This window comes from bacterium (assembly GCA_019695335.1).
Lineage (GTDB): Bacteria > CLD3 > CLD3 > SB21 > SB21 > JABWBZ01.
Window position 1 is genome coordinate 1 of sequence record JAIBAF010000017.1, and the last position, 57,671, is coordinate 57,671.

Consider the following 57,671-nt stretch of genomic DNA (forward strand, 5'->3'; position numbering starts at 1 on the left):
AAATCAACGGAGGACAATGTCCCGCGTTGGTGTAATACATGATCAACGCTTCGAAATCGATAATGCCGTAAAAAAAAGTAGCATAAGTATTTTCAGCCGTATTGGCACACAGCATGTTATTGAGAGCGGAAACGGTTTCCGATGCGCTTTTGAATTCGCGAGCAAACCCGCGATAACCGGCGTACAACAATGACATCATGATAGCGCCGGGAATTCCTTTGCCGGAAACGTCACCGATACACACACCGAGTTGATGATCGTTTAACTTAAGCAAATCAAAAAAATCTCCACCGACGGTATAGCATGGACGGCTGGTGCCGGCCAAATCGAGATTTTCAATGTGCGGTAACCGTTGAGGTAAAATGGCTTGTTGGATTTTGCCGGCAATTTGTAATTCTTTTTCCAATTCTTTTTTGCGAACGGCTTCCTCATTGAGTTGCGCGTTTTTGATGGCAATGGCCGCTTCGCCTGCGAGCGCTGTTAGAATCTCAAGGTAACCTTCATGATAGGCGCCTAATTTATCGCTTTCGAGATTCAAAACACCTACGACTTTCGGTCCGTCACAAATCGGAATGGTCATTTCCGATTGTGTGGCTCCTCGTACGCTGACGTAATGTTCGTCAAACGTCACGTCTTTGACGATTACGGTTTTTCCGATCTTAGCTACGTGACCGATCAGCCCGGTACCTACTTTCATTTTTAATTGGTCGAGCACAACTTCATCGTATCCGCGGACAACTGCACTCTCAATTTCCTGGTTCTTGTCATTGACGAGAAAAATTCCCGCCGCATCATACGGAACAATACGTTTGATCGCGTCCAAAATCGTATCGAGCAATTTTTCTAATTGAAACGTCGAATTGAATTGTTTAGCAACGTCAAGCATGAGCTCGCGTTCCATCGCATTTTTCTGCAATTGGCCGTACAGTCTCGCGCTCTCTAACGTATTGCCAACGCGCTGGAGGGAACTCCACAGGATTTTTTTATCTTCGCCGCTGAGTTCGAACGCTCCATCCGTTTCATTGCCAAGCGCTATAAATCCCGAAATACCGTCTTTTTTCAACAGCGGGACGACGTATTTTGCGCCTTCATGCTTCAATACCGAAAGAGTATGTACCGGCGAATAGCCGTTGCGACGGTCAAGTATTTCATCGACGTCAAAAACGCGGCGAACATTGAGCATTTGTTCATAATACGGCACATCCGCACGAATTTTTTTGGTAAAAAGTTCGTTAGTGCCGGTCGAACTGACAAGCGAGAAGTGATCCGGAATTTTCAGATACAACGACGCGTGTTTAACGTGGAGAATGGTTTTCAATCTTTCGGTTACCGTATCGGCGAGTTCTTTGTATGCCACGTTCGGTGAAAGCCGTGTATCCATTTCGATCAGGCGTGTCTGACGCTTGAAATAATAATTAAACAATAATTTTTTGATATACAATTCACACAGCTTGCGAAGCGGCTCATAGATAATAACAATGATCAGCGCTTTGAAAAAATGAACCTGGACTTCTCTCACGCGGGGGAAAAAAGCGGCAAAAATAAATTCGATCGTTATAAACAGCAAAATGAATATGAAAATAATCAGGCTGTATAATATCGGTGTGTGAAATTGTCTCAGAAATTTCAGCATGGAATTCCGTTGCGAAGGACCAAAAAACATGATGAGAAATTAGGCCGGTAAATATATATGCGTAGTCCTAAATATTCAAGATAAATAAGGCTTTTCCGGCCTTTCTGATGTAAAAATCCGGAAATAATTTGACATTGAAATAGATATGCTTATATTGCTATGTATTCATATAATTGAATCAAAATTTTGCTTAAAGAACGGAACGTTTATGAAAAAAATGTCTCCCGAACTCATGAACATGGTTGCTAACCGGTTCAAGATCATGGCTGAAGTTACACGGCTTCGGATACTTTACACGCTCCAGGAGGGGGAATTGAACGTCCAGGAGATTGTCGACCGGACCGGAGCCAATCAGGCAAATGTATCCAAACATCTGGCTATGATGCTGGAAATCGGTATTCTGAAAAAACGTAAAGAAGGTTTGAATAGTTTTTACAGCATTGCCGATAAATCAATTTTTCAGTTATGCCAGACGGTCTGCGGAAGCATTGAAAAAAACCTCCAAAAGACGCTCGAAAATATTAAAGAAGTCGAATGATTTTTATTTTTAATTTAATTTTTAACGGAGTCTCATGTTTTTTCAACACATTTATGAAAAAGGGCTTGCTCAAGCAAGCTATCTGATCGGCTGTCAAGCGAGCGGTACCGCTATCGTGATCGATCCGAAACGCGATGTTGACACGTATCTTGAAATAGCCAAGAAAGAAAGGCTTAAAATCACGCACATAACTGAAACGCATATTCATGCCGATTTTTTAAGCGGTGCTCGCGAACTAGGCGCGGCTACGGGTGCACAAATACTTTTGTCGGAAGAAGGCGGCCCAGATTGGTTATATCAATACGATCATACCGCGCTCAAAGACGGTCAGACATTCATGGTGGGCAATCTTAAATTTCAAGTCATACATACACCCGGTCACACACCTGAACACATAAGTTTTTTATTGACCGATGTGCCGACGGGCGATCAGCCTGTCATGATGTTTACCGGGGATTTTGTGTTTGTCGGCGATGTGGGTCGTCCTGATTTGCTCGAAAAAGCCGCCGGCATTGCCGGAACAATGGAAATAGGCGCCCGCCAGATGTTTCACTCGCTGAAAAAATTCAAAACGCTGCCGGATTTTATTCAAGTCTGGCCGGGCCATGGCGCCGGTTCGGCTTGCGGAAAAGCGCTGGGTGCCGTTCCGAGTTCGACCGTCGGTTATCAGAAATTATTTAACTGGGCTTTAAGCATCAACGATGAAAAAGCTTTTGTCGAAACGTTGTTAGACGGGCAGCCGGAGCCGCCGAAATATTTCGCAATGATGAAAAAATTTAATAAAGCCGGCGCAAGGATTCTAAAAGAAGATCAAGGTATTAAAAAATTAACTATTGATGAATTGCAAGCTGCGCTCATTCAACGTATACCGCTCATTGATACGCGGCACAAGACCGAATTTGCCGGTGGACATATACCCGGTTCGGTCAGTATTCCCGATAATGCGTCGTTCAGCACATGGGCCGGATGGATTTTGGAATATGAAAAACCTTTTATGCTGATTGCAGCGGAACATCGGATAGACGAAATACGTAAAGCACTCATCCGGATCGGATTGGATTCGGCCGTCGGCTATTTCAGCGATATCAAAGAGTGGGCAAAAGGACATGAACTCGAAACGCTCGAACAAATAACGGCGCGCGATTTATATAATCATATTAAAGAAAAAAATATCCATATTATTGACGTTCGTGCTAAAAGCGAATTTGAGAGCGGACATTTACCCGGAGCACGTCACATACACGGTGGTCATTTGAAAGATCGTCTGAACGATATTCCGAAGGACGGGAAGCTGGTTATTCAATGTCAAAGCGGAGATCGTTCAAATATTGCCAGCAGTGTTTTATTAGCCAATGGGTTCAAAAACGTAGCTAATCTGACCGGAGGGATTAGCGCATGGAAACAAGAAGGATTGCCGGTAGAAAAATAGCGAAAATTACGGGCGAAATATAAATTAAAATCCTGGGCGTAAGACACTAAGATTGAGGTGAGTGTATGCAAACAATTCTAGGTGCCGGTGGTGCGATCGGAAGCGAACTCGCCAAAGCTCTGACCGCGCATACTCACCATATCCGTCTTGTCAGCCGAAATCCGAAAAAAATCAATGCCAACGATGAATTGCATCCGTGGGATCTGACCGATTCACTGGGCATTTCCAATGCGATCAAAGGTTCAGAAATTGTCTACGTAACCGTGGGATTTCCTTATCAGACTAAAGCGTGGCAGGCCCTGTGGCCGTCGTTTATGCGCAGCGTTATCGAAGCTTGCAAAGCCCATCATAGCCGTCTCGTTTTTTTTGATAACGTGTACATGTACGATCCCGGCCAATTGCAAAACATGACTGAAAAAACGCGGGTTAATCCTTCAAGCGCCAAAGGTAAAGTTCGTGCGGAATTAAATCGGTTGATTTTTGAAGCGGTCGAAAAAAACGACCTCAAAGCGATGATTGTTCGTGCGGCCGATTTTTATGGTCCGTTCAATACGACCAGTTTGTTGATCGAGACCGTTTTCAAACTTCTCAAAACCGGAAAGAAAGCGAATTGGCTCGGATCGGTCAATTGCAAGCATTCGTTTACATATACACCCGATGCAGCAAAAGCAACGGCAATTTTGGGTAACGATCCGTCGGCTTACAGGCAAATCTGGCATCTTCCAACGGCCAAAAATCCTCCGACGGGAAAAGAATGGATCGATATGATCGCTCGTGAATTGGGCGTGAAAGCACGCTATCAGGCGGCTGGAAAAATGCTGGTAAGGCTTTTGGGGTTATTTAATCCTACGCTGAAAGAATTTGTTGAAATGATGTATCAATACGATCGAGATTATATCTTCGACTCGACAAAATTTGAAACGGCGTATAAATTCAGTCCGACCCCGTATGCCGAAGGCGTTAAAAAAATCGTAGAATTAGAATACCGCTAACCGATCCGTTCGACCCATTCGTAGGGATCTTTTTTCTCGCCGTATTGAATGCTGAGGATTTCGTCGTATAGTTTTTGTGACAATTCGCCGACCTGTCCGTTGCCGACTTTGTAAGGCGTTTCTTTGTAGAATAATTCTCCAACCGGCGAAATAACTGCTGCCGTGCCCGCGCCGAAAACTTCGATCAACCGTCCCGTTTTGAGTCCATCGATAATTTCATCGATGCCTAATTTTCGTTCAACGGTATTCATACCCCAGTCGCGTGTCAGCCGCAAAATCGAATCGCGCGTAATGCCGGCAAGGATTGTTCCATCCAGCGGGCTGGTAACCAGTTCGTCCTTAAAGCGGAAGAAAATATTCATCGTTCCGACTTCTTCGACATTTTTCATATCGTGCGCATCAAGCCACAAAACCTGGCTGAAACCTTTATCTTTGGCAATTTTAGCCGGGTATAAACTCGCAGCATAGTTAGCCCCGGTTTTCGCTTCGCCTAATCCGCCGCGAGCTGCGCGGGTATACTTATCCGAAACAAAAATTTTAACGGGGCTGAAACCTTCAGGGTAATAATTGCCGGCAGGACCGATGATGATATAAAATAAATATTCCGACGACACGCGAACGCCGATCGATGCTTCGGTTGCAATCATCGTTGGGCGAATATAAATCGAAGTGCCACGGCTTTTAGGAAGCCAGTCCTGATCGAGCAAGATCAGTTTTTTTAATGCATCGTATACGAAATCGACGTCAACTTCCGGCATGCACAAACGTTGTGCGGAGCGGTTGAGCCGTTTAAAATTATCTTTGGCACGGAAGAGATACACGCCGTTGTCTTTGCCGCGATAGGCTTTAAGACCTTCAAAAATTTCCTGCGCATAATGAAAAACCAGGGCCGCCGGATCGATAATGAGTTGGCGATAAGGTTCGACTTTGGCGTCAAACCATCCTTTGGCCGGCGTGTATGTCATATTAAAAAAATGATCGGAAAAATATTTTCCAAAACCCAAGGTTGATTCGTCTGTCGGTTTCGTTTTTTTGGCTTTGTCATTGATTTTGATGATCTCAAGCTGCATATCCCTGAAACTCCTTATAGTGAAATATCGACTTTCTTTCCCTCACTCAAAAACCGCCGGAATATGTTGAAAACTTTTGTTAAAAACAATGATTGTTGTAAACTACGGAAAATAAAAAAGGCGGGAAAAATTCCCGCCTTCGGTTCCTAATTTTCTTTTTTCAATTTCTCTTTAAATACTTTTTTAAATTTTTCCAATTTCGGTTTGATAACATAAGAGCAATACGGTTGATTACCGTTGGCATTGAAATAGTTTTGATGATAATCTTCGGCTTTATAAAATTTTTTGAAAGCGGCGATTTCAGTGACGATCGGATTCGGATAAGCGCCGGCGGCATTGAGTTCGGTTTTTACTTTTTCGGCCAGTTGCCTTTGCTCGTCGTTGTGATAAAAAATGGCTGATCGGTATTGCGTACCATGATCGCCGCCTTGTTGATTCAGAGTTGTAGGATCATGGGTTTGAAAAAACACTTCGAGCAAATCGAGAAAGCCGATCTGTTTCGGATCGTATGTGATCTGGCAAACTTCAGCGTGGCCGGTTTGTCCCGTGCAGACTTGTTGATACGTAGGGTTATCGACGTTCCCGCCGGAATAGCCGGAAGTTACAGATTGTACACCTTTTAATCGCTGGAAAACGGCTTCAACACACCAGAAACAACCCGCGCCAAACGTCGCGGTATCCAAAGGATTGCTCATATTGACGTCCTCATTAAGTTTGTGGAATGGTACAGATGGTTCGCCATAGCTATTCAGAAGCAATGCCATCACTCCGATAATTAGTAAACGCATAGGTCACTCATGTTTTGTTATCAATGAATGTAGGTGTAACGATATAGTTCCCAAAAGATTCCCGGGCTCTTTATCTATTTGTTTTCATTAAAAAGTAATACTTTTATAAAAGTATTACTTTTTAATATTGACATACATTAATTATTTTGTTATACTATTAAAGTATGTTATACGAAAAGGAGTTGTGTGTGGAAAAGTCTATTGTGACAACAAAAGGGCAAGTTGTTATTCCTTCAAAACTTAGAAAAAAATATGGAATCAAAAACGGTACAATGATTCACTTTATTGAATCCGAAGGGGAGATACGTTTAGTTCCAATTACCAAGGAATTGATCCATAAAAACATCGGAATGTTAGGAACGAAAGGGCGCCTATTAAAAGCGCTTATGGAAGACAAAAAGCGGGAGCGTGAATTATGAAGCGATATGTGCTTGATAGTTACGCTGTGTTGGCCTATTTCGACGGCGAGGCTCCCGCTCAATCCGTGGCGCAGTTGTTTGAAAAGGCGATGGAGAATCATGCCCAACTCTTCATGTGTGTAGTTAATTGGGGAGAAGTATATTATACAGCGCTTCGGGACGGTGGAAAAGATAAAGCTGAACTTTTTCGTTTAACATTTCTGCAATACCCAGTCGTAATCTTCAACGTCGATCAAGATTTAACATTACAGGCAGCCGTTTTCAAAGCACACAACAAAATATCATATGCCGATGCTTTTGCGGCGGCATTAACTAAATTAAAAAAAGCTGAATTAGTAACTGGTGATAAGGAATTCAAGAGCTTGGAAAAAGACATTAAAATTCAGTGGATTTAGTTCATCTACGAAACTACTTCGAAACAAGCAAAACGCGGAATGAATAAATCCCGCGTTTTTTATTTTCCAAAAGTTCGTTTTAAATCCCTTCCTGTGCTAAAACATATGCGAGAAGAGCCATTGCCGCCGCTCCAAGCTCAAGTTCGCGATCATTAACTTTATCGATAGTATCGTGATCGGAGTGATGATAATCGAAATAGCGGTGCGGGACTACGCGCAATCCAATGGCCGGAATGCCGAGTTTATAGAGCGGCTCCACATCCGTACCGCTTCCGCCTTTTTTGACATTACCCGCGTCGATGGGAATAAACAGATACGACCAGCGCGCAATTTTCGGAAGAGCCAGAGAATCGGATTCTACTTCGAAACCTCTCGGCATGGATCCGCCGCCGTCCGATTCCATTGCCGCAATATGTTTTTCACCTGGCCGGTCTTTGGCGGCGTAATCTTTCGCTCCGCGGGCGCCGTTTTCTTCGTTAGCAAACAGAACGGCACGAATGGTTCGCTTGGGTTTGATACCCAATGATTTGAGCAGCCGGATAGCTTCAATCGATTGAACGCAACCTGCGCCATCATCGTGTGCGCCTTGACCTTTATCCCAACTGTCAAGATGCCCTCCAATTACGACGACCTCATTCGGTTTCTCAGTTCCGGTAATTTCCCCGATGACATTGAATGACTCGGCATCCTGAAGAGTGTCGCAGCTCAGTTTGAGATTAACCGTTACTTTTTTATTTTGGGCAAGCAATTGGCTTAAGAAATCGGCGCCGACAAGACTGATCGCCGCCGCCGGTACGCGCGGAACACTGTCGTTGTAACGCATGGCGCCGGTGTGCGGCACGTCATCATGAAGCATGGTCATCGAACGGACGATGGCGGCTACGCCTCCGGCGCGTGCGGCTTCGGACGCACCTTTGGAACGCTGGTCGACGGCGCCTCCGTACGCTTCAAAGGGTGTAATCAGGCTTTTATCCATCGGGCGGTTGAAGAAAATGATTTTACCGCGTGCGGTTTCGCCAAGAGCTTTTAATTCGTCAAAAGAATGGACTTCGATTACGTCCGCCGTAATGCCTTCTTTGGGAGTTGGTCTGCTGCCGCCCAGCGCCGTAATGGTCAGCCGTTTTTTTTCCGGACCGATAACGGTTAATTCTTCCACATCGCCTCGTACCCAATGAGGAACCATCACCGGCTCTAACCAAACTTTATCAAACCCTAACGATTCCATTTGCGACTTGGCCCAAACGACGGCTTTTTCCATGCCGGGCGAACCGCTAAGACGCGATCCGATATTCGTTGTAAGATCGGTCAACATGGAATATGCTTGTCCGGAACCAAGCGCTGTGGCATACATTTTAGTGGCCAGTGAATCGTAAGCCGGATTACCACGAAAGGATTCCTGTTTTGGCGAACATGAAAAAATAAATATAATTACCAGTATGAATCCGAAAAAAAGCCAGTGCGTTAGTTTCATTACATCAATCTCCTTGGGCTTTATGAAAATGAATGTCGTAATTGCTTTTTAATCTGAAATTTTAGATTCGATCGGAACGGCAACAGTTTTTTCTTTAGGTTTGAGTGTGACAATGATAACCGCCGCAACGATGACCACGGCAGCCAGTATCGTTCGGAATGTCAATTCCTCACCTGCAAGAAGCCAACCCAGAAATACGGCTACGACGGGATTGACATAGGCATACGTGGCAACAAGATTCGGCGACGTTTGTTTCAACAACCACACGTACGCGGTGAAACCAATCAAAGCGCCGACTAAAATCAAATAAACAAGCGACCAAATTGATTGTGAAGAAACGGCGGACAGGTCTACTCGTGCCAGTTCACCTGATGCCAGGCCGACCACACTTAATATCGCGCCGCCGGCGAGCATTTCCATTCCGATTGATAATAACGGGTTGGAAGGTAACGGCGCCTGGCGCGAATACAACGAACCGAATGACCATAGAATAGATGCTGTCACCAAAACACCGGCGCCAAGTAAATCGATGCGGCCTTTACCGATCAATTCTTCCGGGCCCACGAGAATGGCCAGTCCGATAAGTCCGAGTAAAACGCTGCCGATTTCACGCACTCCCGGGCGGATACGATCGTGGTGAAGCCAATTAAGAACAGTGATCCACAATGGAACCGTGGCGATCAGCAAAGCTGTCAGTCCCGACGGTACGAATTGCTCAGCCCACGTCACTCCTCCATTCCCGCCCATGAGCAGTAATCCCCCGATCACGGTGGCGGAACGCCAATGAATCAATGTTGGCCGTTCGGGGGTGCGAAAACGTGCAAACGCATACATTATCGCTCCGGCAATCAGAAATCGTATCCCGGCCATCAGAAAAGGCGGCACCGTTGCGATGGCGAATTTGATCGCCAGATACGTGGAACCCCAGATGAGATAAATAGCCGCAAAGGCAAGAACAATTTTTAGTGAACGTGACATATGACTTTCCGGTTTTTTAAAATTTTAATTTTTTGTCAATATCAGTGCTACCGCAATCAGGCTTATACCGGCAATTCTTTCCTGCCACAACACTGCTTTTGGGCCCGGTAAAAACGTCGCGCCTTTTTGAGCGAACCAACCGTATGCTGTGAGAATAATATATTCAGTTGCCATCGCTGTAGCGCCAAGAATCGTAATCTGAACGGTCACCGGTTTTTGGAGGTCGACAAATTGCGGCAGCATGGCGCTAAAATAAATAATGGCTTTCGGATTAGCCGCTTGGGTAACGATACCGTCGACTAAAAAACGACTACCAGTCGGGCTGGCTTTAGGGATAATGTTGCCGGCTTTTGCCGACGCCAACGTACGAATCCCTGTATAAAAAAGATATGCAATGCCAGCCCATTTTAAAATAGTGAACACCAGGGGATTCGCCGCCAAGACGGCCGACATACCCAAAGCGGATAAAATAAAATAACTCGTATTAACTACTTCGATCCCTATTGCACCGAGCATACTTGCTCGAACGCCGTATTTCATTCCCTGGCCTAAGATCAGAAATACAGCCGGTCCGGGAGACAACGCCATCAGAAAACTTGTAATAAAAAACCACGTGAATAAATCGTAATTAATCATAAAAATTTATTTTGTTTCGGTAACAGGTAAACACATTGTTTCTTTAACCGTATCCATCACAATAGTCGTTCGGGTCGATTGAATCGACGGAAGGGCGCCGATTTTTTCGCGCAGAAGTTTTCCCAGCGCTTCTGTATCAGTCGTACGAACCTTCAGGAGATAACAATCCTCGCCCGCTATGTGATGCACTTCCAGAACTTCCGGAATTTTTGATAAACTGCGTGCATTTTTTAATTCACCCGCTTTATCAGCCGATCGAACAAAGATATAAGCCAGTAAGCCGAGTCCAATAGATTTAGAGTGTAAACGTGCTTCATAACTAAGTATAATCCCGCGTTCCTCCAATTTACGGATTCGCTCAAAAACACCCGATGGCGCCATGCCGACTTCCTTAGCAATATCGGCGTTGGTCGCACGAGCATTTTTTTGCAGTAACGTCAGGATTTTCTGATCAATTTCATCCATGTATTTCTACCGGTCTTTCGAAATTCAAAACGTGGTAATGCTGAACGTTCGACTCGAATTCCAATAAAAAATTTTCATCTTCAGGATAATAATAAGCTTTGTCGACGTCTTGCCCGGCGAATTGACGGATTGATTCCATCGAATCCCATAAAGAAATCAAAAGAAAATGTGCGACATCGTTTTCTATTCGGCGCATGACGTACACACCTGCATTGCCATGCGTCGCCAGATAATCCCGAATACCTTTTTTATCGAGAAATTCAGCGTATGCATCGGATTTTGACAGTGGCACACGCCCGTGCCATGCTCGGGCTATCATGCTTATATCCTTGTTTTAACGGATTCGATAAATATTGTATTTTATGAATATTATTCTAAAAAATATTAAAATTATTGAATAAAATTCAGTAATCAACACGGATGTTGATATATACATCAAAAAAACAACTTCGTCAAGAGCCAATTTCGGTGAATTTTAAGAGTCCACCGTATGTGAGAATTTTAACATGCCTGCTGAAACAACTCGGTCAGAATCGTAAAATTTATTTACAAAGACCACCCGAAAATTGCTGATTTTATATTTGCTTTTCAAAATGGATTCCGTTAGTTTTAAGCACTTCAAAATCCCAATCATTCGATTTTTAGTTTTTTTACAGAATTTTCCCAAAAAAAATGCCCAAAAAATGAAGGAGAAAGTATGAAAAACGTCTGGATGTATTTTCTGATGCTTGTTGCCATGGTCAATGTCATGGTTGCACAGGACAAGAAAATGGAAGTAACTGGTATTCGTGGCGATGTAATTGGACAGATCCAGTTCGCAGGCGGACGAGTTATGGAACTTGCCAAAGCGATTCCGGCAGAGAAATATTCCTGGCGACCGGCGGAAGGAGTTCGTTCCGTTGGCGAAGTCGTCATGCATGTTGCCGGCGGTAATTATTTTTTACTCGGGATGGCCGGAATAAAAGGTAAAGAACTTACCAAAGATTACGAAAAAGAAAGCGATAAAGAAAAAGTCTTAGCCGCTTTAAAAGAATCGATGGAATGGACAAAGGAAAGTGTAGCCAAGATGGCCGACAGCGATCTTGAAACAAAAGTCAAGATTTTTGGAGGGCAGGAATCGACGAAGCGCAACGTCCTTATGATCCTGATCGGACATCATCATGAACATCTTGGGCAGCTTATTGCTTATGCCCGTATGAATGGCATTGCGCCACCGTGGAGTGTTAAAGAATAGTTATAACTTGTTCTTATTAGAAAACCCGGAATTTGATGAATTCCGGGTTTTTTTTTGAATAACCCAAATCGGTCACTTGACTTTTTATACTTTTTTTAGGAAACTCATTCACCTTTTATTGCGTAAAAAATTAACCCTTCTTTTCAAGCCGACTTTAAAAATTATAAACTGACTGTCGATTCAATTCTTATCGTTCTAAACTTTCCTTGGAGTTTTGTCATGAGCCAATCTCACGATGAAAAAAATGTATCCAAAAGATTGTCGCGTCGCAAATTTCTTAAGGGTTTTGGTCTGACGTCTATTGGAGTAGCGGCGGCTGGTGGAGGAATTCTAGGCAACGTTATTCCTGATGACCACGCCAATGGATCCATCATGGGTCCGGAAGCCGTGCCGATCACGCTCAATGTGAATGGAAAAAATTACACCGTTAAAGTCGAACCACGTACCACATTGGTTGAAGCGTTACGAGAACAATTGCATCTCACCGGCACGAAAATCGGATGCGATCGAGGTGCATGTGGTGCGTGCACAGTAATTGTTGACGGTAAAACATTGGCCTCGTGCCTGACATTGGCCATTGACGTTGTCGGTTTGCCAATCCAGACCATCGAAGGTCTGGAAACTAACGGACAAATGCATCCCGTTCAGCAAGCGTTTATCAATGCCGATGCATTGCAATGCGGGTTTTGTACACCGGGAATGATCATGAGTTGCAAAAATTTACTGGATCATAAAGCTAATCCGACGCTGGACGATATCAAAACGGCAACGAGTGGCAATTTATGCCGTTGTGGCACTTATCCCAAAGTTTTCGAAGCGGTTCTTAAGTCTAAAAAGGCATGATCATTATGGCCAGGATATTGATGTGTTTTATTTGGAGTGGGATTGTTGTCGGATGCGCCGGCGGACAGAAAGTTTATAAATCGCAGAGCATTAATGCCGTTGTCATTGAAAAAGAAATGATCAAACCTAATGAAGTTGTTCATGTCCGCTATAGTAGCGGAGCCGGTGGTATATTTGAAGAAGACGGTTATTTCAAAGGTTTTACCGATAGCACGCGCGTGGAATTCGAGTTTTTCAGTATGGAGTACCGCCAATATGTCAAAGCCATTATTCCGTTGCAAAATATCCAGGAAATCAGATTAAAAAAGAACACATACAAGAAAGAACAAATGTTCAGCGCAATGGCGTTGCTGAGTATTGCTGTTCTTCTATCAATAGGTATCTGGGCGCAGTAAACAGTTCATCCGCAAAGGAGTCGGATTATGTCCAAACAAGTCACGCTCAAACTTGGCGTTGAAAAGAATTTAAAAGACGTTACGGTTGATATTGCCGATAATACGCCTAAACCGTGGGATGGCGCTGATCAACTTAAGTTCATCGGCGGTAAAACGACCCGCAATGACGGCATTGATAAAGTTACTGGCAAGGCAAAATATACGTTTGACATTCAATTGCCGGGCATGCTGTATGCAGCCTTTTTGCGATCTTCTCATTCGGCAGCGGTTGTTAAAAGCATCGATATTTCCAAAGCGGAAAAGTATCCCGGCGTCAAAGCTGTTATGTCGGTTACTGAACAATGGCCGATGGCCGTACGTTTTGCGGGCCAGGAAATTCTGGCGATTGCCGCTGAAACGCAACATCAAGCTGAAGAAGCTCTGAAATTGGTTAGTGTCGAATACGAACGCAAGCCGTTTGTTGTCGATATTGAAAAAGCTAAAAACGGAAAAGTTTTAGTATTCGACGAAACTGTCGAAGAGAAAACAACGGAAGGCGACGCGCCCGGCGGTGCAGCAAAAGTGTCACAGAAAGGCAATGTCCGCGGTCCGAGAGCGAATGGTAATTTGGCTCAGGTCGACGCGGCGTTGGCCGGATCCGACGTCATCGTCGAAGCGACATACACGACGCAAGTCCAGACACATTCGGCCATGGAAACGCATGGTGTTGTAGTCCGCTGGGATGCCGAAGATCAACTGACGGTTTGGGCTTCGACGCAAGGTACGTTCAGCGTACGTGATGAATTAGCCGATGTGTTTCAGCTTCCAAAAACTAATGTACGCGTGTACACTGAATATATGGGTGGTGGTTTCGGTGCTAAGTTTGGAGCCGGTGTCTACGGCGTGATGGCGGCCAAGTTAGCCAAAAAAGCCAAAGCGCCCGTACGACTGATGCTCAATCGCAAAGAAGAACACTTGGCCGTCGGTAACCGACCGAGCTCGGTTCAGACATTCAAAATCGGTGCCGGAAAAGACGGAAAATTGAAAGCGATTAAATTATTGTCATATGGAACTGCCGGAATAGGAACCGGTGCTGGTTCGGCTGGACCGGCACGCGTGATGTATTTTACGATCGATAATGTTTACACGGAAGAATCCGACGTGTTTACCAATGCCGGCCCCGGAGCGGCGTTTCGGGCGCCGGGATTTCCACAAGGCACTTTTGCGCTTGAACAAACGATCGATGAACTGGCTTATAAACTGAATATGGATCCGCTGGAATTCAGAAAAATGAATTCTACGGCCGATCTTGTTCGCATGGCTGAATATGAGATTGGCGCCAAAAAATTCGGCTGGGAAAAACGTAATCCTAAAGCTGCAGCCGATAAAGGGCCTATAAAAAAAGGCTACGGCATGGCCAATTCAGTTTGGTACTATATTACCGGCGCAGGTTTTCAAGCGGCCATTCAGGTCAATAGCGACGGTTCCGTTGAGTTGACCAACGGCGTGCAGGATATTGGAGGCGGAATCAGGACCGTCATGGCGATGGTAACTGCGGAGGAACTCGGATTGCAGCCAAAAGATATTGTTGTCAAAATCGGCGATACACAATATGGTTTGGGTCCGGCGAGCGGTGGCAGCCAAACAACGGCCGGCATTACTCCAGCCGTACGCAATGCCGCGTATCTTGCGAAGATGAAAATGTTGGATATTGCCGCACCGCTGCTTGGTGTGAAAGCAGAAGAGCTCGGATTGGCCGACGGAAAGATTATCGTAACAGCCAATCCCTCAAAAAGCCTGACTTGGAAACAAGTTGCGTCAAAAATTCCTGGCGATAAATTTACCGTCATCGGTGAGCGGCTTAAAGATCATTTGGAAGTAAGACCGCGATTGCTTGCAGGCGTGCAATTTGCTGAAGTAGAAGTGGACACGGAAACCGGAGTTATTAAAGTCAAAAGGGTTGTTGCCGTGCATGACTGCGGACGGCCGATGAACCGGCTGACATTGGAAAGTCAGATTAATGGCGGCGTCATTCAGGGCATCAGTTATGCGCTGTTTGAAAACAGGCTTCTCGACCGAAACACAGGATTGATGGTGAATGCGAATTTTGATCAATACAAAATTGCCGGATCGCTCGATATGCCGGAAATCGAATCGGTTATTATCGACGTGAACAATGGACAAAGCAGTACCGGCGCGATGGGCATTGGAGAGCCGGCCACGGTACCGACTGCTGCGGCGATTGCCAATGCGTTTTATCACGCAACCGGCGTGCGCGTCCGGGAATTGCCGATGACGCCTGCGGCCGTTCTTAAAGCTTTACAAGGATAATAATTTTTGTCACGAAAAGGTGAACTATGAATACATTTGAATACGCCAAGCCGGAAACATTAAAAGATGTTTTTAATTTTTTAAACGATCCCGGAACAATGGTCAAAGGAAGCGGCATCGACCTTCTGGATATGATGAAGGAAGGTTTGATTGAACCCAAAAGGCTTGTTCATCTTCGTTCGTTGAAAGATTTGCATTTTGTAAATGAAAATTCGGGTAGTATTTCCATCGGCCCTAATGTAACGTTGGATGAGTTATCGTCGCATGAGAAACTGAAGGGCAAGTATCAAGCTCTGGCGCAAGCGGCGGAAAGTGCTGCAACACCGCAGATCCGTAATGCGGCTACGCTTGGAGGCAATTTATGTCAACGTCCCCGCTGCTGGTATTTTCGAAGCCACGACTTTGATTGCAAACGTAAAGGCGGCAAAGCTTGTTTTGCGCTCGATGGTGAAAATCAATATCACGCCATTTTCGGTAACAATGGCGGCTGCGTCATTGTTCATCCCTCCGCTACGGCGACCGCATTGATGGCGCTGGGAGCTAAATTAAAAATCACATCGCCCAAAGGTGAAAAAGAAATTTTCATCGACGATTTTTTTATTATGCCGGTCAAAGATATTTTTCATGAAAACGTTCTTGAAGCGAATGAAATTATCACCGCCGTCGTTATTCCGCCGACACCCGGAGGTTATGCCAGTTATTATTATAAACAAAAAGAAAAACAGGCATTCGATTGGCCTGTCGCCGAAGTGGCTGTGGGTATGCAGATGAATGGTAAAACCTGCGTTGATTCACGGATTGTTCTCGGCGCCGCCGCACCGATACCGTGGCGTGCACCGAAAGCGGAGGATGTTTTAAAAAACCAAACCGTTACCCGCGAGCTTGCACGTAAAGCGGCTGAAGCGGCAATGATCGGCGCCGCACCTTTGTCTGATAATGCTTACAAAATTCCGATTTTTAAAGCAGTCATTACGAGAACAATCTGCCTTGCTGCGGGCATCAATCCGTTTGAATGAGGGGTGACTTATGGCCTATAAATCGCAATGCCGCCATCTTCGTACGAAGATGAGTTATATTCCCGATCCTGATCAGGCGGAATCCTGGCGCAACGACGATTCAACCACGGCACAATATTGGTGTTTGTGTACGATGGGAGTTGCAGGACCCGACGGTCAACTTGTCGCGCCGGAAATGTGCCAGTCCGTACGTTCGTGCTTCGTAACGGTAGAACTGCCGGTATAGTTGTACGACTTTTTTGAGAATTGCTACGTTTGTATTGAGATATTGTCAAAAGAAATTCTAAAATCGTAGTTCAATATTCGCTATCCAATCTTTATCGGCGGTCTTTTACAGGAATGACGAGCTTGAGTCCTGACCATATTTCGTCAACCGCACAAACCTTGACATCGACCAAACCATTACGCAACGCAATATCACGGACGGTATTTTCATTGACGTCCGTAGGAATTTTGGAACTGCCTTTCGGCCAGGAAATCCATATCATGCCGTTTTGAGCGATGGCATTTTTGAGGTCAGGCATTTCGATTTCGAGCTCGTCTTGCGATTGTGTAAAAAATTGAATGAAATCCAGACCGGATTTTATTTTTTTAAAGATCCGGACGTTCGCCGGCAAATCGCCTAAAGTGCTTGTATAGTTTTTCGGAGGATTGATCAAAGCAATCATAGAACCTTCTTTAATGCCGAGTTTTTTGATCAAAGGGGTTCCGGAATAACCTGCCGATTTTAAATTCTTCATACAATGAGTATAAGAATAAGAAAGCCATTTTCAAATAAATCATTTTATGATTATTTCTACTTTTTCTTATACTTTTTACTATCAAAAATAATTTCAAAATTTCTGTTTATTAAAAGGCTATAATCTCCAATGTGAGCTATGGCAAACCCTTGATCATCAAACGGCAACATGCGTTCAATTTTTTTAGACAAAGGAGTTTTTTGAGTGATTTCTCCTTTCATATTCATCATGCACCATTCGCCTTTTATTTTGGTTATTATTTCATTGTTATTCGGCACCAGCATTATCTGACTGCTGGGTTTGATTACCCAATCCCCTTTCTTATTAATGATTCCCCATTTTCCTTTTTTGGCTGGGGCATAATTTCCGTTAAATTGCTCAGCTTCATCGAACGAGCCATCAATTACTGTATTTCCGTGCTGATCAATATATTTCCAGGAAGAACCTTCAGAGGCCGGTGCCAAGCCATTACCAAAGCCCCATACAAAATCCCATTTAGCTTCAAGGGCTGTAGATCCATCGGTTTTTAAAAAACCCCATTTTTTGTTTTTTTTGAAAGCCAAAAAGCCTTCACTAAATGCTAGGGCCAATTGTTCTATACCGGCAAGTGTAAATCGAACCTTGGCGTCGTCGTCCAGAAAAACGTATTGGCCCGATTTATCTTGTGCCCAGACTAATCCTTCTGATAAAATTCCAATTTCCTTGTAAATAGGTTGTTGTATCCATTGGCCATTTTCGCCAATTCGTCCCCATAGCTTTTTGTTTTTTGCAAAAGCCCAGTTCTTGGTGAATTGCCGAACATCATCGAATTGGGCTTTAATTTTCCAATTGCCACTACAATCGATATATCCCCACAGCAGGTCACTAGCGTCTTCAAATTCAGGTTTTAATATTCCCGCTGGAATTAATTCAGTATCAGTGCCAAAAATAGATTCGAATTCAGGCTGAATAACAATTTCTCCGAGAGAATTGACTGCTCCTTTGCGCGGACTTCCTTCATCAACAAAATTCAATACGTAAAGTTTGTTAGTATCCATTGAAATGATCCTTTTAGAATTTTTGTCCAAACAACTTGAAAGATTTAATTAAATCTTAATTAAATCAGCCGTTGTTTTCATCTACATGAAAGTGTGGGTTCTTTGTTGATAGGAAAAGTCAGGGCTACGGGTAGAGTATTTATCTAAATAAAATTTAGTATAGACAAGGCTGATGGCATTGGAAGATTATTTCTGAAATTATAGTCTATTTTTTATAAGCGCTATTGATTGGGAGTGCGTTCAAACTACTAAAGCCTCAGCCTCAATTTCCACGACCATGTCGGGATTAATCAGTTTACTAATTTCGACCATGCTGGTTGCTGGACGGATGTCTTTAAAAAATTCTCCGTGTGCTTTTCCTATTTTTTCCCAGTCGGCGATATTCGTAACGTACATACGGGTACGAACGACGTCTTTTAAAGATGCACCGGCTTTTTTCAAGGCGGCTTCGATGTTTTTGATCGTCTGTACCGTTTGTGCGTAGGGATCGCCTTTGCCGACAATACTGCCGTCAGCTGCCGTAGCCGTGGTGCCGGAAACATGAATGATATTACCAACTTTGACTGCACGTGAATAGCCGACGACAGGTTCCCAAGGCGTCCCGCTAGAGAAATTTTCCCGTTTCATCAAGCCTCCTTATTTCCAAATAGTAAGAATAACGCTAACAACTAAAATTCCAACGAGCGAATGCCCCGCATTGATCAGTGTCAATTTAAGCGGACGGCTCTCAAAAGCATCGTGCATCGCAATCGTGGAAACGACAAAGGCAATACCGGTAAAAAATCCGATCGACAATGCATCCATAATTGACGTTGCTTGCACTGCAGAAAGAATACATGCCATTCCGTACGACACAACTAAAGACGTAGCCAGCGCGATAACGTAAGGACCGGCTCCGGCGCCTTTTTTGACGTCATCTTCCGTGAAACCGGTGGCGGCCATCCACGGTTTGGCGAAAAGCAACGGCGAATACCATAATCCACCGATCAGAAAATTAATAACGGCCGCAACAACGGCTGTAACGTGATTAATGTGTATTTCAGTCATAAAAAAATCCTCCTCATAAAATGATTTAATTTGCTTCAGTTTCGAATTAAATTTATACTTTTTAAGTGCGTTTATACCGACCCATCACTTGAGCTTCCGCGAGGATATGACTTTGCATCGCATTGAGTAAATCGGCTTTGGTCATGCCGGGTTCGTGATCCAGCATCCTATCCAGAGCGTAAAGTTTGAAATAATAACGATGCGTACCTCCCGGTGGACACGGACCGTCATAGCCTACAGTATGGGAATCGTTGATGCCTTGTCTCGCGCCGCCGGCGATAATTTCCTGCGTTGGAATATGCTCGGGCAAAGCATGAATATTTGCCGGGAGATTGAACAGTACCCAATGAACCCACGTTCCTCGGGGCGCATCGGGATCATCGCAAATAAGAGCAAAACTTTCGGTTGTAGGCGGAGCACCTTCCCAGATTAATGGCGGTGAAAAATTGGATCCATCACAGGTATATTTTGGCGGAATCAAATCACCTTCCGAAAAGGCAGTGCTTGCGATAACCATGATATCTTCTCCTAAAATTGATATGGAATTATAAGGAGAAAACGAGAAAGGGTGAGCCCAATATAATAGACGAAAAGATATTTCGCAAAAGACTTTTGGAACAATTAAATTGTTTGAGCGTTGTTGAGTTATGACTTTATTCAATTCTCATCTATGATTTTGCGGTTAGAAAATATCGCCAAGAGAATGGCGGTTTTATTCGGTGTGTGGACGTTTGTCGGATTGTTTTTTGCCAGTCAGAATTATTTGATGTATTCATACCGGCAACCGATTCATTGGAGCGATTCGCTGATGTACGCATTGCCGGAATGGTATACCTGGGGATTGCTGTCACCGGTAATTCTGGCGCTTGGCCGTCGCTTTCCAATTCAATCCGGTCTGCTTCGCCGGCTTCCTATCCATCTACTTGCTTGTGCTGGTTTGGCCGTATTACACCTGACAGTGTATTCATTAGTTAATATCCTGTTACGTTCCGAATATTCGACGGCCGCTTATATCAAGGCCATTCAATCGACGTTGATTTTTAAATTTCATTGGAATGTTCTTGCCTATTGGGTAATACTCGGCGTTCAACAAGGCGTGAATTTTTACAAAAGTTACCGTGAAAGCGAACTTCGCTCGGCGCAATTGCAATCGCAGTTGGTGCAGGCACAGTTGCAAGCCTTGAAAACGCAACTCAACCCTCATTTTCTATTCAATACTTTGCATGCGATCACAGCGCTGATTCATACGAAACCCGATGAAGCGGAAAGAATGATTGCACAATTAAGCGATCTGTTGCGGCTGTCGTTGGATTATGTGGGTGTACAGGAAGTGGCGTTATTTCAGGAAATGGAATTTTTGAACAAGTATCTTGAAATCGAAAAAACGAGGCTCGGTGATCGGCTGCAAATTGTTACGGCTATTCAAACGGATACGTTGCAAGCGCGTGTGCCCAATCTGCTGCTTCAGCCCATTGTGGAAAATGCGATCCGCCACGGTATTGCGCCATTTACGAGAGCAGGCATATTGGAAATTAGTTCGTTCCTGGAAAATGATCGGTTGAATCTCGTCATCAGGGACAACGGTGGCGGCCTCAACGGGAAAAAACCGACGGAGGGCATTGGTCTTTCGAATACACGGTCAAGATTGAAGCAATTATACGGTACTCAGCAAACTTTTGAGTTAAAGTCTAATGAATCGGGCGGGGTTACGGTGACTATTACAATTCCATTTAATTCTATCTAAAATTATGAAAATCCGAACTCTCATTGTCGACGACGAACCGCTTGCGCGCGAGCGATTGCGGCAATTGCTGTCCAAGGAAGTGGATATGGAAATAATCGGCGAGTGTGCCGATGGCGACAGTGCCATACGTGCGATCCGGAAGATGACACCTGATCTGGTTTTTCTGGACGTCCAAATGCCGGGGCGCGATGGTTTTGCAGTTTTGGAAGCATTGGACAAATTGCCTGCGGTGGTTTTTGTTACGGCTTACGATCATCACGCGTTGAAAGCATTTGAATTCCACGCGCTTGATTATTTACTCAAACCATTTGACAGGAAACGATTTTTAAAAACGCTCGACCATGTCAGGCCAATGCTTAAACAACCTGAAACCCTTCGCCGGCAATTACTACAAATGCTTCAACAGCGGGATAAAGAATTTTCTGATAGAATAGTCATAAAAGCGTCAGGAAAAATTTATTTCTTAAAGACGGGCGACATCGAATGGATCGAAGCCTCAGGTAATTACGTGATCGTGCATTCCGGGGGAGAACAGCATCTGGTGCGGGAAACAATGAATGCGATGGAAAAAAAATTGAATCCCGAGAAGATCATACGTATTCACCGGTCGCACATGGTCAATCTTGAAAAGATCAAAGAATTGAACAGTATGTTTAACGGGGAGTACACCGTAATTTTAAAAAGCGGAACCCGGCTGACGCTCAGCAAGACGTATAAAGATACTTTACCCGAAAACCTGCGGGAATATCTGTAAAATAGCGCACCGCTTTCACATCAATGAAAGCGGTGCGTTTCTCAAGGCGCTATTTGTCGGCGTAAACCGTAATACTCAAAATAGACGACTCGGAGTTTTTGTAGTCGATTAATTCCTTGTCGGAAAGAAATTGCGATAAAATTTCATCCGGAATGATGATTTTCTTCTCTTTGACCACGCTGACATTTTTGAATCCCTGCTCGTGAACGATTCCAAGATATTCACCCATTTGTAAAGCTCCTGCGACGCAACCGGCATACATTTCTGCCGCGTTTTGAAGACGTTTGGGTAATTGGCCTTTCAATACGATATCGGAAACCGTGAAATGCGCGCCGGGTTTTAGAACGCGGTGAATTTCAGAGAAAGCTTTGCGTTTGTCAGGAACAAGATTGAGTACACAGTTACTGATGACAACGTCGATGGTTCCTGATTCGACCGGTAATTTTTCAATGTCGCCATGGCGGAATTCAACGTTGGAATAGCCTAATTTTTTGACGTTGATATTTGCGCGATCGATCATCGCGTCCGTCATATCCACACCGATAACGCGTCCGTTTTCGCCAACCAATGATCGCGCAACGAAAGCGTCATTACCTGCTCCGGATCCCAGATCCAACACCGTATTATTTTTGCTGATTTTTGCAAATTGCGTCGGAATACCGCAGCCCAAACCCAGGTCAGCATCCGGATTATATCCTTCAACGGCGGCATATTCATCGCTCATGATCGTGAAATCGGTTCCACAGCTACCGGTACCGCCGCAACAAGAGGATTGATTATATGTTTTGGATTGGAGAGCAATTTGTCCGTATTTTTCCTTGACCATTTTTTTGATCGATTCCGACGATGAATCAGAAACTGTTGCTGTTTTTTCATCCGAGCAGCAATCGGAGTCGCAGCATCCGGAAGTTTTATTTTTAGTAGAAGGTTCCATTTTATTTTTCCTTTTTAATAGTAATGAGTTTAGTTGGCGGACAGCAGCTGTCAAAAACTTTAAATAATTTGTCGATTAATCCCGAAAGTTGAGCAATCGTATCCGGGTTGATGCAATAACTTGATTTCGGCCCTTCGATCTCACCCCGAACAAGCCCGACGCGTTTGAGTTCTTTTAAATGCTGCGAAACAGTTGACTGTGCTAATGGCAAATCGGAAACCAATTCACCGCAAATGCATACATTGTCTTCGGCCAATTTTTTCAGAATCGCAATTCGTGCGGGATGTGACAAGGCTTTGGCTAATTCAGCTAACTTAATTTCGTCTTTTTCAAATTCATGGGCTTTACTGATCGCCATAAACGGTTCCTTTATCGTTTATCGTAAATATACGATAATATATCGTACAAGTTTCATTCTGTCAAGCAATTTTGTTTTTTTTAATTCTGCAAATGCCTGAATACCGTTGAAAAACAAAGTCTTAAATCGTAAGGAAAAAGAAAAAGCCATCTGAAAAACAGATGGCTTTTAACATGGAATATTAAAATCGCTCTATGAATGAACTTCGGTTTTTTGTTCTTCTTTTTCCGGAAAAGTCGTTTTCCAGATATAATCCCAAATAGGTGAACTGACGCCATAACCTTTGGTGGAGTCTTGGAAGTGATGTTTGATATGATGATTTTTGATCGCCAACCAAAATGGTGACCGCATCTGAAAATGATGAATCGCGTAGTGTGTCATGTCGTAAAATAAATATCCGGTCATAAATCCTGTCCACATTGGAACAGCGCGGTTATCGACTACTGCAACAAATAGCCAATAAAACAAAGCCGACAATGGTATGCTTATAGCCGGAGGCATTACCAGACGACGGCTATCCATCGGGTAATCGTGGTGTACTCCATGAAACATGAAATGCATACGCTCCATAAAAGCACCATGCGGTGTGAAATGAAAAACAAAACGATGGAGAGCGTATTCCGCAAACGTCCAAAACACCAGGCCGAAAACGAACCATTCGGCGATTTGCAGAATCGTAAATTGAAGCGTAACGGAGAGATATATCATATAAATAATTACCGGAACGAATACAATCAACGGAGTTGCAGGATGAACTCGGGAGAAGAATTCCAGAAAATCGCTCTCAAACATACGAATCGTTTCATCTTTATTTGAAACGAATTTTTTCGCCATATCGAAACCTTTCAAAACACAAACTTAACAATAAAATGCTATTTTCCCGCAATTATACGTAAATCAGCCATTCACAGCAAGAAAAATTTCATCCAAATCAAGCTAACAATTTTTCGGTCAGAAAGCCTAATGTTTTATCGAGAGCGATACGTTCTTGAGTCATTGTATCTCGATGACGGATTGTGACCGTCTGATTCTGTAAAGTTTCACTGTCGATGGTGATGCAATAGGGCGTTCCAATCTCATCCTGTCTGCGATACCGTTTACCGACCGTTGCGCTTTCATCATAAAAAACTCTGAATCGTTTTTTAAGTTCGTCATGTAATTTCGTCGCAATCTCCGGCATGCCGTCTTTACGCACGAGTGGAAGAACCGCAGCTTTGACCGGCGCCAGCTGAGGATGAAATTTCATTACCGTACGAACTTCGGTTTTTCCTTCGCCGGTTGGAGCTTCTTCCTCGGCATAGGCATTACACAAAAACGCCATTAGACCACGTGACGCACCGGCCGAAGTTTCTATTACGTATGGGATATACTTTTCTTTAGTGGTATCGTCAAAATATTCGAGATTTTTGCCGCTGAATTCCTGGTGCCGGCGCAAATCGTAATCCGTACGATTATGAATGCCTTCGATCTCCCCCCAACCGAAAGGAAATAAAAATTCAATATCAAACGCTGCCGACGCATAATGAGCGAGTTTTTCATGTTCATGAAAATTCAGTTTATCCGGCGACATGCCCAGATCGATGTACCATTGTTTTCTGGTTTCTTTCCAATGACTGAACCATTCCATATCGGTTCCGGGTTTAACAAAAAACTGCATTTCCATTTGTTCGAATTCCCGTGTGCGGAATAAGAAGTTCTTCGTATTGATTTCATTGCGAAATGCTTTGCCGATTTGTGCGATCCCGAACGGAACTTTCTGGCGGGTTGAATCTTTGACATTGTAGAAATTGACGTAAATACCTTGTGCCGTTTCAGGACGCAAATAGACGACAGCGCTGGAGTCTTCCAGAGGTCCGATGTAGGTTTTAAACATTAAGTTGAATTGGCGCGCCTCGGTAAATTTTCCCTCTGCCGCACATTTGCCGGCTTTGCGGCCCTGGTAAGCTTTATTGCCACACATGGATTCTTCGATCTGATCGGCGCGGAATCGCGCTTTGCATTCTTTGCAGTCAATCATCGGATCGGTAAAATTTTCCACATGCCCGCTGGCTTCCCATACGCGCGGATGCATCAGAATTGCGGCATCCAGTCCTTCAACATCATCACGGTATGTCATCGATTTCCACCAGGCTTCTTTCAAATTTTTAAGCAATTCGACGCCGAGCGGACCATAGTCCCAGCATCCGTTGAGACCGCCGTAAATTTCACTGGACTGAAAAATAAATCCACGCCGTTTGCACAAGGAAACAATTTTATCCATCAATTCCGTACCGGAAGGTTGCTGAGCCATAATTCTCCATAATTTTAATTCAACAATGACGAAATGATATTGATATTTAGCTATAAAATCAATCCTATTTCATCTTTGCAACTCGATGGAAATTGTAATACATTCGCGTGGTTATTGCTCTAAATGTATTCAAAAAAGTATGAAATCATTGAAGATCATTTTCATGGGAACGGCTGATTTTGCCGTTCCATGTTTGCAAAAATTGTATGAAAGTCATCATCAAGTTCTGGCCGTTGTTACAGCTCCGGATTTACCGCGCGGACGCGGACAAAAGGTATCGTTTACTCCGATTAAAGAATTTGCAGTAGCCCATCATCTTCCGGTCATTCAGCCTGGCGCAGAAAAAGGCGCTTTACGCGATCCGGCATTTATCGCTGAACTTAAAAAATATAACTCCGATCTATTTGTTGTCGTTGCGTTTCGCATTTTACCTCCTGAAGTGTTTCAACTTCCTCCTCACGGCAGCATTAATCTCCATGCCTCGCTGTTACCTAAATTTCGAGGTGCGGCGCCAGTCAACTGGGCCATTATTCGTGGCGAAAAAGAAACCGGCGTGACAACTTTTTTCATTCAGCAAAAAGTTGATACCGGTAACCTGATTCTGCAACGTTCGCTGGCAATCGGAGAACTGGAAACTGCGGGCGAGTTGCATGACCGTCTTGCCGCACTCGGCGCTGAAACTTTATTGGAGACGGTGAGTCTTGTGGCGGAAGACCGCGTGGAACTTATAACTCAAGACGAAAGTCTGGCAACTTCGGCTCCTAAAATATTCAAAGATGATTGCCGAATTGACTGGAGCCAACCGGCACGTACTATTCAAAATTTTATACGGGGTTTATCGCCTTATCCATGCGCTTTCACTGTTTTTAACGGTGAGTCGTACAAAATTTTTCAGACTGAATTGCAGGAAGTTACTCCCGAGAAGTGTACTCCCGGAACGATTACTGAAGTTCATTCCAATAAAGGTATTGCCGTCATGTGTGGCGACCAAAAAGTTTTGTGGTTAAAAGAAATTCAGCCGCCGTCGAAGAAGAGAATGACCGTCACAGATTTTTTGCGCGGGCATACAATCGAAAAATTTCAAATATTTAAATGAGAGGTTATGAAAAGCAAAAACATTTCCGATCAGGCTGTGCATGCCGGTGAAAAACTGGATCCGGCTACGCATTCGCTAACATTGCCGATATATCAAACGTCGGTATTTGGCTTCGAATCAGTCGATGCGATGGTTGCTGCGTTTGAAGGAAAAACGAATGAATATATTTATTCCCGTATTGCCAATCCGACTGTCGCCGCCGTTGAGAAAAAATTAGCTGCCCTGGAAGGTAGTGACAACGCTGTCTTGTTTTCGAGCGGATTGGCCGCATCGTTTGCGCTATTTTCATCCATGCTTCAATCCGGCGATCACATGATCGCATCCAGCGATTTGTACGGCGGTACCATGACGCAGCTGAAAGAATTTGTTTCGAAAATGGGAATTCAAATTACATTTGTAAATTTAATGGACTCGCCGGAATTGAATCTTAAACAATCAATAAAGCCTCATACACGTTTAATTTTTTTTGAAACGCCGACGAACCCAACATTAAGAGTTGTTGATATTGAATCCGTCGTTAAATTTGCCCAACAGCATAATCTACAAACGATGATGGATAATACGTTTGCGTCGCCGGTTAATCAGCAGCCATTGAAAATGGGAGTTGATATAGTTTACCACAGCGCAACCAAATTCCTGGGCGGACATGATGATGTGACTGCCGGCGTGGCCATGGTACCTGCACGCCTTTGGAAAACCGTCCAAAGGCATCGAACGTATATGGGCGCCACATTGGATCCGAATACGGCATGGCTTTTGGGGCGAGGAGTCAAGACTCTCGACGTCCGCATGCAACGACACAATCAGAATGCGTTATCTTTAGCTAAATTTTTGTCACAACATCCGAAAGTAAAACGCGTTTTTTATCCCGGATTGGAGTCATCGCCGTTTCATACTGTTGCTAAAAAACAAATGAGCGGATTTGGCGGAATGCTCTCATTTGAAATTGATGCTGATCGGGCGACGCTTAACCGGTTTTTAAAAAATTTAAAAATGGTAAAAATGGTTCCTTCATTAGGCGGAGTCGAGACGACTATTTTATTGCCGGCGTTCTCATCACATTTTTTTATGACGGCTGACGAGCGAAAGGCTATTGATGTTTCGGATGGTCTGGTGAGAGTTAACACAGGGATTGAAGACAGCGAAACGATAAAAGAAGATTTCGATCAGGCTTTAAATGGGTTGGCAACGAATTAAAAAATTATCTGACAATTTATTCAAATGGCGAAGGATTTACCGTCCGTCTTTGAGAACCGGCTGTATCGGACCTTCGACATTGCCTTCGATAAATTGACGCACGACATTATCGTTAGTGTTTTTTAATTCATCGGGCGTGCCGTTGAACCGAACGACGCCATAGTGTAGCATCGCAACGCGGTCGGAAATTTTGTAAACGCTTTTCATATCGTGCGTGACGACAATGGAAGTAATGTTCAAGTCATTATTCAGCCTTTGTATCAAGTCGTCAATAATGGCCGACATGATTGGATCCAATCCCGTAGTGGGCTCGTCATATAAAACATATTGCGGATCCATCGCCAATGCACGCGCAAGGCTGACGCGTTTTTTCATACCGCCGGATAATTCAGACGGGCGATATTTTTCGATACCCGGTAATCCAACCATTTCTAATAATTTCGAAACTTTATTGGAAATTTCTGCATCGGACAGCTTGGTATGTTCGCGCAAGCCAAGTCCGATATTTTCTTCCACGCTCATCGAGTCAAAGAGCGCGCCATTTTGGAAAACCAATCCCATCTTTTTTCGTACATCAAAAAGTTCCTGAGTGGTCATGTCGCTCAACGCCTCACCTTCGATCAGGACTTTCCCTTCATCAGGATGCAGCAAACCGACGATATGTTTGAGCAGCACACTTTTACCGCATCCGCTTCGACCGACGATGGTTGTGATTTTTCCGGTCTCGATTTCAAGATTCACGCCGGAGAGGATGCGCTTGTCCTGAAAGTATTTGTATAAATTAACAATCTGAATCATAACAATATCACCGATGCAACAATGTAATCATTAACAAGAATGGCGGCTGACGATAAAACGAATGCCCGAATGGTAGCCATACCGACGCCTTCTGCTCCGCCTTCCGTCGCAAAGCCGACATAACATCCGATTAAAGCCGTCGAACCGCCGAACATCAATGCTTTAAGCAGGCCGGACATCACATCCCGAAGCACCATGAATTTCTCAACACTGGCGAAAAAAGCCTGAGGCGATACATCCATCGTCGTGTAGCCGATAAACAACGAACCGCTCATGGCGATGAGATCGGCAAAAATAATCAGAATCGGCATCATAACGATCCCGGCAATAATTCGTGGCGTGGCAAGATAACGGATCGGATCAATGGCCATAGTTTCGAGAGCGTCAATTTGTTCAGTAACCTTCATCGTACCAATTTCAGCGGCAATCGAAGCGCCGAAACGACCGGCTAGTACAAGCCCGGTAAGCACTGGGGCTAGTTCGATTACGATAGCCCGGCTGGTGGATGAACCCAAAAACATACTGGGCGATCCGAAATCTTCCAATTGATAACCGGCCTGGACGGCGGCTACCATCCCTGCAAACGACGCCGTTACGAGCACCAGCGGAATTGAATTCACGCCGACAATGCTCATCTGTTCGATAATGAGATGACGATCCCTCATGACATAGCGAAGATTTTTTACCGAATGAAACAACAGCATGGTTGATTCACCAAGTCCGGCAAAAAATTGGAGTACCTTGCGGCCGAATTTATCAAGGAGCAGAAACTCGGAAAGCGCAATAACAATTTGTTTAAACAGAGCCATGAATTAGTTTACTCCGGTCTCATCGTCGGAAAAAATAATACGTCGCGAATGGATTCTTGGTTGGTCATGATCATGACAAGACGGTCGATGCCTATACCTTCGCCGGCTGTCGGGGGCATACCATATTCAATGGCGCGGAGAAAATCTTCATCCAGCATCTGTGCCTCTTCATCGCCCCGTGCACGTAAACCCATTTGTGCCTCAAACCGTTGCCGCTGATCGACCGGATCGTTGAGTTCACTGAATGCATTGGCTACTTCGCTTCCGAGAATAAAAAGTTCGAATCGCTCTACGACGCCTTTTTTTGAACGGTGTTTTTTGGCCAAGGGTGAAATTTCAATCGGCTGTTCGGTAATAAATACCGGTTGAATCAAATGACTTTGAACTTTTTCGCTGAAAAGCTCGTCGATCAACTTACCGCGATCCCAGGCGGGTTCCGTATGGATATGTAATTTTTTGCATTCATCCCGTAATTGTTCTTCGCTCATTTCAGAAACATCGATGTTGGCGTATTGTTTGATCGCATCAAACATCGACAGCCGGGCATACGGCGGTTTGAAATTTACCCGATGACCCATCGTGTCAATTTCCAGACTTCCGTTCACGGTTTGACAGACGAAACCTAGCATTTCTTCAGTCAAGGTCATCAAGTCATGGAAATCCGAATAAGCTTCGTAAAACTCCAGCATGGTGAATTCAGGATTGTGAAAACGATCCATACCTTCATTACGGAAAATTTTTGAAATTTCGTATACTTTATCGAATCCACCGACGATCAGGCGTTTCAGATACAATTCCAGTGCAATCCGCATATACAATTTCATATCCAACGTATTATGATGCGTGACAAAAGGCCGTGCCGATGCTCCGCCATATAAAGGCTGCAAAATCGGCGTTTCGACTTCCAGATATCCGCGTTGATCGAGGAACTGACGGATCGCGGAAATGATTTTACTTCGTTTGGCAAACGTTTCGCGCACTTCCGGGTGCATGATCAGATCCGCATAACGCTGGCGGTATCGAAATTCTTTATCGTCGACGTCGCTGAATCGCTGCACACTTCCGTCGTCCAGGACTTTTTCTTTTCCAACCGGAATATACCGGAGGCTTTTGGACAACAACGTTATATTTTCTGCTTTGATCGTAATTTCGCCGGTATGCGTTTTGAATAATACGCCCTTCACTCCGATCACGTCGCCAAGATCGAACTGCTTGCTAAACGCTTCATACATCATATCGCCAAGGATATCTTTGCGCGCATAAATTTGAATTTTTCCGTGCATGTCCTGAATGTGTGCAAAAGCCGTTTTACCTTTGCTGCGTTGAGACATAATGCGTCCGGCCACTTGAACGCGCGGTGCATTGGGATCGTTAAGTTGTGAATCATCGTTGACGCCGAGCGAATCAAACTTTTCCAGCAAATCGCTGGAGAAATATTGACGTTCAAATTTATACGGATAAGGCTCAATGCCCATCTCCCGGAGTTTCTGCAATTTTTCTCTGCGAATGCGTAATAATTCTTCTTCCAAAGCCGATTTCCTGTTAAATGAATAATGTTATAAGTTATGGAGTCTGGTTAAAATATTTTTTGAACTTGTCGTAATAGACCACGCGATAAGCCGGTGCATAATGCGTGCTGTAAAATTCCGAATGATGGATCATCGGATAATTCTGTGCGGCTATATTATAATTAAACTCGTCTAACTTTTCAGGGTCAAATCGTAAATAACCGCTGTGGACCAAGTATACATATTCACGCCATTCCGCTGCGAAATCCTTTTTGGTTTTTTTATTGTAAATCATCGTTTCGATCATGGCTTTGAAAAGTAAATCCGGATCCAGATGTTGTCGCATAAACGGCCGCAAATTGACACGAACCATCGAACTGTCCGTCGAAATAAATTCAATCAACGTTTCATCGGATTCGGCCGAGTTGCCTAGAGCTCCCATTTCCTGCAATAAATAATTTTTTGCGGCAACGGAATCGGCAATCAAATGTCCGACGCCGAGCGAACTTTGAAATAATAACTTATACGCATCCTGAATTTCAAAACCGGGATATTGTTTCTGATGTTTTTCAACAAGCTGAACCAATTTTTTTTGCATTGGCGTCAACGGCTGGCTGCAATCCGCCAAAACAATCGTCAATATTATCAAGATGCTGGTTTTTTTTAAAAATAACAATCGCTCTTATCTTTTTGTTTTCAGAAAAACAAATTTATGAATGTTTAATTTTCTTTAATTCTTGTTTCAGTAATGCGATCTCTTGCGTTAAAGTTTTATTTTTTTCACTTAACTCTGAGATCACAACGGAGAAATGGATCATCAGTACAGCGCCAAAACCAAGCGCAACCATAAACAGCAATGCGGGGGCATATCCGACACCCAGGAGAAAGGCAATCCGGTCAAGCAAATCCCTCCATATTGAAAGAACAATCATCACAATCCCCGCGGCAAACCAGATCAACGAATATTTTTCACGTAATTTCTTTCGCCGAATGAGTTCAAAAACCAGCAACATCATTCCGACGCTGACGGCTATAGCAACAATTTGTATCCTGAAAACCTCTACCGTTGTATTTTCCATATCATTGTTTCTTGAAGATATTAATGAAAATGGCCAGTAACACTTTGATCATATAATAAAGTGAACGAAACAGGGTGATCGACGAGCGTCCGCCTTCGCGTTCTTTCATGACAACCGGGATTTCCAGGATACGAAATTTTCTCAACCCTAAAATAATAACCGATTCCGGTTCCGGATAATCCGAAGGATATTCGTCAGCCAACAGTTGAATCGCTTTCGCCGAATAGGCTCGAAACCCCGATGTATTATCGGTAATTTTCTGACGAATGATCAGTGAATTAACGGCATAAAATATCCGGATTCCCAAGCGCCTAATAAAGGTTGATTGAAAGCCTTGATTGTCTATAAAGCGCGAGCCGATAACCATATCGGCATTTCCATTTAATACGGGCTCGATCAATGCCGGTAAAAATTGAGGATCATGCTGACCGTCACCGTCGACTTGAACAGCCATATCGTAATGATTTTCTGCCGCGTATTTGAAGCCTGTCTGTACCGTGGCGCCGATTCCGACATTAAACGGAAGATCCAAAACCATCGCGCCTGTTTTTTCAGCCACTTCTTTCGTACGGTCCTTCGATCCGTCGTTAATTACGGCAATGTCCATTGATACACCGGCGGGTAATTGTGGCCCAACATTTCTCACACGTTCGATCACGCGATCGATATTTTTTTCTTCGTTAAAAGCCGGAATAATGATCAGTAGCCTTGCCAAAGTTTTCCTATTATGAATTGCAGAATTTTCGCCAGGTCTGCCAGCCCAGTAGTACGGTGACGATGATACCGATGACGGTTGCAATAATAATCCATGAGAGTTTGACGCCGCCGTAATAAGCGTACATGAACCAATAATCTATAAGATACGGCAATTTCGCCTGATCATTTTCCGACAAAGGAATTCGCCTCTGGTCTGAAGTAACCGATAACGGTCCGATTTCACCATCGGCGTGTTTTTGTATAGAATTAAAAAAGAGTCGCCAATGCCCAACAACAGGGCTATAACCGGGGACGAAATGGCTTTTATACATAAATTCGGGATCGGAGAAATTTTTTGTAAAAGGATATTCGCCGATCCAACGAAGATAACTACCTAAGTAAACGCTCGTTCCGCCTCCCTGGATTCCAATGCCTAGAAAAAATAATCCGACAGCGGCTAATTTAGAAAAATTCCTCTTTTGTTCCAACGAATTTTGAAGCCCTTTTCCGGCCACAAGGATACAGAAAGGCAGAACCGGTATCAAATAACGTGGCCCCCAGCTTCCATCGCCAGCCCAGGAAAAGAACTTGGCGTGAAAAATCAGCATGAGCAAAAACATACCGGCGAATAGACCCGTTTCCATTCGATGTTCGTTTGCGAAACGTCGGAATGAATAAAACGCCAATAGGGTAACCGGTGCATACAGGAAAAAACTTTTACCGGAACTGAACAGCAATCCATAAATGCCGACAAAAAGCGGGTTGGTGAATGGTTGGCCTTTTTCTGTATATCCGGATGAGAGCATACTGCCGAATTGTGCGAAATTATATAAGGCCATCCCGCCAAATGCCAACAACAACCACGCGTACATAACGATATACAGCCTTGAATTCTTTTGACTCCAAATTATGTTTGCTAAATTCTTCAGCCAATTCAATGACCATAGCAAATACGGACCGTTAACTACATATGAAAAATAAATGGCAATCAGCGGTAATAAGATTATAAAAACAAGTTTGGTGTGGATGAGGAGCGTGAAACAAACTCCTGCAGCGTGCAATGACAATGTTTTTCGAGTTAATTCAAATTGCCGCAAGAAAAAGAAAACACCGAGTAAGGATAAAGTTAAAAGCGGTTCACGCATGGCAGATTTTGCATACGGAAAAATATTGGTCGAAAAAATTAACGCTGCCGTTAAAAAAAATGACAACCGGTTGGAGTAGTTGAAACTGCGGGCAAACAAAAAAAACATTACGGCCAGCAAGGCTGTGAGGAATTGATTGGTCAGGCTGAGAGCGCCTTTGAGAATAAAAATATGGTAAGCTTCCGGAACCGGAAAAATCGTAAGAGCCAATTTTCCTATTACATAAAACGGCATGGCAACCAGGGTAAAGCCGATTCCCCCGCCTAGATAATACTGACCGTCTTTTCCGTAGACGCCGTTATTGATGATACCTTCAGGAATAGCCAGAGTTCCACGGTCTGTGAGACTTTGTACTTCAAGAAAAAAACCGTTCTCGTCGCTTGAAGCCACGCGGCCACCGGCAGCGAGCAAACAGACTGAAAGAAAAAAGCAAAAAAGAAGAAATAAACCACGTTTATCCATAATGAATTTTTATTTCAAGTAAGTTAATAGAGTTTTTACAATCATTTCGGCAGCATGACCGTCACCGAAATATTGATTTCCAAAAAACGGTTCCCGTTGAATATTGGCTTTATTGGTTATGGTATCAGGATCGGATCCGGCTAAAACATTGCAATCATAATCTAACGTTTCAATCCATTCCGTTTCTTCTCTGAGCGTAATACATGGAATATTAAAAAAATAGGCTTCTTTTTGGATACCGCCTGAATCTGTCAAAATCTGCATCGCATTTTTTTCAAGTACCAGCATTTCCAAATACGACACCGGATCGGTCATTTGTATATTGACCGGTACGTGTAATTGGTGTTCATGAATTTTCTTAATCAATCGCGGGTGAGCGGGTAAAACAATGGGATGTTTGATTCCGGAAAGTCCGTTAAAAATATTTTTGAGTTTGGAGCCGTCGTCCGTATTTTCAGCGCGGTGAATCGTTGCCAGTAAATATTTTTTCGGAGCGATATTGAGCCGAGCCATGATTTCTGTTTTTCTTTCCGCCATTCGGCCGTGCAATAAGACGGCGTCGTACATGACATCGCCGGTAAAATGAACATTTTCCGATATGCCTTCTTTTGACAACCAATCAATTGATTGACGAGTGGGACAAAACAGAACAGAACTGAGACGATCGGTGATGATTCGGTTGATTTCTTCAGGCATCCGTCGATTGTAGCTTCGTAAACCGGCTTCAACATGTGCTAGCGGTATCTGAAGTTTGGAAGCCGTCAATGCACCTGCCAGAGTCGAATTGGTGTCACCGTAAACGATAACCATATCAGGTTTTTCTTGGATCAATACTTTTTCAAGTTTTGTTATAATGGCCGCCGTTTGTTCAGCATGACTTCCTGAACCAACATTTAAATGATGATCTGGAACCGGCAATTCCAATTCTTGAAAAAAAATATCGGACATGGCAACATCATAATGCTGACCCGTATGGACAATAATTTCTTTTATCATGTCCGATGTGTATTGGCGAATAGCCGCGGATACGGGAGCTAATTTGACGAATTGAGGCCTTGCGCCAACAATCGTAACGATTTTTTTCATGCTAAGCGGTCTTGAATAAGTTTAGCAAAAGCTTCTGATTTTTTTTTCCAACTGTTTTCGCGGGCAATCGTTCGCAGGCTGTCCGTATTGATGTTTGAATTCAAAGCCTCGGTTGTTTTAGCAATAAATTCGTCACGTGTTGTTGCTACAAAAATGTGAGAACTCAAACTGATGATTTCATCGGAATAATCCATAACGACAATCGGTTTTCCACAAGCCAGGTATTCATAAAGTTTGTTGGGATTCAAACCTGACGTCAAATCGTTTTTTAAAAAAGGAATGATGCATACATCGGCTGAATGAACATATCGTGGGAGTTCCGTGTATTTTTTTTCGCCCAGCCAATGAACGTTTGCCGGCAGTTTATCGTTAAGTTTGGTTCGAACGGATTGTGATAAAATTGGTCCTACCAAAACCAAAGAAGCGTTGGGTAATACGGATGACAAAAGAAGCAAAAGATCGATATCAAACCAATTTGAAATTGCGCCGCTATAAAGTATGATAGGATGAGACATGGCGGCCATCTCCTGTGGAGGATTTTCTGTTTTAGTTTGATCAAACAATTCGTAATCGACGCCATTTCCTATCAAAAAAACTTGTTTGGCGCTGTCTTTCGCTATAATATCGGCAATTCGTTTCGAAACGGTCACAACAATATCCGCTATCGCAAGAGTCTTTTTATAATAAGCCGGGGCCATGGATAAAGTATCCGAAAAGCCTAGAGGATAATCATTGCAATCGTAAACAGTTAGACGTTTCTTCATCCGCTGGATAATATAGGCATAAAAAATATTGGAAGTGCATATCACTCGATCGACGCCGTTAAATCCGGTAACCCGGCATAAAAAATTTACCCACAACATTGCTGCTAGTGTCATCAGAAAGCGTATGATCACGAAGCCCTGAAACCGATTAACTAAAGCATAAGGAGTGGCTTTAAAAAACGGGACGGTAGCGTACGTGACCCTTCCATCACGTTTTGGAAGAAAACCATTTTTTTTGCCAACGGCAAAACTTTCAATAAACAAAACTTCCCAATCGTCAGGAAATTGCCGGATGATCTGCTGCTTTCGAGTTGTCAAATACGTCCACTTGATCTCGGAAAACCAAACAATTTTCATAGGCGACCGTCAATGAATTTCCGTAGCCACATTTCCAGATGAAAACATCCCCAGAAATTGATATAACCTTTTTCGGGTCCGGATTGCGGCAAGGCTTTAAATTTTTTCCGGATAATGGCATAATCGAAATAACCGCGTTGTTCGAAACTTTTAGAATAAAACACTTCCATCATTTTATCACGGAGCGGGCCTTCTTTAAACCAGTTTTTTTCGGCCGTTGCAAAACCGATTTTATCCCGCCGCTGTAAGATCATGTCCGGAACAATACCTTGCATTGCGTTGCGCAGAACATATTTTCGCGCACCGCCGGTATGAATTTTCTGGTGATCGGGTAAAGAGAATACGAATTGAACCAATCGGTAATCTAAAAAAGGAACCCGGGCTTCGATGGAAAACGCCATGGAATTTTTATCTTCAAACATTAAAAGCGATCGTAAGATCAAACGAAAATCGTGATACGAATTGTGTCGAAGGCTCGAGCTTGTGGTGGATACGATGCCATGCGTTCCTTTCATAGTAGAAACGAATTCACGGTGGATTCCGTTTTCAAGATTTAACAGGAGATAATTCCGGAGGAAGCTGGCTTGTTTGGATGGCAAGGCTCCGAGAGCGGCTGTTATCTTCGCTCCCCGGGAAAGCTTTTGACCGTTGGTTTCAATGGTATCTATTTCCTTCAAGAAGCGGCGCCACTCTAATCGTCGGATCATAGAAGAAAGATAAGGAAACAACGATTGGTTGTATCCTCCGAGTAATTCATCGGATCCTTGTCCGTCAAGAAGGACTTTGATACCGCGTTCATGGGCCAGCCGCATGACGCAATACTGAGCATAAATGCTGGTCGACCCAAACGGCTCCTCATGGGCCCACACAACTTTATCTAATTCATAAGCCAACTGCCGGGCTGTGGGTAATACAGTGTTTTTTTCCGCCTTGGTCTGCTCAATGACTTTTTCAGCATAGATACTTTCATCGATCTCTTTCATATCTGAATAAGCTGAAAAAGTTTTTTGCCGGTTACCGATCATGGACTTATCAATACCGTCTTTGAGCATCAGGTGATTTAATACACACACGATTGCTGACGAATCCTGCCCGCCGCTAAGACAACTTCCAACAGGGACATCGCTCCGAAGGCGTAAGCGAATGGAGTCTTCAAAAAGTGAATAGAATTGTTTCGCGTAAGTTTGATCGTCGGCGAGCTCAGTTTCAGCCTCCAAGTCGATGTCAAAATAGCGGCGGATAGCAAAATTATTATTACTGATTTTTAAATAATGTCCGGGTTCGAGCTGAAAAATATTTTTGAAAAAAGTTTGATGGGAGAAGTCGCGCTTAAATTCGAAAAGAAAATTGTAAACGACTTCGTCTTCAGGCTCACGCGGAATAGACGGGTCTTGCAAAATACTTTTGATTTCGGAGGCAAAAGTGAAATGGTTTTGATTGCGATAGTAATAAAAAGGTTTGACGCCAAACCGGTCACGCGCACAGAAGAGTTCTCTTTTTTTAGCGTCCCAGATGGCCATGCCCCACATTCCATTGAACCGGGAAAGACAGTCCGCGCCCCATTCTTCGTAAGCGGACAGCACAACCTCCGTATCGCTTTGAGATCGAAAGGAATAGCCCTTTGAACGAAGCTCATCGCGTAATTCGATATAATTGTATACTTCACCGTTGAAAATAATCCACAGCGAGCCATCGTGATTCGTCATCGGTTGATGTCCGAGTGGCGAGAGGTCGATAATGCTGAGGCGGCGGAAAGCCAAACCCACCGGTCCGTCGCGGTAAGATCCCTCATCATCCGGGCCGCGGTGACGAATCGCCTGAGCCATCCTTTGAAGTTCATGCGGCAAAACAGCGCGTCCATCGAAACGATATATTCCAGCAATTCCACACATACATTAAATTGTAGAATAATAAAATTTGGCGCGCACAACATACTTTTTTTTGCCTAAAGAATCAAGGTAGAAGCTCTCTGAGAGCTTGCATTAGATATAATTTTAGACTATTTTATTTTTAACATTATTTTATGATTGATCACTGTGAATAAACGTATAACCATTGCGATTACCGGTGCCAGCGGGGTATTGTATTCCATCCGGCTTTTGCGCTACCTGATGAGCAAAGAATTTGACGTTGATCTGATTATTTCCGATGCGGGAAAGATTACCTGTAAACTCGAATTGGGTTTTGATCCTGAAAAAGAATCGATGACCGAATTTCTGGCTTCGAAATTTGGTGCGTCGGTGATACGCGGTAAAATTCGTGAGTTTGATAACGCATCGATTGCTGCGCCGATGGCGAGCGGTTCGGTAAGGCGGTTGGCGATGGTTGTTATTCCGTGTTCGATGAAAACGTTATCAGCCTTGGCGAACGGTTCGTCAAGCAATCTGATCGAACGATCGGCGGATGTTGCTCTCAAGGAGAATTACCCGTTGATCGTAGTGCCGCGCGAAACGCCGATGAATACCATTCAAATCGAAAACATGCTCAAGCTCGCAAAAGTAGGCGCGAAAATTGTACCGGCCATGCCGGCATTTTATCAACAACCGGCAACGCTGGACGATTTGGCAGATTTTATAGCAGGCCGTGTATTAAACCTGCTGGGTATCGACGATCACGGTTTATTTAACAACTGGGGCAATTGAATCGACTCTATGCTACGACGAAAAAGAGAATCCGAAGAAGCGGAAATTAATAATAATTCCAACCACACTAATGAACCGGAATCCGGTAACGGCGACGAATCCATCACCGTTACTCAAACTCGGATTCCTGTCAATCACCGAAAAAAAATATCCCACGATCAATTCAATCAACCGGGTGTCTGGAAGGTGGCTTTTAAAATTTTCTTGTCAATGGTCGGTATCGTGTTGCTGAGTATCATTGCGTTTGCATGGTATTTCAATTCGGACTTGCCGTCTATCGAGCAATTGGAAGTGTATGAACCTAAATTGTCCACCAAAGTGTATTCTGTTGACGGCAAAGTCATCAAAGAGTTTTACAAAGAGCGTCGAACTCGTGTACCCTTCAATGAACTTCCTAAAAATGTTGTGCATGCGCTGCTGGCGACGGAGGATAAACGGTTTTATAATCATTGGGGCGTCGATATGATCCGTTTTGTCAAAGCGGCGATGGTTAATACGATTTCCATGAGCAGTAAAGAAGGTTTCAGTTCGCTCACACAACAATTGGCCAGAAATCTGTATTTCGATACGGAGAAGACGCTGGCGCGTAAATTTAAAGAAGTATTGACGGCTATTCAAATCGAACGGCGTTATTCGAAGCAAGAGATTATCGAAATGTACCTGACGCACATGTATTTCGGCAATGAAGCGTTTGGTATTCAGTCGGCGGCACGTATTTTTTTCGATAAAGATGTTCAGGAATTGTCGCTGGAAGAATCGGCGTATCTCATTGGATTGCTCCAGGCTCCGTCGTATTATACGCGAAATGCCAATGCCGGTGAGCGCAGAAAAAAAATTGTTTTGCGGCGAATGTTCGATGAGGGGTTTATCAACGAGAAGGAATTTAACGAAGCCAAAGACAAATCCATTGTCATTCATCCGCGCCGGCAGGAAGATGTCGTTGGTATTGCGCCGTATTTTACAGAATTCGTGCGTAAGCAACTGGAAGATCTGCAGGAAGAATTGCACATTAATATTTATGAAGACGGGTTGGTCGTGCACACCACTTTAGATTCGCGCGCACAAGCGGGCGCCGAGAGCGCATACCAGGAAAGCGTAAAAGAAAAATTTTTGAATCTCGATGCCTTCGGCGCCAAAGTTATGAAAACGAATGCGCAGGCGTTTTTACCGAAATATCTTCAGCGCGACGGCGTCGATCAAAGTACGATTAAAAAGTTGCTCGCCGATCCGCACAGCGTCGATTCACTTGCAAAGTTTTACGGCATTGTTCAATCCAGTCTTATCGCGCTTGATCCGACAAACGGCCATATTCTGGCGATGGTAGGCGGCCGCGATTTTACGAAATACAAACTTAACCACGTGACACAGATCAAACGGCAACCGGGATCGACGTTCAAACCTTTTCTGTACACTGCGGCCATCGATAATGGTTATTCTCCGACTTTCAAATTGCTTAATCAGGATGTGGTTCTGATCATGGATAACGGTGAGCGCTGGACGCCGCAAAATTACGATGGTAATCGCGGCGGTCCGACGTCGCTCCGTGAAGCACTGGCCCGTTCGCTGAATCTCGTAGCCGTGCGGCTGATGCAGGAAGTTGTGCCGCCGTCGCAGGTCGTGAGTTATGCCGGTAAAATGGGCATTACGACGCCGCTGCAACCGGTCGATGCGTTGGCGCTCGGCGTGTCCGATGTGATTCCGTTGGAAATGGCGTCGGCGTACGGCGTATTTGCCAACAAAGGCATTCGCGTAGAACCTTCGGCCATTTTGAAAATCGAAGATAAAGACGGTAACATTCTTTGGCAATACGTTCCTAAAACCAAAGAAGTCCTGAGCGCCGAGACGGCCTATATTATGAGTGAGATGATGAAATCGAGCATAGATTGGGAGCGCGGTACCGGTCGTTGGGCAAGGAAATATGGTTTCGAAAGGCCCGCCGGCGTCAAAACCGGGACGACGCAAAAATGGTCCGACGGGTGGTACATCGGCTTTACGCCGCAGATTGTAACTGCTGTGTGGGTTGGCTACGATACGTACGAACTAAATCTCAGCAGTAAAAATCCCGGAGAAGTAATTGCGGCTCCGATGTGGGGACGATTTATGGCGCGTGCGCATGATGCGATGCAATTGCCGGTTGAAGATTTTGAAATGCCGCCGGGTGTCGTCAGGCTTGAAGTGTGCCAGGAATCAGGCTTATTGGCCAATACCGCATGTCCAACTAAAATCAAAGAAGTTTTTAATGCAAAATATCAGCCTACCGATCCGTGTAATATTCACACCGGAAAAATCAAAACTACCAAAAAGAAAAAAGGCGTGGGATTTTGATGTAAGTTTTCAAAAAGAATAAACACTTATCTCTGTAAGGGACATCAGGAGATAAGTATGAAATTAATATCAGTCATTTTATCTCTACACGTAGTATTCATAAATCTCAGTTGTGATGACAGTTATGTTCATTATCCCAATGCTTCCGATTTCTATCTGGATTCGATACCGGAGACAGGCGCAAGAATGGTCGATGCCAATCGTTGGCGTATGTGGCTTCAACCAGATGGGCGCTGGGGCTATGATCCAAAAGATCTGGATCATAATGAGAATACTGCAGGTGGGGAGTTTCCAAAAGGCTCCGGCCAAAATGCAATGTACGCCGGCGGCTTGTATGTTGGAGCGCTGAAAAATGAAATTCCCACTGTTTCACAGATTGAATTTAGTTCAGAATTTTTACCGGGTCGCATTTTGAATACCGAATTGGCCGACGTTAGCCAGTTAAAAGCTTCCAATCCGAACTCTTCCGCCATCTATATTATCACTGAACCTAATATCAATATTGATTGGTAATTCTGGCCTTCGCAATGGGGAGCGCCCGTCGATGATCGCGGAGAACCGCTGCAACTCTCCATGGAAGATTCGTGGTGCGTTTTCCACGATCTCGGAGCGGATACATTAGATACGCGCGAAATGCGAACGGGCCGTTCTTTGGGTCTGGAGGTCCAACGAATGACTTATATGTTTAAATATCTTGGTACAGGTGACGCTTTTTTTTGTTCATTTTAAAATTACCAATAAAAGCTCCAATCAATATCCTGAAGCTTACGTCAGTCTTTGGTGCGACAAAGATTTGGAAGAACCTCATAACGACCTTATCGGAACCGACATACCAAGGAACATGATGGTCGTTTATAATTCAAATGACGGACACAGTGTTACAGGCCGTGAATATGCTATAGGTTATAAGTTTCTTTATTTTACCGAGGGCGGTATCCATGCGAATTTGTCCTCGACTAATTGATATGCCAACGGAACTGATCCCCGTAATGACCAGCAACGATATAATTTTTTGAAAGGATTAAGATTTGACGGTTCGATCAATGAAGGTGTCGATTCCCTATATCCTGGTTTTGTGTATCCTGGGGATCCAATCACTGCAACTGGAATCGTCGACAATTTAGGTGGCAACGGCCGCATCATGTTGAATGTCGGGCCATTCACAATGCAGCCGGGCACATCATATGACTTTGTATGTGTCGTAATCGGCGGTGAAGCAGACACCAGAATGAATGCAATTTTAGATTTGCGAAAAAAAGCAGATCAAATAGAAGATTATTTTAATTTGCTGATGGTTCCTGTGATGCAACTTAAATAATTCTTTTTTACCGCACCACCGCAAATTTCCCGCGCTTCTTTTGTTTTTCCGATTCGACTATGTAATAATAAATTCCACTTGGAACTTTATTACCGCTACGGTCTTTTAAATCCCATAATACTCCGCCATCCTGATCGGTTTCTTCAAGCGTGTTAATATAAACACCGTTGAGTGAATAAATTTTGATGGTCGCCGTCGGAGTCAGATTAGCGAACATCATTCCTTGCGGCGCTTCGTCCGGACGATAAGGATTGGGATAGGTAAAAACATGATCAAGAGTGTTCTGAGTTAAAACAATCGAAGAAGTATTGCCTTCCGTTTCATCCAAGATGCTTCCGGATTCAGCCATCAGATTCTTTACTTTAATAATGTATCGAATTCCAATCGCACCGATTGGATGACTTCCGGTAATTTTAATATGAACAGTTTTAGGATTTACCGCATCGATGGCGGCCTCGGTTGTTTGAAAATCCGGTTCGACGCTGTAGTTGATAATATTTCCGGCTGATGCCGATGTAACCGCTTCGCTAAAATAAAGATCGATGGAATTATTTCCGAGGTATATGGTTTTTTCAAGAAAAAATTTCGGAGTGGCTAGCGGTATCGTAATCTCTATAGAATGAAGCGTAGTATCAATCGGTGTACGGTCAGTGTCGGTAATATCGTTAACCGTAAGCCAGTAATTGCCCGGTGTGATTGACGGGAATGTCAATAAAACCTCTTCGCCGTTTTTTTTCGGGAGAGCTGTCATTGGAAATCCAACCGAATTCAATTCGTACGATCCGACGGCGGTTAATTTATTGACGTCCATTTTTTCAGAAAATTTTACGATAACATGTTCACGGCCGGAAGCTTGCGCGCTCACAATATAAGGTTTTCGATTTGGGCGTACGGTTTGAACGGGACTCAGATCGCTTTCGATTCCACTAACTATGGCTGTTATACCATAATAATATAGCTGATTGATTGTCACACTGGTGTCAAGGGTATCGGTATGCACGGCAGTGACATTGAATGCAAATTCCATACTGTCCAATGCCGTTCCACGATAAATTTTGTAAAGTTCTGCCGAAGGCGATGCATTCCATGAAAGTAACACCTGAAACGTATCCAACGGAGTAGCGGCAAAAGCGGACGGAGTTTGCGCAGGATTGATCAGTCCATTAAGGCTGTAGGCAACTGTTTGATGTCCGTTATTAAAATAAATTTCTTTGATCGAATCGCCATTCATATCATCAATTACAACGGTGTTGCTGCGCGTTTGAGTCTGCCAAATCGGTTCATAAGTTTGAAGAGTTGAGTTATAGCTGAGTACATACAAATTGGGATACAGGCTCAGAAAAATTTCCGCTTTGCCATCACCATCGATATCCGCTGCATTGACGCCGCTTTGAAAGTCGGTTAGTGAACTGAAGCCGTAAAAATTTTGCTGCCATACAGGTTCGTAGATATTATCGCCGGTTGATTTGTAAATCACAAACGTCCAATATTGCTCGGCAGCTTGCGATTCACTAAGAAACGGCAATGTGTGCGTTCCAGCAATAAATTCATCTTTTCCGTCGCCATCAAAATCAGCGGCCGCTGTAAATCCGTTAACATCGTACAGAGGCAGAGATTCTTGCCATGTTAAATCCAGGTTCTGGCCGTTTACTTCATAAATGTAAACGTCGCCGTCAAAATCTCCGAACAACAAATCTTTTTTCCCATCGCCGTCAAAATCGCCAACAGAACAAGACGGAATAGCAATAAAATTATCGCCATTGGTAGGATTATTCAAAGTTGCGGTTAATTTCCATTCATCGCCGCCGGAGTCCCGGTAGATTTTAAAATTTTTTCCGTTTTTGACGATCATTTTGGTGTCATTATTACTAAAAACATCATCAAATCTGACGCCCCAGAAATCATTGTTATCGCGAAACGGGATAGTATTCGGCAGTGAATCCGGATGGTTCGATGTTATAATAAATGTCTCCGCGCCGGCGCCTGTTAAAATTTTTCCAATACCATTTGCGCGAAAGGCATCACGAGGAATTCCGTTGAAGTCGTAGCTTTTTTTGAGTCTGAATTTTCCAGGATAAATCGGATCAAATTCAAAAATTTTGACTTGTTCGAAACCATGATTCGTATTCAGAGCATTAACAACTAATTCTTTTTTTCCGTTACTGTCAAGATCGGTTGTATGATCGAGTAAATACGATGACGGGAGTTGTATTGAAGTATCCTGAACAAAAGTAAATTGTTCAATAGGTTGGTCATCAAGCAGAAGTTCGTAATAAGCGCCGGCATTATTGGCTAAAGTATTCATCCCTGCGGCATTGCGTGCTTCAAGAAAAATATCGAAATGACCGGACAAATACTGATCCGGAATGAATACAATGTGTTTGGTTGAAAGCGCATTGATGGGAATCGGTTTGAACGGTTCAACGGTATTGTATGAGCGATACCAAACTGTCGAGGCGCACGGGTCGTCAGTCTGAAATTCGATTAAATAACCGTGACCATTTCCAAAAATCATTTTTTTTATGACAATTTCGGAAATTATTGGAGCCGATCGATCAATAAAAAAACGCGAACGATCTTCGACAATGCTGCCGTCTTTATTTTCAATCACAAGACGTAGACTGTATGGTCCTTCGGCGAGCGGTTGCATATGGAGTGCGGCAAGACGTGCGTTGACTATTTGATGGTTTTCTGTGGTTTGCAACAGAATCCAATTCGATGGGTTTGAGCCGACGCCGTAATAAACGGAATATCGTTTTAAAAAAGCGCCGGAAGCGGTTCCGACAATTGCAAGCGTATCGGCAGCAACGCCTTGATCGGTTGCCGGAAAATTGATGCGCGCAATCGAAGCGTAAGCAATCTGTAACGCGCGAAAAGCGTTGAGCCGTCCCGCGCCGTAATATTGATCCCAGCCATTTTCACCGATATCATCCGCGGAAGTTTCAACGATGGATTTGATTTCTTCAGCGTTAAATTCCGGATGATGTGAAATAATCAATGCGGCAAGCGCAGACACCAACGGTGCACTGGCGGATGTTCCGGAAAAATAAGTATAACCGCCTCCGCGGGACGTAGAATAAACATTGACACCGGGCGCCGCGATATTGATCGAGATACCATAATTGGAAAACGATGCGAAAAAGTCGTCCGGGCCTGTCGCGCTGACGGAAATCGTTTCATCGAAACCGGAAGGATAGTGATAAGCGGACGAAGCATCGTTCCCGGCGGATGCGACCATCACGACGTCGTGTTCGTAGGCGTATCGAATCGCATCGCGCATCAATGGGGAAAATTCTTTGTCGCCAAAACTCATATTGATGACGCGAGCACCGTTATCGACGGCATAAATAATTGCCTGCGCGACGTCGTCTTCCTGCAGAAAACCGGAAGCCGATCCCGCGCGCAGAGGCATTATGGTACATCCGTAGGCTAATCCGATGACGCCCGTATGATTATTGCCTTCCGCACCTATAATACCGGCGACGGCGGTTCCATGACCGTTATCGTCAAGCGGATCGTTGTCGGGCTCCAAAAAATCGCCGTTGTCGGCAAATCCGGGAGCGTCCACAAAATCCCACCCCCGCCAATCATCGACATATCCATTGCCATCATCATCGATTCCGTTCGTACGGCGGTCATGACCGTTAGGATCCATTCCCGTTTCACCGGAATTGTGCCAAATCTGATTGGATAAATCCGGATGCTGGTAATCAATCCCAGAATCAATGATGCCAATCAAAACATCGCGGGATCCTTTTTGTAAATTCCAGGCATCCATTGCCTGCACCAACTTAATCCAATACAAGCTATCGACGTGCGTATCATTCGGTTTAACGGCATCGGAATTAAATGAATGGTTGATTGCAACATAGTCTACGTTGGGATCGGTTTGATAACGACGTAAAGCATCATTCAATGCATCCGAATCGTCGAAATCAACGACGTATACGTTTTCAAAACGATCCTGAACAGCCGATTTTTTTAATGCGGATTGCCGCGAAGTTCCGGTAAATTTTTTCACTTTGAAAGACGTTTTGGATAAGGCTTGACTGGAATTGAACGTTGGGCGGAAGGATTCAGGAATTGCATCCGATTTGAATTTGACAATGATAGATGTGGATGGTCTCTCCTGCGAAAATCCAGTAGGGCAAATAACTGCGATTAGAAATAAGATTAAAATAAATTGCATACAACGGGCAAATTACAAAAAACGTTGTCGTGAGTCAAAGGAAATCCCCGTTTTTACTTGAAAAATGAGGCTTGAACCGGTATATTGGTGCCCGTTTTTCAGTCGCTGTCATTGAATATTCAACGAGGTTTCATGCATTTTGAATCCAGCGATCTGGTTACGATTGCGTTATTAGTTCTTTTGGAAGGTTTATTAAGCGCCGACAACGCCATCGTTTTGGCCGTATTAGTCATGCCGTTGCCGCCGGATCAACAAAAAAAAGCGTTGAAATACGGTATTATCGGTGCGTTTGTTTTTCGCGTGATTGCCGTACTGCTGGCCGTTTACCTCCTGCACTTTCCCATTGTAAAAATTATCGGCGGAGCCTATTTGGTTTATCTCGCTGCCGATCATTTTCTTCGGAAACATCCCGATCAACAGGAACGGCGACCTACCGCTAAGAAGTTTTTCGGACTTTCGGCATTCTGGAGCACGGTCATTGCTGTCGAATTAACCGATATTGTTTTCTCGGTCGATTCCATTCTTGCGGCTGTCGCGCTTTCAAATAAACAATGGGTGGTTATTACGGGAGGAATTATCGGAATTATTACCATGCGAATGGTTGCCGGAGTTTTTTTACAAATTATTAAAAAATTCCCGAAATTGGTTGATGGAGCTTATGTCATTGTTTTTTTTATTGGCGCGAAACTTTCGGCGGAATATTTTGATTTCGTAATGCCCAAGTGGATTACGTTTGGCGTTATCGGCGCCATCATTCTGATCAGTATAATCATGTCGATTGCTGAAGGAAAATCAGAAACGGACATTTCAAATAACAGGAGTTAAATATGTCGGCTTTTGTGCACACTATGATCGGTATGCTCGCATGGATGTGGATTTCAAGTTGCAAGCAGGGCAATGATCAGGTGCTTGTTAAAATTGGCAATAAAGATTCGATTACAATTGCAGAATTGAATGAAGCACTGAAATTTGCCTACGGCGATGATGCCAATAAACTGTCGCGTCTAGATAAAAAAAATCTCATTACGAAATTGGCTGACAACCAATTGCTTTTTATTGGCGCTTTCGACAACAACCTGATCCAGGATTCTGTATTTCAATTCGAATTGAACCGGACTAAAGAAAACATTATACGCCAGGCCGCGCTTGAAAAATATGTTTACAGTTTTTTTATCAATGATCAGTCCATTTCAACTTTAGAACACAACTATGGTACATCGATCGATGTCCAACATCTTGTTATCGGTTATGCGACTAGCAAAGATTCAAAAATCCAACGATCTAGAACATCGGCTAAATTGCTGGCGGATTCAATTTTTTCCATTGCTTCGCTCCAAAAATTCAATGCATTGATCGAAACGTTCTCGGATAACAAAGATAACAAAACCGGTAAAGGCAATATTCGCGCTCAGCGTATATCTCCCGGCAAGGTACCGTTTATATATGAACAGACTGTTTTTAATAGCGAACCTAATACTATCACGAAACCTATTGAAGTACCCGGAGCTTTTGTTATTGCAAAAGTAGTCAACGTTTTTAAATCCGGTCAGAAAAACGAACAACTCTCCCGCAAAAAAATAGCTTTCGAATTAAGAGAAAAACTTGAAGTTTCTGAAAATTATTTACTGATCAATCGTTACACTATGTTCACCGACTCTCTTCAATTGAACAGCAATGTAAAATTCAATGATGTTCAGATTGACAGTTTTATAAATCTCATTGGCGAAAACGACAACACCTCATCTTTACGCGGCAAAATTACTGCTGATAAGATCCTTGTCACTTTCGGAAACGATCGGGATATTACTGCGTTGCAATTATTGAATTCGTATAACGCCGATGCTCAATGGAAAAATAGTAGCCGTAATCTTATTGTCGACCGTTTGAAACAAATGGTCAAGGATGATCTTCTAAAGGCGGCCATCAGTAACGAAGGGTTTTTGGAATCGGATGAGTTTTATTTTAAAACACGCGAATGGTCAAGGCAATTTGCGATGGAGATTTTGAAGGGTAGCATATTGGCTTATACGAATAAAGTACCGGTGGAGGAATTGCGCCGTTATTTTGAAGATAACCGGGAGCAGTTTTCGTCGCCGGGCGACATGAAAGTATTGGAAGTATATTCAAGCCAATTTAATGCTCTCGATTCCGTTGCCCGATTGGTTGAAGACAAAGTCGATCTGGTCAAAGCGGCCGAACAGATCAACGGCAAAAAGAAAGACAGGATCATTATGATCAAAGATCCTTCTAACTATCCGGATAATCAGAATGATGAACTTGTGAAGAAAGCCTTGAGCTTGAAGCTGGGTGAAGTCAGTAAGATTTTTCAGCGAAAAGACGGTGGTTATTCTATGATCAGGCTGATGGAAAAAAATGAAAAAAAATCACAACCGTTTGATTTGATCAAAAATCAAGTCGAGCGTTCGTACCGTGATAATCAGCAAAAAAAATTAACAGAAAAATTTTTGCATCAGCTTAAATTAAAATATCCTGTAGTGGTTTACGAAAGTAAATTAAAATGAAACGACGGGTGGTATGGTGTTTGGCTATTGTTGTCATTGCTTGCAGTGAAGCCAAGCCGGATTACATTGTAAAAGTGGGTGAGACGCTTCTGACGGAAACGATGATCGACAGCGCGCTACGTAATGATGTGCGCGGCCAAACCAACGCACGTGATTTATATATCCAACAATGGATTCAAACGGAGACGCTTTACCAAAAAGCAAAGATGGTTGGGATGGATAAAGACCCGCGGTATCTTCAGCAAATGGCGTTGATTCAAAAAGAATTATTGGTGCAAGCCTTTGTTGAAGGTGAATTGGATAAATCGATCCAGATCACTAAACAGGAAATAGAACAATTTTATCAGGAGCATAGCAAAGAATTTGAAATTCCTGAAGATCAGGTGAAAACGGAATATTTTTTTACGCGTGAAAAGCTGAAAGCTAAAAACCTGGAGCAACAGCTCATTCGTATGGCACGTATTCGGGTGAAGGATTTTGTCGATCTGGTGACGCAGGCGGCTTCGGACAGCGATATTATCGGCGCGACCGAATTTCTTCCGCGCGATAAATTTGAAGAAAAAATAGCCAAATATCTGTTTGCTAAAAACGCTACGGATGAAATTATCGGACCGATCCAAAACAAAAACGGTTATTATACCCTCTGGCATGTGGAAGAAATTCGTCCGAAAGGAGCGCCAAAACCTTTAGCGCAAGTTGAAGGTGAGATCGAAGCGCGGCTCAAAGCCATCAAACGAAAACGAAAAACAGAAGAATTGGTCAAGAAGATCAAAAACGAAATCCCCATCGAATATAATACGCCTCTTACTCCCTAATCTTTAAATTCTCATAAAATACTGAAACTTCACAAACACGCTTTGTTGTGTTGGGGTCAAACCGTTGTAGTTAGGATAAGGATCGCTCTTACCGCCGAAATGAGCTCCGATAAAAAATACCGTGAACGGATTGATTTTGTAGCTGACCAACGGATCAACGCTGTATGATTTTGATTTCGAATGATCCAGCTTGTATTTTCCGGGTCCTTCGACAATAAAATTCCCATCGTCATCAGTCGCAGATTCATTGGATTCTCTGACCGCATACTCGCCGATAATGCGTAAAAACAAACGGCGGGTGAATTGATAGGCCAGAGTATTTCTGAAAATTTTCTGAGCCGTGATCAGACTGCCACCGTAATGCGTCCAGAGATTGAATTGCCGGTAATCAATTTGATTGGATAACTGGCTGGTCGGCTTAATGGTAATCCATGTCTGGAGATTAAATCCTTTGGCTTTAGCCAAAGGGTTACGCGGATCGTCAATACCCTGGTCGTCGATATTACCTGAACGATTAACATAATTACCATTTTCAGTCCAGACACCACCGTAAAGCTTTTTGTAAATTTTGGTACCAAATTCAAAAGAGAATCGGTGAATATGATTGAATTGACGATCTCTGAAGTTTTCATTGTTGAGTGCAGCAATGCTCATCCAGATGTACGTTTGCTTTTTAAACTGGATAAAAAGCTGCGGATTGATCCACCAGTCTTTTAACTTTCCGTCGTAGTTATATTTCCGGTTGAATTGCAAGCGGGGCTCAACCCGATCGAGCACGGTTGATTGAGGATAATAGAAAGTATAACGCTGATACGAGCCGATTTCGCGGAGGTTGTTCGAACTGATAAAACCGTTTTCCGAACGAAATCCCGGTGAACGGTCATTGTACCATGCAAAAAACCCCCAATGTTTTGCCGTTCTGTCCAAAGTCAGACGAAATAAATGTCCGTCAAAATTTTCACCGTCGAAGTCGCCGGTATACGTTGTGTGGCCTTCTTTAAAGGATTCAAAATCTTTATCGTCTTTGGATAAAAGCGAGTCACTCGATTCATCAGTGTGGCTCATACTTGCTAGAGCCGATAACGTGTATTTGGTACTCAATCGCACTTTAGCATCGAGAGTACCGACGGAATTCGATGCATTCGAAAGCCGGCGATCGGTACCGGTAAATCCGATATACGTTCCAGTGCCGAGCTCGTATTTCGTACGAAGAATATTTGAAACAGAATTTTTGTTCGTAAATAAACCCGGCCCGCTTTCCTCGAATGGGATCACATACTGCGTGCTCTCGTCGTAACCCGAAATATAGCCGAAACTCATTTTTCCCGCTTTTCCGGAAATTTTACCCACTACCAAAGGATCGCTGATCGTGCGCGTGTAAAGTAAATTTATATCTTGATCCACATAAAAAATATCCCGGCCTTCGAGAAAGAAAGGTCGTTTTTCATTGTAAAACAGTGCAAAAGGATTATTCACACTGATCTGTCCGGCATCCGATTCAATTTGACTGAAATCGGGATTATAGGCCAGATCCAAAGTGACATTCGACGTCAGTCCGTATTTGAGATTAAATCCTACATCACCGTCATAGTTTCGTTTATCCCATTTTCCATTGCCATCGTCTTTTTCGATCAATGATTTTTCAGATGTACCGACTGTGTACGGCAGAAATTCAATATTACGGGAAGACGTTTCGGGGATTTTCATTTTAATGTGTCCGGCTTGGGCGTATTGATTGCTGATATCGCGCGACGTTGCCATCCAGGAATACACATAACGGCTTTCGCGAGGATAGATTCTATAAAAATGAATCAGCCAGTCTTGTTCCGGTTTATTGGGAAATCGCAGGCTTTTGAATGGGATTTTAATTTCGGCCGTCCAACGGTCATCGTAAATTTTGGCGGCAGATTCCCACACCGCATCGAAGCTGTCATCCTCGTTACCCGTCACGTCAACGCTGAGATCGGCCTGAACACCTAAAGGATTGACGAAAAACTCAAACCCGTTGAGTTGAGCGCCGAAAGGGTCGATATTGAGGCCGACAAAATCGTCTTCATACAACGCGTCACGATCGCTCAAAACCGCACGCAGTTTTCTCATGTCCGGATCATGACAAATAAACGCAATGTACAAATATTTATCGTCATGCGTAATATAACCCTCCGTTACGGCCTTCGGTTTTTGCCGCTCATTGGGATAATTCTCGGCAAAATTGCTGAAGTGCTCCAATTGTAACCATGACTCTTCGATTTCGCCATCAATGACCGGTGATATGGCCGCTGGCTGAACATTAATGGTCAAGATAGGATTCGGAGCGAAAGTTTTCGATTCATCGGAAATCTTGGCGGATGCTAATGTTCCTGCCTGAATATTGGCAAAAAGCTGAAACGGCATGACGAGCAGCAGCAAGATCAACAGACTGATCAAAATTGATATTAAAAATCTTTCGCCATAGGGCAAACGACCCAGAAACTCATACGCATGTTTCATTGACAATTCTCTCCATGGTGACAATCGACGATTTCAAAAACGATAAACTATGATTGATTCTAAAACAATAGCCAGTTCATGGCAACAGGGTTGAAAATTTAAAATTTTGATCGATTAAAACAATCCGAAAATTGCCGTATTTACGCAAACTTTCGTCACTTTAGATAGTGATGATCATTTTACGCTGACTAAGAAACTAAGTTGCAATTATGGTTATTGAATTTTTTTCAACAAATCGTTGAGAATTTGTCCTGTTACGCCCCAGATGATATGTTCACTGTAATCATAATAATGGATTTCATAAATTCGATTTTGAAACATCCGATAACCGATCCTGTGATTGGATTCGATCAACAAATGACGCAACGGAACTTCAATTAATTCAGCCGTTTCGTGAGGATTAATTTTAAATGAATAAGGATATGGAATAGTACCCACAAAAGGAGTGACCCGGAAGCGAGTCGGTGTAAACATATCATCCAATTCGGCCAAGATATTCACATGGGATTGGTCTAGTCCAATTTCTTCTTCCGTTTCACGCAAAGCGGTATGGCGTAAATCCGGATCATTGGGTTCGTACGCACCGCCGGGAAATGAAATTTGGCCTTTATGATGCCGTACTGTTTGCGTGCGTTTTGCAAATAGCAAAAACGGCTCGCTGTTTTTTTCATAAAAAGGGATCAGCACGGCAGCAGGTACAAAAGAACCTAATTCCAAAGAAGCTTTATGACGGATGGATCGGATACGCGATTGATAGATTTCAAAAGAAGAATCGGACGGCATACTTTATTTTTCTAATAATTCGATTGCACGCAGTATTTCGCCGACGCTCCAGGCTTGGGCAATACAACCTTTGGGGAAATGCGGCGGATTGCCGTCATAAATTTCAGAAATCGTTCCGATACCGGCGTCGTTGAGTTGAGTGATGAAAGGCTCAATCAGCGTGCGGGCTAATGTTTTGGCCTCGTCACAGTTTGCGTTTGTTTTTAAATAGGCTTCGATGAAAGCGCCCAATAGCCATGGCCAAACCGTTCCTTGATGATAGGCTAAGTCACGATGATGAACGTCCCCGGCATATACGCCGGTATACGACGGATGCGATGGAGACAAAGTGCGTAATCCAAACGGTGTAAGAAGCTCTTTCTGAACTTTTTCAATGACCAATTTACTCCGGTCCGTATCGAGAAGCGTGAAGGGCAGGCTAATTGCAAAAATTTGATTGGGACGGATGTCGGTATTTTTTTCAGTGTCATTAATATAATCGTATAAATACCCGCCATCCGAAAACCAAAACTGTTCATTAAAACTTTTTTTCGTTTTTTCAGTCATCGCTTTATATTTTTCGGCGTCGTTGCTACGGTTCAAAGCTATACTTACTTCATGCATAATGCATAGTGCATTGAACCAAAGCGCATTGATTTCAACACATTTACCAGCACGCGGCGTTACGACCCAATCGCCGACTTTGGCATCCATCCAGGTAAGCTGCACGCCGGCTTCACCGGCGAAAAGTAATCCGTCGTCACTCATTTTAATATTGTAACGGGTGCCATGGACATGCCAGGCGATAATATCTGCGAAACGTTCGTATAAAGCCGTGCGGATCAGATCATCATCACCCGTAGCCTGCCAGTAACGATAAGCCGCAACAAAAAACCATAATGTTCCATCGACGTTATTGAATTCCGGGGTCTCATCGAGATCGGGAAATCGGTTGGGGATCATGCCTTGGGAAATGTATTCGGCAAACGATAGAAGAATCGCTTTGGCAACATCATACCGCTTACAGGTCAATGCCAAGCCCGGCAAAGCAATCATCGTATCGCGGCCCCAGTCTCCGAACCAGTGATAACCGGCGATGATCGTATGCCGATTGCCCGAGCGTTTTACCAAAAATGAGTCCGCCGACAACGCCAGCGATTGTGCCATCGGATGCCGTAATGGGAAATGTTCGATATAGGCCTTACGTCGTTGAATTTCATAGTTCAGCAATTGTTCGATGTCTTTGGATTTCAGAGAACTTGCTCGATTGGTTTCACTGGTCACCAAAATATCCAGCGATTCTCCGCCATGCAAAGTCGCCGATAGAATTGCGTGGCTGAAGAGATCTTCGGTAAAATCCAGACCGCGTTCATGCTCTTTCCGGTATTCAGCATTTTTGTACCAGAAAAATTTTGGTTCTACCGAACCGGTATTATAATGAAAAGACAATCGCGGCAATCCCTGATAAGGCTGGATCGAAAACTGATACGCGCCGACATCGGTATTTTTGTTAATGTTGGTGTTTTCTTTGGATAAACTGTGATAGTCACGGAAAGCGCATAACGGGCGAAGCAATAATGTAAACGGCTGATCGGCTTTGAGAACCCTGTACCGCAAGATGGTTGAATTCTCGCCATCGATCATCAGGATACTTTTTTCAATGATAATGTCGTGTACACGGTATGTAATTTTCGGACAAAGATCGTATTCGAAATAATCGATATTCTTGTGGCCTTCAGGGAAGATGATGAACGGGTATTGATTCGTAGACAGTTCATGTGTTTTACCGTTAAAATTCAGGCTTTCTTCCATTTTAGAAAGAAGAACATACCGATGGGTTGGCGGACGGAGCGAGGCGACCAGCAGGCCGTGATAGCGCCGTGTATTAGCGCCAATCACAGTAGAGGAAGCAAATCCGCCGATGCCGTTGGTTTCAAGCCATTCCTTTTGAGTGGCATAATAATAATCGGCGCAGGTTTCCTTCGGGATTTTGAGAGGTTCCATAATTAAGAAAACTAATGAAAAAAGAATGTCAGTTCGAGCGGAGTCGAGAACTGAATTTTAATTATTATTTTTATCAGCGATCAATTTTATATGTCACTTCTCGACAAGCTCGAAGCGACAGTTATCAGTTTTTAGTGATCAAAAAAACATCCGGCCATTTTTAATCACATGCTCAGCGTGATTCTGTCCGAAATTATAGGGTATATATTTAAAATTCGGCACACGAAATAAAACTAAATCGGCTTTCAATCCCGAAGCGATATTGCCGATATCGGTTCGATCCAACGATTGCGCAGCACTGAGTGTAACGCCTTGAATAGTTTCCGCCGGAGACATTTTCATTTGCGTGCATGCAATGGACATGATCAGTTGTAAATTTTGAGTCATGGACGAGCCGGGATTAAAGTCTGTCGCCAGTGCAACCGGAATTCCTGCTTCGATCAGTTTTCGTGCCGGAGGGTATTGCATGTTCAGGAAAAACGAACATCCCGGCAAAAGTCCTGCAACTGTTTTTGAATTTTTTAAAGCGTCAATACCGCGATCGGAAATATGTTCGAGATGATCGGCTGAAACGGCGCCCATTTCGGCGCACAATTCAGCGCCGCCGGTGTTGGTCAATTGATCGGCGTGAAGCTTGAGTTTCAGTCCGTGTTTTTTGGCGGTCTCGAAAATCTTACGGGTTTCATCGATGGTGAATACGTTCGTCTCGCAAAACACGTCGCAAAATTCAGCTAATTTTTTTTCAGCGACTGTCGGGATCATGTCTTCGCAAACGAGTTTGACATAATCGTCGCGTTTGGATTTGTATTCCGGTGGAACGCTGTGTGCGCCCAAAAAAGTTGCGTGAATGTCCATCGGGGTATGTTCGCGCAGATCACGAATGACTTCAAGAATTTTGATTTCATCCGCTGGTGATAAACCGTAGCCGCTTTTGATTTCAATCGTTGTAATGCCGAATTGCAGCGCTTGTTCGAGTCTTTTCTTTCCTAGTTGAAGCAGTTCCTCTTTCGAAGCCTTCCGTGTGGCGCCCATCGTATTTAAAATGCCGCCGCCTTTTTGAGCGATGTCGGCATACGTTGCGCCGCCGAGTTTCATTTCGAATTCATCTTCACGCGAACCTGCAAATACCGTATGCGTATGCGAATCGATCAGTCCCGGTAAAACTACGAAATCTGATGCATCAATGACGGTTGCTGTACCGGCGTCAAACTGTTTATCATCTCCGATGCCGATGATTTGCGAGCCGCCGCAGGCAATGGAAACGTTTTCAAGGGTTCTAAATTGTCCTTTATCGAACGTAACTACCTGATGTGCATTTCGGATAAGTAAATCTGTTTTCATGGAGAACCGTTCCATTGGGTTGGCTGCGCAAATTACACAAAAAGCTCAAGCGGCGCAATGAAGATTTTAAGGCAAAATGCTTTGCGCGAAAATTGACTATGATTTTTTTTTTCATTACGCTACTGGGATGTAATTAGATAGCCAGTGGCGTTACAAATAGTGAATAAAGTAATATGAAAATAATTGATGAGTTACTGGACAGAATTGGTATAGATAAAATCTATAATTATATAGAGCAAAGTATGCTATTTTACGTTAGTCCTACGCGGTATTATTTGAACTTGTATTCACGCGAACGGCAAGAACAATATTTACAAATATTATTACTACTTGGGATGTTATCATTATGTGTTTTACTTTTTTCAGAGCAGATTCAGCTAAAAGAAATTACAAGAGTAGTGGTTATTGACTTAATAATAACAATCTTTTCTTTCTTACCATTGGCAATTGCGGTCAGAGTTGTAAAAAAAATATGTCACCAACCTTTTGATTTAAGTAATGTTTTCGTATTTGTAATAACATCAAAATATCAGCTTGTTCCTATGCTCGTAATACCTCTGATATTGTATCGCAAATTAGAAAATTATAGTTTTTATTTCATTGGAGTATTAATTTTTTGGTTTATGTTGTTTTTCATATTCATTTTCTCTGGAAGAGTGTTCTTTTCTAGAATTAGGTATATGGCGCTAAATTTCATTTTGGCATTTATTTTCTTTAATGTATCTCTTATTCTAATTGATCTAATTAACA

55 protein-coding genes are annotated in these 57,671 nt (G+C 43.5%); 23 read left to right on the forward strand and 32 right to left on the reverse strand.

Translation table 11 applies throughout. The features are described 5' to 3' along the window. Positions 1 to 1,633: GAF domain-containing protein (locus tag K1X84_06225; GenBank protein ID MBX7151219.1), on the reverse strand; the 1,633-nt coding region annotated here is incomplete at its 3' end. A gap of 208 nt (positions 1,634 to 1,841) precedes the next feature. Between K1X84_06225 and K1X84_06230 the strand changes: the two genes are divergently transcribed. The 3 genes from K1X84_06230 to K1X84_06240 all read left to right on the forward strand — a co-directional run bounded on the left by K1X84_06230 (position 1,842) and on the right by K1X84_06240 (position 4,592). Beyond that, positions 1,842 to 2,171 (forward strand): metalloregulator ArsR/SmtB family transcription factor, encoded by a 330-nt coding sequence (locus tag K1X84_06230; GenBank protein MBX7151220.1) that lies wholly within the window; start codon positions 1,842 to 1,844, stop codon positions 2,169 to 2,171. 34 nt (positions 2,172 to 2,205) lie between these two features. Beyond that, positions 2,206 to 3,600 (forward strand): MBL fold metallo-hydrolase, encoded by a 1,395-nt coding sequence (locus K1X84_06235; protein MBX7151221.1) that lies wholly within the window; start codon positions 2,206 to 2,208, stop codon positions 3,598 to 3,600. Positions 3,601 to 3,665: 65 nt separating this feature from the next. Beyond that, positions 3,666 to 4,592 carry an NAD-dependent epimerase/dehydratase family protein gene (locus K1X84_06240; GenBank protein ID MBX7151222.1) on the forward strand — a complete coding sequence of 309 codons (927 nt, stop codon included), beginning with the start codon at positions 3,666 to 3,668 and terminating at the stop codon, positions 4,590 to 4,592. On the opposite strand, the gene K1X84_06245 is transcribed toward K1X84_06240, so the two are convergent. After that, positions 4,589 to 5,662, reverse strand: coding sequence for a branched-chain amino acid aminotransferase (locus K1X84_06245; protein MBX7151223.1), 1,074 nt, complete (start codon positions 5,660 to 5,662; stop codon positions 4,589 to 4,591). The two genes, K1X84_06240 and K1X84_06245, sit on opposite strands and share 4 nt — an antisense overlap. Before the next feature lie 146 nt (positions 5,663 to 5,808). Continuing rightward, positions 5,809 to 6,450, reverse strand: a complete 642-nt coding sequence (gene msrA / locus K1X84_06250; protein ID MBX7151224.1) for a peptide-methionine (S)-S-oxide reductase MsrA — start codon at positions 6,448 to 6,450, stop codon at positions 5,809 to 5,811. 188 nt (positions 6,451 to 6,638) lie between these two features. Between msrA and K1X84_06255 the strand changes: the two genes are divergently transcribed. Then, on the forward strand, positions 6,639 to 6,869 hold the full coding sequence (locus tag K1X84_06255) for an AbrB/MazE/SpoVT family DNA-binding domain-containing protein (protein MBX7151225.1): 231 nt from the start codon (positions 6,639 to 6,641) through the stop codon (positions 6,867 to 6,869). Further along, positions 6,866 to 7,264 (forward strand): type II toxin-antitoxin system VapC family toxin, encoded by a 399-nt coding sequence (locus tag K1X84_06260; GenBank protein MBX7151226.1) that lies wholly within the window; start codon positions 6,866 to 6,868, stop codon positions 7,262 to 7,264. Before K1X84_06255 ends, K1X84_06260 begins: the two co-directional genes overlap by 4 nt. Before the next feature lie 79 nt (positions 7,265 to 7,343). On the opposite strand, the gene K1X84_06265 is transcribed toward K1X84_06260, so the two are convergent. Genes K1X84_06265 through K1X84_06285 form a run of 5 tightly spaced genes read right to left on the reverse strand, consistent with a single transcriptional unit; the run spans position 7,344 to position 11,133 of the window. Beyond that, positions 7,344 to 8,735 (reverse strand): M20/M25/M40 family metallo-hydrolase, encoded by a 1,392-nt coding sequence (locus K1X84_06265; GenBank protein ID MBX7151227.1) that lies wholly within the window; start codon positions 8,733 to 8,735, stop codon positions 7,344 to 7,346. A gap of 48 nt (positions 8,736 to 8,783) precedes the next feature. Then, a complete protein-coding gene (locus K1X84_06270; GenBank protein ID MBX7151228.1) occupies positions 8,784 to 9,713 on the reverse strand; it encodes an EamA family transporter in 930 nt (309 codons plus the stop codon). A 24-nt stretch (positions 9,714 to 9,737) separates the two neighbouring features. Beyond that, entirely contained in the window at positions 9,738 to 10,349 is a 612-nt protein-coding gene (locus K1X84_06275; protein ID MBX7151229.1) for a LysE family translocator, read from the reverse strand. A gap of 6 nt (positions 10,350 to 10,355) precedes the next feature. Continuing rightward, positions 10,356 to 10,814: an Lrp/AsnC family transcriptional regulator gene (locus K1X84_06280; GenBank protein MBX7151230.1), complete on the reverse strand. Its 459-nt coding sequence runs from the start codon at positions 10,812 to 10,814 to the stop codon at positions 10,356 to 10,358. Further along, positions 10,807 to 11,133, reverse strand: coding sequence for an antibiotic biosynthesis monooxygenase (locus K1X84_06285; protein ID MBX7151231.1), 327 nt, complete (start codon positions 11,131 to 11,133; stop codon positions 10,807 to 10,809). Before K1X84_06285 ends, K1X84_06280 begins: the two co-directional genes overlap by 8 nt. A gap of 378 nt (positions 11,134 to 11,511) precedes the next feature. Between K1X84_06285 and K1X84_06290 the strand changes: the two genes are divergently transcribed. The 6 genes from K1X84_06290 to K1X84_06315 all read left to right on the forward strand — a co-directional run bounded on the left by K1X84_06290 (position 11,512) and on the right by K1X84_06315 (position 16,838). Further along, positions 11,512 to 12,048: a DinB family protein gene (locus tag K1X84_06290; protein MBX7151232.1), complete on the forward strand. Its 537-nt coding sequence runs from the start codon at positions 11,512 to 11,514 to the stop codon at positions 12,046 to 12,048. A 219-nt stretch (positions 12,049 to 12,267) separates the two neighbouring features. Next, positions 12,268 to 12,891: a (2Fe-2S)-binding protein gene (locus K1X84_06295; GenBank protein MBX7151233.1), complete on the forward strand. Its 624-nt coding sequence runs from the start codon at positions 12,268 to 12,270 to the stop codon at positions 12,889 to 12,891. A gap of 5 nt (positions 12,892 to 12,896) precedes the next feature. Further along, positions 12,897 to 13,286: a hypothetical protein gene (locus tag K1X84_06300; GenBank protein ID MBX7151234.1), complete on the forward strand. Its 390-nt coding sequence runs from the start codon at positions 12,897 to 12,899 to the stop codon at positions 13,284 to 13,286. Between the two features lie 27 nt (positions 13,287 to 13,313). Then, complete coding sequence (locus K1X84_06305) at positions 13,314 to 15,596, forward strand: xanthine dehydrogenase family protein molybdopterin-binding subunit (protein ID MBX7151235.1); 2,283 nt, start codon at positions 13,314 to 13,316, stop codon at positions 15,594 to 15,596. 26 nt (positions 15,597 to 15,622) lie between these two features. After that, a complete protein-coding gene (locus K1X84_06310) occupies positions 15,623 to 16,612 on the forward strand; it encodes an FAD binding domain-containing protein (GenBank protein MBX7151236.1) in 990 nt (329 codons plus the stop codon). 10 nt (positions 16,613 to 16,622) lie between these two features. Beyond that, positions 16,623 to 16,838: a hypothetical protein gene (locus K1X84_06315; protein ID MBX7151237.1), complete on the forward strand. Its 216-nt coding sequence runs from the start codon at positions 16,623 to 16,625 to the stop codon at positions 16,836 to 16,838. Between the two features lie 91 nt (positions 16,839 to 16,929). Here K1X84_06315 and K1X84_06320 read toward each other — a convergent pair whose 3' ends face one another. The 5 genes from K1X84_06320 to K1X84_06340 form a co-directional block, all read right to left on the reverse strand. Then, positions 16,930 to 17,352, reverse strand: coding sequence for a DUF3052 family protein (locus K1X84_06320; protein MBX7151238.1), 423 nt, complete (start codon positions 17,350 to 17,352; stop codon positions 16,930 to 16,932). Positions 17,353 to 17,408: 56 nt separating this feature from the next. Next, on the reverse strand, positions 17,409 to 18,389 hold the full coding sequence (locus K1X84_06325; GenBank protein MBX7151239.1) for a WG repeat-containing protein: 981 nt from the start codon (positions 18,387 to 18,389) through the stop codon (positions 17,409 to 17,411). Positions 18,390 to 18,629: 240 nt separating this feature from the next. Continuing rightward, complete coding sequence (locus tag K1X84_06330; GenBank protein MBX7151240.1) at positions 18,630 to 19,016, reverse strand: RidA family protein; 387 nt, start codon at positions 19,014 to 19,016, stop codon at positions 18,630 to 18,632. 9 nt (positions 19,017 to 19,025) lie between these two features. Next, the gene (locus tag K1X84_06335) at positions 19,026 to 19,436 is read right to left on the reverse strand and encodes a DUF1761 domain-containing protein (protein MBX7151241.1); all 411 of its coding nucleotides are present in this window, start codon (positions 19,434 to 19,436) and stop codon (positions 19,026 to 19,028) included. Between the two features lie 61 nt (positions 19,437 to 19,497). Then, positions 19,498 to 19,953 (reverse strand): YbhB/YbcL family Raf kinase inhibitor-like protein, encoded by a 456-nt coding sequence (locus K1X84_06340; protein ID MBX7151242.1) that lies wholly within the window; start codon positions 19,951 to 19,953, stop codon positions 19,498 to 19,500. A gap of 186 nt (positions 19,954 to 20,139) precedes the next feature. Here K1X84_06340 and K1X84_06345 point away from each other — a divergent pair, with 186 nt between their 5' ends. Continuing rightward, positions 20,140 to 21,180 carry a histidine kinase gene (locus K1X84_06345; GenBank protein ID MBX7151243.1) on the forward strand — a complete coding sequence of 347 codons (1,041 nt, stop codon included), beginning with the start codon at positions 20,140 to 20,142 and terminating at the stop codon, positions 21,178 to 21,180. Between the two features lie 4 nt (positions 21,181 to 21,184). Then, the gene (locus K1X84_06350; GenBank protein MBX7151244.1) at positions 21,185 to 21,934 is read left to right on the forward strand and encodes a LytTR family DNA-binding domain-containing protein; all 750 of its coding nucleotides are present in this window, start codon (positions 21,185 to 21,187) and stop codon (positions 21,932 to 21,934) included. 49 nt (positions 21,935 to 21,983) lie between these two features. Here K1X84_06350 and K1X84_06355 read toward each other — a convergent pair whose 3' ends face one another. The 4 genes from K1X84_06355 to K1X84_06370 all read right to left on the reverse strand — a co-directional run bounded on the left by K1X84_06355 (position 21,984) and on the right by K1X84_06370 (position 25,516). Then, complete coding sequence (locus tag K1X84_06355) at positions 21,984 to 22,868, reverse strand: arsenite methyltransferase (GenBank protein ID MBX7151245.1); 885 nt, start codon at positions 22,866 to 22,868, stop codon at positions 21,984 to 21,986. A gap of 1 nt (position 22,869) precedes the next feature. After that, positions 22,870 to 23,226: a metalloregulator ArsR/SmtB family transcription factor gene (locus K1X84_06360; protein ID MBX7151246.1), complete on the reverse strand. Its 357-nt coding sequence runs from the start codon at positions 23,224 to 23,226 to the stop codon at positions 22,870 to 22,872. Between the two features lie 192 nt (positions 23,227 to 23,418). Further along, positions 23,419 to 24,060: a sterol desaturase family protein gene (locus K1X84_06365; GenBank protein ID MBX7151247.1), complete on the reverse strand. Its 642-nt coding sequence runs from the start codon at positions 24,058 to 24,060 to the stop codon at positions 23,419 to 23,421. A gap of 97 nt (positions 24,061 to 24,157) precedes the next feature. Then, entirely contained in the window at positions 24,158 to 25,516 is a 1,359-nt protein-coding gene (locus tag K1X84_06370) for a glycine--tRNA ligase (protein MBX7151248.1), read from the reverse strand. 148 nt (positions 25,517 to 25,664) lie between these two features. On the opposite strand from K1X84_06370, the gene fmt reads away from it, so the two are divergent. Both fmt and K1X84_06380 read left to right on the forward strand, forming a co-directional pair. Continuing rightward, the gene (fmt, locus tag K1X84_06375; protein MBX7151249.1) at positions 25,665 to 26,612 is read left to right on the forward strand and encodes a methionyl-tRNA formyltransferase; all 948 of its coding nucleotides are present in this window, start codon (positions 25,665 to 25,667) and stop codon (positions 26,610 to 26,612) included. A 6-nt stretch (positions 26,613 to 26,618) separates the two neighbouring features. Further along, positions 26,619 to 27,809: a PLP-dependent aspartate aminotransferase family protein gene (locus K1X84_06380; protein MBX7151250.1), complete on the forward strand. Its 1,191-nt coding sequence runs from the start codon at positions 26,619 to 26,621 to the stop codon at positions 27,807 to 27,809. Between the two features lie 36 nt (positions 27,810 to 27,845). Here the strand turns inward: K1X84_06380 and K1X84_06385 are convergent, their stop codons facing one another. From K1X84_06385 to asnB, 10 genes are all read right to left on the reverse strand, one after another. Then, positions 27,846 to 28,607 (reverse strand): ABC transporter ATP-binding protein, encoded by a 762-nt coding sequence (locus K1X84_06385; GenBank protein ID MBX7151251.1) that lies wholly within the window; start codon positions 28,605 to 28,607, stop codon positions 27,846 to 27,848. Next, entirely contained in the window at positions 28,604 to 29,416 is an 813-nt protein-coding gene (locus K1X84_06390; GenBank protein MBX7151252.1) for an ABC transporter permease, read from the reverse strand. Before K1X84_06390 ends, K1X84_06385 begins: the two co-directional genes overlap by 4 nt. Positions 29,417 to 29,424: 8 nt before the next feature. Further along, positions 29,425 to 30,945 (reverse strand): lysine--tRNA ligase, encoded by a 1,521-nt coding sequence (gene lysS, locus K1X84_06395; protein ID MBX7151253.1) that lies wholly within the window; start codon positions 30,943 to 30,945, stop codon positions 29,425 to 29,427. A gap of 34 nt (positions 30,946 to 30,979) precedes the next feature. Beyond that, positions 30,980 to 31,573 (reverse strand): hypothetical protein, encoded by a 594-nt coding sequence (locus tag K1X84_06400; GenBank protein ID MBX7151254.1) that lies wholly within the window; start codon positions 31,571 to 31,573, stop codon positions 30,980 to 30,982. A gap of 61 nt (positions 31,574 to 31,634) precedes the next feature. Further along, positions 31,635 to 32,003, reverse strand: a complete 369-nt coding sequence (locus K1X84_06405) for a DUF2304 domain-containing protein (GenBank protein ID MBX7151255.1) — start codon at positions 32,001 to 32,003, stop codon at positions 31,635 to 31,637. Between the two features lies 1 nt (position 32,004). Beyond that, on the reverse strand, positions 32,005 to 32,718 hold the full coding sequence (locus K1X84_06410) for a glycosyltransferase family 2 protein (protein MBX7151256.1): 714 nt from the start codon (positions 32,716 to 32,718) through the stop codon (positions 32,005 to 32,007). 10 nt (positions 32,719 to 32,728) lie between these two features. Then, complete coding sequence (locus K1X84_06415; protein MBX7151257.1) at positions 32,729 to 34,234, reverse strand: hypothetical protein; 1,506 nt, start codon at positions 34,232 to 34,234, stop codon at positions 32,729 to 32,731. 81 nt (positions 34,235 to 34,315) lie between these two features. Further along, positions 34,316 to 35,392, reverse strand: a complete 1,077-nt coding sequence (wecB, locus tag K1X84_06420) for a UDP-N-acetylglucosamine 2-epimerase (non-hydrolyzing) (protein ID MBX7151258.1) — start codon at positions 35,390 to 35,392, stop codon at positions 34,316 to 34,318. After that, positions 35,389 to 36,513 (reverse strand): glycosyltransferase, encoded by a 1,125-nt coding sequence (locus K1X84_06425; protein ID MBX7151259.1) that lies wholly within the window; start codon positions 36,511 to 36,513, stop codon positions 35,389 to 35,391. The genes wecB and K1X84_06425 overlap by 4 nt, the downstream gene beginning before the upstream one ends. Beyond that, positions 36,510 to 38,405 carry an asparagine synthase (glutamine-hydrolyzing) gene (gene asnB, locus K1X84_06430; protein MBX7151260.1) on the reverse strand — a complete coding sequence of 632 codons (1,896 nt, stop codon included), beginning with the start codon at positions 38,403 to 38,405 and terminating at the stop codon, positions 36,510 to 36,512. Before asnB ends, K1X84_06425 begins: the two co-directional genes overlap by 4 nt. Before the next feature lie 144 nt (positions 38,406 to 38,549). Between asnB and K1X84_06435 the strand changes: the two genes are divergently transcribed. The 5 genes from K1X84_06435 to K1X84_06455 all read left to right on the forward strand — a co-directional run bounded on the left by K1X84_06435 (position 38,550) and on the right by K1X84_06455 (position 42,798). Continuing rightward, positions 38,550 to 39,155 (forward strand): UbiX family flavin prenyltransferase, encoded by a 606-nt coding sequence (locus tag K1X84_06435; protein ID MBX7151261.1) that lies wholly within the window; start codon positions 38,550 to 38,552, stop codon positions 39,153 to 39,155. A gap of 9 nt (positions 39,156 to 39,164) precedes the next feature. Further along, the gene (locus tag K1X84_06440) at positions 39,165 to 41,480 is read left to right on the forward strand and encodes a PBP1A family penicillin-binding protein (protein MBX7151262.1); all 2,316 of its coding nucleotides are present in this window, start codon (positions 39,165 to 39,167) and stop codon (positions 41,478 to 41,480) included. A 57-nt stretch (positions 41,481 to 41,537) separates the two neighbouring features. Then, entirely contained in the window at positions 41,538 to 41,993 is a 456-nt protein-coding gene (locus tag K1X84_06445) for a hypothetical protein (protein ID MBX7151263.1), read from the forward strand. 190 nt (positions 41,994 to 42,183) lie between these two features. Beyond that, the gene (locus K1X84_06450) at positions 42,184 to 42,444 is read left to right on the forward strand and encodes a hypothetical protein (GenBank protein MBX7151264.1); all 261 of its coding nucleotides are present in this window, start codon (positions 42,184 to 42,186) and stop codon (positions 42,442 to 42,444) included. Between the two features lie 48 nt (positions 42,445 to 42,492). Further along, positions 42,493 to 42,798: a hypothetical protein gene (locus tag K1X84_06455; GenBank protein MBX7151265.1), complete on the forward strand. Its 306-nt coding sequence runs from the start codon at positions 42,493 to 42,495 to the stop codon at positions 42,796 to 42,798. 7 nt (positions 42,799 to 42,805) lie between these two features. Here the strand turns inward: K1X84_06455 and K1X84_06460 are convergent, their stop codons facing one another. Beyond that, a complete protein-coding gene (locus K1X84_06460; GenBank protein MBX7151266.1) occupies positions 42,806 to 46,819 on the reverse strand; it encodes a S8 family serine peptidase in 4,014 nt (1,337 codons plus the stop codon). 300 nt (positions 46,820 to 47,119) lie between these two features. Here K1X84_06460 and K1X84_06465 point away from each other — a divergent pair, with 300 nt between their 5' ends. From K1X84_06465 to K1X84_06475, 3 genes are read left to right on the forward strand one after another with little or no spacing between them, the layout of a single operon-like run. Then, entirely contained in the window at positions 47,120 to 47,812 is a 693-nt protein-coding gene (locus K1X84_06465; GenBank protein MBX7151267.1) for a hypothetical protein, read from the forward strand. Positions 47,813 to 47,814: 2 nt separating this feature from the next. Then, positions 47,815 to 49,509 (forward strand): peptidyl-prolyl cis-trans isomerase, encoded by a 1,695-nt coding sequence (locus K1X84_06470; protein MBX7151268.1) that lies wholly within the window; start codon positions 47,815 to 47,817, stop codon positions 49,507 to 49,509. Further along, complete coding sequence (locus tag K1X84_06475) at positions 49,506 to 50,324, forward strand: peptidyl-prolyl cis-trans isomerase (GenBank protein ID MBX7151269.1); 819 nt, start codon at positions 49,506 to 49,508, stop codon at positions 50,322 to 50,324. Before K1X84_06470 ends, K1X84_06475 begins: the two co-directional genes overlap by 4 nt. A gap of 3 nt (positions 50,325 to 50,327) precedes the next feature. Here the strand turns inward: K1X84_06475 and K1X84_06480 are convergent, their stop codons facing one another. The 4 genes from K1X84_06480 to hutI all read right to left on the reverse strand — a co-directional run bounded on the left by K1X84_06480 (position 50,328) and on the right by hutI (position 56,921). After that, positions 50,328 to 52,814: a carbohydrate binding family 9 domain-containing protein gene (locus K1X84_06480; GenBank protein MBX7151270.1), complete on the reverse strand. Its 2,487-nt coding sequence runs from the start codon at positions 52,812 to 52,814 to the stop codon at positions 50,328 to 50,330. Positions 52,815 to 53,027: 213 nt separating this feature from the next. Then, positions 53,028 to 53,597: a CoA pyrophosphatase gene (locus tag K1X84_06485; protein ID MBX7151271.1), complete on the reverse strand. Its 570-nt coding sequence runs from the start codon at positions 53,595 to 53,597 to the stop codon at positions 53,028 to 53,030. A gap of 3 nt (positions 53,598 to 53,600) precedes the next feature. Next, positions 53,601 to 55,580 (reverse strand): amylo-alpha-1,6-glucosidase, encoded by a 1,980-nt coding sequence (locus K1X84_06490; GenBank protein MBX7151272.1) that lies wholly within the window; start codon positions 55,578 to 55,580, stop codon positions 53,601 to 53,603. A gap of 138 nt (positions 55,581 to 55,718) precedes the next feature. Beyond that, a complete protein-coding gene (gene hutI, locus K1X84_06495) occupies positions 55,719 to 56,921 on the reverse strand; it encodes an imidazolonepropionase (protein ID MBX7151273.1) in 1,203 nt (400 codons plus the stop codon). Positions 56,922 to 57,671 lie beyond the last annotated feature (750 nt).

Excerpts from the sequence above, each read along its gene's own strand:
- K1X84_06230 (MBX7151220.1), top strand. The coding sequence starts at position 1,842 with ATGAAAAAAATGTCTCCCGAACTCATGAACATGGTTGCTAACCGGTTC.
- K1X84_06235 (MBX7151221.1), top strand. The coding sequence starts at position 2,206 with ATGTTTTTTCAACACATTTATGAAAAAGGGCTTGCTCAAGCAAGCTAT.
- K1X84_06240 (MBX7151222.1), top strand. The coding sequence starts at position 3,666 with ATGCAAACAATTCTAGGTGCCGGTGGTGCGATCGGAAGCGAACTCGCC.
- K1X84_06245 (MBX7151223.1), bottom strand. The coding sequence starts at position 5,662 with ATGCAGCTTGAGATCATCAAAATCAATGACAAAGCCAAAAAAACGAAA.
- msrA (MBX7151224.1), bottom strand. The coding sequence starts at position 6,450 with ATGCGTTTACTAATTATCGGAGTGATGGCATTGCTTCTGAATAGCTAT.
- K1X84_06260 (MBX7151226.1), top strand. The coding sequence starts at position 6,866 with ATGAAGCGATATGTGCTTGATAGTTACGCTGTGTTGGCCTATTTCGAC.
- K1X84_06265 (MBX7151227.1), bottom strand. The coding sequence starts at position 8,735 with ATGAAACTAACGCACTGGCTTTTTTTCGGATTCATACTGGTAATTATA.
- K1X84_06270 (MBX7151228.1), bottom strand. The coding sequence starts at position 9,713 with ATGTCACGTTCACTAAAAATTGTTCTTGCCTTTGCGGCTATTTATCTC.
- K1X84_06275 (MBX7151229.1), bottom strand. The coding sequence starts at position 10,349 with ATGATTAATTACGATTTATTCACGTGGTTTTTTATTACAAGTTTTCTG.
- K1X84_06280 (MBX7151230.1), bottom strand. The coding sequence starts at position 10,814 with ATGGATGAAATTGATCAGAAAATCCTGACGTTACTGCAAAAAAATGCT.
- K1X84_06285 (MBX7151231.1), bottom strand. The coding sequence starts at position 11,133 with ATGATAGCCCGAGCATGGCACGGGCGTGTGCCACTGTCAAAATCCGAT.
- K1X84_06290 (MBX7151232.1), top strand. The coding sequence starts at position 11,512 with ATGAAAAACGTCTGGATGTATTTTCTGATGCTTGTTGCCATGGTCAAT.
- K1X84_06295 (MBX7151233.1), top strand. The coding sequence starts at position 12,268 with ATGAGCCAATCTCACGATGAAAAAAATGTATCCAAAAGATTGTCGCGT.
- K1X84_06300 (MBX7151234.1), top strand. The coding sequence starts at position 12,897 with ATGGCCAGGATATTGATGTGTTTTATTTGGAGTGGGATTGTTGTCGGA.
- K1X84_06305 (MBX7151235.1), top strand. The coding sequence starts at position 13,314 with ATGTCCAAACAAGTCACGCTCAAACTTGGCGTTGAAAAGAATTTAAAA.
- K1X84_06310 (MBX7151236.1), top strand. The coding sequence starts at position 15,623 with ATGAATACATTTGAATACGCCAAGCCGGAAACATTAAAAGATGTTTTT.
- K1X84_06315 (MBX7151237.1), top strand. The coding sequence starts at position 16,623 with ATGGCCTATAAATCGCAATGCCGCCATCTTCGTACGAAGATGAGTTAT.
- K1X84_06320 (MBX7151238.1), bottom strand. The coding sequence starts at position 17,352 with ATGAAGAATTTAAAATCGGCAGGTTATTCCGGAACCCCTTTGATCAAA.
- K1X84_06325 (MBX7151239.1), bottom strand. The coding sequence starts at position 18,389 with ATGGATACTAACAAACTTTACGTATTGAATTTTGTTGATGAAGGAAGT.
- K1X84_06330 (MBX7151240.1), bottom strand. The coding sequence starts at position 19,016 with ATGAAACGGGAAAATTTCTCTAGCGGGACGCCTTGGGAACCTGTCGTC.
- K1X84_06335 (MBX7151241.1), bottom strand. The coding sequence starts at position 19,436 with ATGACTGAAATACACATTAATCACGTTACAGCCGTTGTTGCGGCCGTT.
- K1X84_06340 (MBX7151242.1), bottom strand. The coding sequence starts at position 19,953 with ATGGTTATCGCAAGCACTGCCTTTTCGGAAGGTGATTTGATTCCGCCA.
- K1X84_06345 (MBX7151243.1), top strand. The coding sequence starts at position 20,140 with ATGGCGGTTTTATTCGGTGTGTGGACGTTTGTCGGATTGTTTTTTGCC.
- K1X84_06350 (MBX7151244.1), top strand. The coding sequence starts at position 21,185 with ATGAAAATCCGAACTCTCATTGTCGACGACGAACCGCTTGCGCGCGAG.
- K1X84_06355 (MBX7151245.1), bottom strand. The coding sequence starts at position 22,868 with ATGGAACCTTCTACTAAAAATAAAACTTCCGGATGCTGCGACTCCGAT.
- K1X84_06360 (MBX7151246.1), bottom strand. The coding sequence starts at position 23,226 with ATGGCGATCAGTAAAGCCCATGAATTTGAAAAAGACGAAATTAAGTTA.
- K1X84_06365 (MBX7151247.1), bottom strand. The coding sequence starts at position 24,060 with ATGGCGAAAAAATTCGTTTCAAATAAAGATGAAACGATTCGTATGTTT.
- K1X84_06370 (MBX7151248.1), bottom strand. The coding sequence starts at position 25,516 with ATGGCTCAGCAACCTTCCGGTACGGAATTGATGGATAAAATTGTTTCC.
- K1X84_06380 (MBX7151250.1), top strand. The coding sequence starts at position 26,619 with ATGAAAAGCAAAAACATTTCCGATCAGGCTGTGCATGCCGGTGAAAAA.
- K1X84_06385 (MBX7151251.1), bottom strand. The coding sequence starts at position 28,607 with ATGATTCAGATTGTTAATTTATACAAATACTTTCAGGACAAGCGCATC.
- K1X84_06390 (MBX7151252.1), bottom strand. The coding sequence starts at position 29,416 with ATGGCTCTGTTTAAACAAATTGTTATTGCGCTTTCCGAGTTTCTGCTC.
- K1X84_06405 (MBX7151255.1), bottom strand. The coding sequence starts at position 32,003 with ATGGAAAATACAACGGTAGAGGTTTTCAGGATACAAATTGTTGCTATA.
- wecB (MBX7151258.1), bottom strand. The coding sequence starts at position 35,392 with ATGAAAAAAATCGTTACGATTGTTGGCGCAAGGCCTCAATTCGTCAAA.
- K1X84_06425 (MBX7151259.1), bottom strand. The coding sequence starts at position 36,513 with ATGAAAATTGTTTGGTTTTCCGAGATCAAGTGGACGTATTTGACAACT.
- asnB (MBX7151260.1), bottom strand. The coding sequence starts at position 38,405 with ATGTGTGGAATTGCTGGAATATATCGTTTCGATGGACGCGCTGTTTTG.
- K1X84_06440 (MBX7151262.1), top strand. The coding sequence starts at position 39,165 with ATGCTACGACGAAAAAGAGAATCCGAAGAAGCGGAAATTAATAATAAT.
- K1X84_06445 (MBX7151263.1), top strand. The coding sequence starts at position 41,538 with ATGAAATTAATATCAGTCATTTTATCTCTACACGTAGTATTCATAAAT.
- K1X84_06465 (MBX7151267.1), top strand. The coding sequence starts at position 47,120 with ATGCATTTTGAATCCAGCGATCTGGTTACGATTGCGTTATTAGTTCTT.
- K1X84_06470 (MBX7151268.1), top strand. The coding sequence starts at position 47,815 with ATGTCGGCTTTTGTGCACACTATGATCGGTATGCTCGCATGGATGTGG.
- K1X84_06475 (MBX7151269.1), top strand. The coding sequence starts at position 49,506 with ATGAAACGACGGGTGGTATGGTGTTTGGCTATTGTTGTCATTGCTTGC.
- K1X84_06480 (MBX7151270.1), bottom strand. The coding sequence starts at position 52,814 with ATGAAACATGCGTATGAGTTTCTGGGTCGTTTGCCCTATGGCGAAAGA.
- K1X84_06485 (MBX7151271.1), bottom strand. The coding sequence starts at position 53,597 with ATGCCGTCCGATTCTTCTTTTGAAATCTATCAATCGCGTATCCGATCC.
- K1X84_06490 (MBX7151272.1), bottom strand. The coding sequence starts at position 55,580 with ATGGAACCTCTCAAAATCCCGAAGGAAACCTGCGCCGATTATTATTAT.
- hutI (MBX7151273.1), bottom strand. The coding sequence starts at position 56,921 with ATGAAAACAGATTTACTTATCCGAAATGCACATCAGGTAGTTACGTTC.